This is a genomic window from Sulfitobacter sp. D7, assembly GCF_003611275.1.
Classification (GTDB): Bacteria; Pseudomonadota; Alphaproteobacteria; order Rhodobacterales; family Rhodobacteraceae; genus Sulfitobacter; species Sulfitobacter profundi.
The window spans coordinates 2,028,481-2,083,578 of sequence record NZ_CP020694.1 but is presented as its reverse complement, the minus strand read 5'-3'; the positions used below and the strand labels follow the sequence as shown (position 1 = coordinate 2,083,578).

The following is a 55,098-nucleotide window of genomic DNA, read 5'->3' as shown; positions in this document are numbered from 1 at the left end:
AAAAGGGTGTGCTGGTGCAGGCCGCCACGCGGGGCGATGGCGCGGTGGGCGAAAATGTCACCGCCAACGCCCGCACCATTGAAAACATCCCGCAAGAGTTAAAGAACGCGCCGGACCTGCTGGAGGTGCGCGGCGAAGTCTATATGAGCCACGCCGATTTCGCGGCACTGAACGCGCGGCAGGCAGAAAGGGGCGGCAAAACCTTTGCCAACCCGCGCAATGCCGCCGCCGGATCCCTGCGGCAGCTCGACGCAGAGATTACCCGCGCCCGGCCATTGCAGTTTTTCGCCTATGCTTGGGGTGCGCTCTCGGAACCCTTGGCTGAGACGCAGAAGGGCGCGATTGACCGATTGACGGAACTGGGATTTTCGACCAACCCTCTGACCGCGCTTTGTGACGGGCCAAGTGATATGGTCGCCCATTACGAAAAGATCGAAGCGCAGCGCGCCACGCTGGGCTATGACATCGATGGCGTGGTCTATAAGGTCGACGATCTCGCGCTTCAGGAACGGCTTGGCTTTCGCTCCACCACGCCGCGTTGGGCCGTCGCCCATAAATTCGCCGCCGAATTGGCGTGGACCCGGCTTGAGGGGATCGACATTCAAGTTGGGCGCACCGGTGCCTTGTCGCCCGTGGCGCGGTTGCAGCCGGTCACGGTGGGCGGGGTCGTCGTCTCCAACGCGACGCTGCACAACGAAGATTACATCAAAGGGCTCGACAGCAAGGGCGCCGAAATCCGCGGCGGCAAGGACGTGCGCGTGGGCGATTGGGTGCAGATATACCGCGCGGGCGATGTGATCCCCAAAGTGGCCGACGTGGACCTGTCGAAACGTCCCTCTGATGCCGAAGCCTTTGTCTATCCCACCACCTGCCCGGAATGCGGGTCGGATGCGATGCGGGAGCCGGGCGATGCGGTGCGGCGCTGCACCGGTGGGTTGATCTGCCCGGCGCAGGCCGTTGAAAAGCTTATCCATTTCGTCAGCCGCAAGGCATTTGATATCGACGGTCTGGGGGCCAAACAGGTCGAACAGTTTTACCATGACGGTTGGATCGCGGAGCCTGCGGATATTTTCACCTTGAAAGAGCGTTACGGCAGCGGCGTGCAGCAGTTGAAAAACCGCGAAGGCTGGGGGCCGAAGTCGGCGGATAACCTTTTTCAGGCCATCGAAGATCGCCGTGAAATACCGATGGCGCGTCTGATTTTTGCCCTTGGTATTCGCCATGTTGGCGAGGCGGCGTCGAGCCTGATCGCGCTGCACTACGGCGATTGGGACAGTTTTGAGGCCGCCATGGCCGAGGCGCGCGGGCTCGACGGCCCCGCTTGGGATGATCTGATTGGCGTCGATGGCGTCGGCAGCGTCATGGCGGGTTCGCTGGTTTCGGCCTTTGCGCAAGAGGCAGAGCGTGCCTCAATCGACCGGTTGGTGGCGCATCTGACCGTGATCCCGGCGGAACGCCCCGACACCGAAGGCAGCCCCGTCGCAGGCAAGACCGTCGTCTTTACCGGCACTTTGGAGAAGATGAGCCGGGCCGAGGCCAAGGCCCGGGCGGAGCGTTTGGGGGCCAAGGTTTCAGGCTCGGTCAGCGGCAAAACCGATATTCTGGTCGCCGGACCGGGGGCGGGGTCCAAGGCCAAGAAGGCCGCTGATCTGGGGGTCGAGACGATGGATGAAGATGGCTGGCTCGCCTTGATCGAAGGCAAATGAGCGGCAGACCGGAACAGCTTTTCCCGCTATTCGCGGGGCTCGAAACGCTCGAAGGGGTGGGGCCAAAGACAGCGCAATTGCTGGGCCAATTGGGCATCCAAGCGCCGCGCGATCTGATCTTTACCCTGCCACATTCCGGGATCGACCGCCGTCTGCGGGACAGTGTGAAAGACGCGCATCTGCCTGCGACACTCACCCTGGCCGTCACCATCGGCGCACACCGTCCGGCACGCAATAAAGGCGGCGCTTACCGCATCACGGTCGAGGACGCGCAGACCAGTTTTCAACTGGTCTATTTCCACGCGCGCGGCGACTATTGGCAGCGGCAATTGCCCGAAGGCAGCCGCCGCATCGTTTCGGGCCGGGTGGAGTTTTTTGACGGGATGGCGCAGATGGTCCACCCGGATTTCGCCGTGCCGGAAGATCAAGCGGGCGATATTCCTGACTTTGAGCCGGTCTATCCGCTCACCTCTGGGCTGACGCAAAAGGTAATGTACAAGGCCACCCGAGGCGCCTTGAAACGGCTGCCGAAGGTGGCCGAATGGGCCGATCCCGGGCAGGTGGCGCAGGCCCCTTGGCCCGATTTCGCCGCCGCCGCAGAGGCCGCGCATGACCCGCAAACCGCGCAAGACCTCACCGCCACGGCCCCGGCGCGGGAGCGGCTGGCCTATGATGAGCTTTTTGCCCATCAAGTGACCCTCGCCTTGGCGCGGCAGAATGAGCGGCGCAAGATGGGGCGGGCGAACCGGGGCGACGGGCGGTTGCAAGAGCGGGTGTTGTCTTCCTTGCCCTATCGGCCCACCGACGCACAGCAGCGCGCCGTCGAAGAGATCACCGCCGACATGGGCCGCGAGACACGCATGAACCGGCTGTTGCAGGGCGATGTGGGGGCGGGCAAGACGCTGGTCGCCTTCATGGCGCTTTTGCGCGCCGTTGAGGCGGGCGGGCAAGCGGTGCTGATGGCACCGACGGAAATCCTTTCGCGTCAGCACCTTATGGGGCTGCAACCGTTGGCGGAACAGGCGGGCGTGGTGCTGGAACTCCTCACCGGGCGCGACAAAGGGGCAGAGCGGCGGGCCAAGCTTGCGGCACTGGAGCTCGGCGACATCCAGATCCTCGTTGGCACCCATGCGGTGTTTCAGGCGGATGTGAGCTTTGCCGATCTGCGCCTTGCGGTGGTCGACGAACAGCACCGTTTTGGCGTGCGGCAGCGGTTGGAATTGGGCCGCAAGGGGCGGCTGGCCGACGTGCTGGTGATGACCGCCACACCGATCCCGCGCAGTCTGGCGCTGGCGCAATACGGTGATATGGATGTCTCGATCCTCGACGAAAAGCCCCCCGGTCGGCAGCCCATTCGCACGGCGCTGGTCTCGACTTCAAGGATGGATGAGGTCATCGACCGGATGCGTCACGCCATCAGCGAAGGGCGGCAATGCTACTGGGTTTGCCCGCTGGTGGAAGAAAGCGAAGTCAGCGATCTGACGGCGGCGGAAGACCGGTTCAAACGGCTCCGCGCGGCGTTGGGCGAAGGGGTTGTGGGCTTGGTCCATGGGCAGATGCCGCCCGCCGAAAAGGACGCGGCGATGCGTGCCTTCCAAGCGGGAGAAACCAAGGTGCTGGTGGCCACCACGGTGATCGAAGTCGGCGTGGACGTGCCCAATGCGACGATCATGGTGGTGGAGCGGGCCGAGATTTTCGGCCTTGCGCAGTTGCACCAGTTGCGCGGCCGTGTCGGGCGGGGCGCCGGGGCGTCGACTTGTCTTTTGATGTATCAAGCCCCCCTCAGCGATACGGGCCGGCAACGGCTTGAGGTGCTGCGCGAATCCGAAGACGGTTTCGTCATTGCCGAAACCGATCTGAAAATGCGCGGCACGGGCGATCTTATCGGCACCGCGCAATCGGGCGTGCCGCGCTTTCGCGTGGCCGATCTGGAGCGTCAGGCGGGTTTGATGGCGGTGGCGCAATCGGATGCCCGAAAGCTTTTGGTTGATGATCCCACCCTCGAAGGGCCGCGCGGCAGGGCGGTAAGGCTGTTGCTATGGCTCATGCGGCAGGACGAGGCGATCCGTTTGATAACAGTGGGTTAGCGCCTAAACTCTCTTTATGTTCGCGAATGTTCTCAAAAAGTTCTTTACATGGATGGGTAAAAATGAGAACAAAGAAGCAACAAAGATAAGGAGGTACTGATGATGACTTACACTGCCCTGAAATCTATCGCCCTCAGATCGCAGGCCACATTGCTGCAAGATGCAGCAGGGGCCGCCGCTTTGATCGTGATGCTGGTCGTCGGGTTGCATCTGCCCGCCTTTATCTGAGTTCTGCCAAAGGCTCTCATGCCGCTTTGTCTGCTGCATCCGTCCCAATTTGATGCACCGACTTGCCTGTCCGCGTCGGCCTCTGGCAAAGCGGGTCCCAACATGAGGAACGCCGACTGACGCCGCCATCCTTCGCAGGATGTGCGGCGTTTTTTTGTTGAATATTGGGGAAGGTGGGCTGCGGCAGGCTGCGCTTAGGGCTCGCCAGCTTCCGCCGGGGCTTCGGCCTGTTGCATCGCCTCTGTCAGCGCCTCGATGCTCAGCATGATGGAGGCATGGCGGTTTTTATAGGCCGCGGCAGGGGTCAGCACTTCGAAACCGTCAAAGGGGGCGTCCGGCACCGGCCCTTCGCCCTTGAGCATGGCGCGCAGTTGATCGCGGGCAGTGGTGATCTGCGTGAGCGAGGCACCGGGCGCGGCACCGCCCACAACGGCCGCAGCCGCTTGCCCCAAGGCGCAGGCTTTCACGTCCTGTTTCATCTCGGCCAGACGGCCTTCCTCAACGCGCACATCAACCGTCACGGTCGAGCCGCACAGCGGCGAGCGGCGCTTCACGCTGGCCTGCGGGGCCTCCATCCGGCCCAGATGCGGGATCTCTGCGGTAAGCGCCAAGATACGCGCGGAGTAGAGCTTGATGAGGTCCGTCTCATCCGACATGGGCTGTTCCTTTTCGTACTGAAACCCTACATAAGCGCCGCAGAGACAGATGCAAATATTTCCACGAGGTGCCCGATGACTTTCGATCCTGCAAGCCTTCAGTTCAACGAGGCGGGCCTGATCCCCGCCATCGCGCAGGACGTGGAGACACATGAGGTGCTGATGCTGGCCTGGATGAGCGCAGAGAGCATCGCGCGCAGCCTTGAGACGGGCAAGGTCACCTATTGGAGTCGCTCGCGGCAGGCGTTCTGGGTAAAGGGCGAAACCAGTGGCCATGTGCAAAAACTAGTTGAAATGCGGGTCGATTGCGACCGCGATTGCCTGTTGGTACTTGTGGACCAGACCGGTCCCGCCTGTCACACTGGGCGGCGCAGTTGCTTTTACACCGGGATTCAGGATGATGAAGAAGTCGAACTGATGAAGCCGGTGGATTAAGGCCGCGCGCTAAAGCCCGACCATAGAACGAATATCTTCGGGCGTCATTCCATTCTCACGGTAGAGCGCGATGGCGCGGGCGTCATCGCGTTTGGCGAGCCGTTTGCCGCCGTCATCCCGGATCAGCCGGTGATGGTGATAATGCGGCGTTGGCAGGTCGAGCAAAGCCTGCAGCACAACATGGATATAGGTCGCCGCAAAAAGGTCGGCCCCGCGCGGGACAAGCGTGATCCCCTGTGCGGCATCGTCGAGTACGACGGAAAGGTGGTAGGACGTGCCCATGTCGCGCCGGGCCAAGACCACATCACCGACCGTGGCGATAAGCTGATCCGGGGAGAAGGTGATCGCGCCGGTTTCAGCATTCGGGCCATGGCCGTTTTCGGTGAAGTTAAGCGCGCGATTGCCCAAAAAGGCCAAGGCTTTACGCATATCAAGCCGCAGCGCGCCGGAGGCTTTTGGATGGCCTGCGTCACGGCAGGTGCCGGGGTAAATCAGGCCGTCGGGGCCATAGACGGGCTCTGCGCCCTCCTGCGGGGCGCTGGTGGCCGCGGCGATGTCGCGGCGGTTGCAGGTGCAAGCATAGACGAGGCCACGCGCCCAGAGGTCATCAAGGGCACTGCGGTAGGCCGCCATTCTGTCGGATTGGCGCATCACAGGCTGCGGCCAGTCAATACCAAGCCATGCGAGGTCTTCGTAGATCTGCGCCTCCCACTTGGGTCGCGCGCGGGATTGGTCGATATCTTCGATACGCAGCAGGAACTTTCCCCCCGCTGCTTTGGCCAGATCATGAGCCAAGAGTGCCGAATATGCGTGGCCAAGGTGCAGCGGACCGGTCGGGGATGGGGCAAATCTGGTGGTAAGTGTCAATTCTTTTCAATCAGATAGACGGTAGACTTCAAGTCGATGCCGGGCAGGTGCGGGCCTTCCTCTGCAAAGAGCAGGATCGCCGCGCCGCAGTCGGTCCACTCATGGATCATGCCCAGGGCGCCGCGATCTTCGAGCGCCTTTTCGTTGAGCGAAAACAGAAGTTTACCGCCCTTTTCTAATGCATGCATCAACGTGTCGAACAATCTGATCGGCGCGGCTCCGGGGCCGATCACGCCGATGGCGCTGATCGCTTCATAGCTGCCGGGCGCGAAGGGGAGAGGGGCATCAACTTCGAGCTCTAACAAATTGCGGTATATATCTTTTTTTCGAGCCACTGCCAGCATAGCGGCAGAGACATCGCCGCCGTCGATGGTGGTGAAACCCGCTTGTTTCAGGGCCGCGCCAGACAGCCCTGTGCCGCAGCCGATATCGAAGATCGGTGCGTCTTTGTTATCCAGAAATTCAGCGAGCGTGGCAGCGGCGCGGTCGGGCGTGGCATAGCCCTGCGCTTTGATATCCTCGTCGTAGCTGCCCGCCCATTCGTCATAAAGGCTACGGATCACCTGCGTGTCCCGCGCCGCGTAGGCTTTGTCGAAATAATGTTTTGTCATTCCCCTAGGATATGGGGGATGGGCAGGAGGATCCAGTGTTAACCCGGGGCGGGTTAACCTTGATCAAGCCATGCCTGCCAATCTGCCTTGGCACGGTCGGTATAGGCTTTGTAGCGATCCTTGCGGCCGCGACGGCCCGATTTAAGCCCTTCGACAGGCGGAAACAGGCCGAAGTTCACGTTCATCGGCTGAAAGGTTTTCGCATCCGCCCCGCCGGTGATGTGGGTGATCAGCGCGCCCATGGCGGTGCTGTCGGGCGGGGTTGGCAGGCTGCCGCCCTTGATCTCAGCGGCGGCCATGCGACCTGCGAGCAAGCCCATCGCGGCGCTTTCGACATAGCCTTCGACGCCAGTGATCTGCCCGGCAAAGCGGATATTGTCGCGGCTGCGCAGGCGCATTTGATCGTCAAGCAACGTGGGTGAGTTGATGAACGAGTTGCGGTGAATGCCGCCGAGACGTGCAAAGCGCGCGTTCTCAAGCCCAGGAATTCGTTTGAAAACATCTGTTTGCGCGCCGTACTTCATTTTGGTTTGAAAGCCGACGATATTGTAAAGCGTGCCCAGCTTGTTGTCGCGGCGCAGCTGGACAACGGCATGGGCCTTGATCTCGGGCTGGTGCGGGTTGGTCAGGCCAACCGGTTTCATCGGGCCATGGCGGAGGGTTTCGCGGCCCCGTTCTGCCATCACTTCAATGGGCAAGCAGCCATCGAAATAGCCCGCCGTTTCGCCTTCGCGGAACTCGGTCTTGTCGGCCTCTAGCAGCGCGTCGATGAAATCGTCGTATTGCTGCTTGTCCATGGGGCAGTTGAGGTAGGCGGTACGCTCTTCCTCGGTTTCGCCCTTGTCATAGCGCGACTGCATCCAGGCTTTCGACATGTCGATACTGTCGAAATAGACGATGGGCGCGATGGCGTCGAAAAAGGCGAGCGCCTCGGCCCCGGTTTCGGCGGCGATGGCTTCGGCCAATGCGCCGGAGGTCAGCGGGCCAGTAGCGATGATCCATTTGCCGTCTTTTGGCAGCTCAGAAATCTCGCCGTATTCGACGGTGATATTGGGGTGTGCGAGCAGCGTGTCGGTGACGGTCTGCGCGAAGGGGTCGCGGTCTACTGCCAGTGCGCCGCCAGCGGGCAGGCGGTTTTTGTCGGCGCAGGCCATGATGAGGCCGTCGGCGGCGCGCATTTCCCAATGCAGCAGGCCCACGGCGTTTTGCTCGTCATCATCCGAGCGGAAGGAGTTGGAGCAGACCATCTCGCCCAGAAGCCCGGTTTGGTGGGCGAAGGTTTCGACCTTGGGGCGCATCTCGTGGATCACGACTTCCACGCCCGCGTTCGCCGCTTGCCAAGCAGCCTCTGATCCGGCCATGCCGCCGCCGATGATGTGCAATGTATCTGTCATGGGGGCGATGTAGGGCAGGGCGGGTTCGCGCGCAACAGGCAAGAGCGGGGGCGGGCTGATGCGCGCTGAAATATCGCGGTACGCGCGCTTGGCCGGGCATGGTTTTGGGGTCGCCGCTGCGGGAATGGTCGGTCAGTGAGAGGCTGACCCGGAGGGACCTTCCGCCGTCGGCGACCCAAAATCATTAGGGTTTCTGTACCCTAATATAACAGTGCCCCGATTTTGCCAGATTTGCCAGCCCCTGCGTGGCAACACTGTTGCGCAAATTTGGAAACAATCACTGCTGCCAGTCGGGCGCGCGTTTTTCCAAGAAGGCGTCGATGCCTTCGCGGGTGTCAGCCTCAAGCATATTGCGCACCATGATGTCGCCGGTGAAGGCGTATGCTTGGTCGGTGGGCAAGTGCATCTGTTGATAGAATGCGCCTTTGCCGTGGGCGACGGCGGTGCCGAGTTTGGCGGCGATCTTTTCGGCTAGGGCGTTGGTTTCAGTAGCCAGCTGGTCGCCCGGCACGGCGCGGTTGATCAGGCCCAGTTCTGCAGCGCGGGGGGCTGAGATGAATTCGCCGGTGGTCAGCATCTCAAACGCTTGTTTGCGCGGGATGCTGCGGGTCAGGGCGACCATGGGGGTTGAACAGAAAAGGCCGATGTTCACGCCGTTGACGCCAAAGCGGGTGTCCTCGGCGGCGATGGCGATGTCGCAGGTGGCGACAAGCTGGCAGCCAGCGGCGGTGGCGATGCCGTGGACTTGGGCGATGACGGGCTGCGGCAGGCTTTGAATGCGGGCCATGAGGGTGGCGCAGCGGTCGAAGAGGTCTTTGAAGGCGGCGGCTCCGCCGTCTTCGGCTTGGCGCATGGCGGTCATCTGGCGCAGGTCGTGCCCCGCGCAAAAGGCTTTGCCCGCGCCCGATAGGATAATGACACGGGTTTGCCGATCTTCGGCCAAGGCGTCGAGTTTGCTGTGCAGGGCGGCCAGCATTTCGTCCGACAGTGCGTTCAGCCGCTCGGGTGCGTTCATGCGCAGGTGGGTCACCGGCCCTTGTGCCGTAACGTCAAGAATTGTCACCTTGCCCTCCCAAGCTGGTCGCGCCAACGTTACGCCGAGGAAAGCAGGGAGGACAAGTATGGCCGTGGTGATGGATGCAGAGGCGTTGGAAGCCTTTATGCGGGAGGTGTTTGATCAGGTGGCGGATGATTTCGCCGTGGATCACGTGGCCGAGAATGAGATCACCATGCGTCTGTTGACCAGCCGCCGCCATCTGCGGCCCGGAGGGACGGTGTCGGGCCCGTCGATGTTCGCGCTGGCGGATGTGGCGGCCTATCTCGCGACGCTTGCGATGATTGGGCCGAAGGCGCTGGCGGTGACGACGAATTGCTCGATCGATTTCATGCGCAAGCCGCTGGCGGATGTGCCGCTGGTCGCCCATGCCAAGCTGCTCAAGCTGGGGCGGCAGTTGTCGGTGACGGATGTGCTGATCTATTCCGAAGGGTCGGATAAGCCGGTGGCGCGGGCGAGCCTGACCTATGCGATTCCGCCTGCGTCGATGGGGTGAGGAAGGGCCAGCGCCTGCCCGTGGGCTGGCGACTGTGACGGCGATCCGTGCCACTTTATGGGGCAGTCTTGACGTGCTTTTTCGAAGATGCGCCCAGCTTCACCAAATCGCCCGCCCGCCGGGACGGGCAGGCGATGGCCCGGCGCCTGCGGCTTGATTCCGGGCTGGGCGTCTGCGCGAGACTACGAAAAAAGGGCCGGGAAAACCCGGCCCAAGGAAGAGGTCTGGCGGACGCCACAGGGAAGTTACGCCTGCCAGAACACGCGGGAAGCCTCGGCTGAGGCTTGTTCCGGTGTAAGTCCCGCATCATCAAGCTCCCACGGCTCAAGCGCAGCAAGCGCGATCCGGGTGCGTCGGCGGGCCGCCCATGTGGTCACGACCGCCGCAAAGCGCAGCGCGATCATCGCAGGGACCGGCAGGGCGCGGTATGTCATCAATGTCATTGCATCGGCGCTGATAGGGCGAGCCTGTGTCATGGGAGAACTCCTTGAATTTGTATTGGCGAAATTGTATTGACACAAAGTGTAGAAAGCCTACAGGTACAAGGGTACAAAGCGCGATACAATTTGACCACAGGAATATTGTAATGGGTACAATTTGGCAGCCAACCCTCGCCGAAGGGCAGGGACCGAAGTACAAACTCGTCGCCCTCACGATCCGCGAGGGGGTCACATCCGGTGCACTGGCCGTGGGGGACAAGCTGCCGCCTGTGCGCGAGCTGGCGTGGCAGTTGGGGATCACCCCCGGCACCGTGGCGCGGGCCTATACCATTCTTACGGACGAAGGTTTGCTGGAGGCCGAGGTCGGCCGGGGCACTTTTGTCGCCCCGCCGCAAGCCGCCATTCGCGAAGATGTCTGGAATCGCGAACAAGATAGCTGGATCAAAGAGTTAGAGATCTCCGATACCGATGCGGTCAGCCTTTTTAGCCCGCGCTTACCAGACATGGGGCAGGTGGCCCTGATCCGCAGCGCCCTGCGGCAGGTGGCGGATGTGCCGGGCGAAGAGCTGATGAATTATCCCACCCGCGATGCCTATGCCCCGGTGCGCCAAGCGGTGGTCGACTGGCTGTCGCATCTCTCCCTCGGGCCGCTGAGCGAGCAAGACGTGGTGCTCTCTCATGGCGGGCAGAGCGGGATTGTATTGGTACTTCAGGCGATACTGACTGGGCCAAAGCCGGTGATGCTGGTTGAAGACCTATCCTATGCTGGGTTTCGCCGCGCAGCAGAGGTGTTGCGCGCAGAAGTGGTTGGCGTGGCGATGGACAAAGATGGCGTCTTGCCAGAGGCGCTGGACAAAGCCGCGCGCGACAGTGGCGCGCAGGTGTTTTGCACCACGCCTGAGGTGCACAACCCGACCGGCAGCCACACCTGTCTAGAACGGCGGCGCGCATTGCTAGAGGTCGCAAAGCGGCACGGGTTGGAAATATTGGAAGACGATTGCTATCGCATGGGCTCGGCCCGCGCGCCGAGCTATCGGTCGCTTTGGCCGGAACATGTTTGGCATGTCTCGTCGATCTCGAAAGAGCTTACGCCGGCGCTGCGTGTGGGGTTTTCGCTGGCACCGAAAGGCAGGTCAGCGGATTTGCGGCGGGTGGCGGAATACGGATACTTCGGCCTTGCCCGCCCCTTGGCTGAGGCCACGCGCATTCTGCTGACCGATCCCCGGATGAAGGGGATCTGCAACGACATCCGCGAGCGGTTGGGTGAATATGTAGAAGTCGCGGTGAACCATCTGGGCGGCCATGAATTGCAGTGGTCGCGCGATGTGCCGTTTTTGTGGCTGCACCTGCCCCCCGGCTGGCGGGCGGCGGGGTTTTGTCGGGCCGCAGAGGCGCAGGGCGTGCAAATCCGGTCTGCTGATGAATTTGCCCTGCGCGATGGCCGCGCGCCCCATGCGGTGCGCATCGCGGTGAACGCCCATGTCTCTCTGCGCTCTTTTGAGGCGGCGATGCAGCGCCTGCGCTGTCTCTTGGACAATCCGCCAGAGCAGATCAGCGTGTAGAAATTTGGGGTATTATTATACCTAAATCATAAGTAACTGATTTTGCTTACGTAATCCGCGATTGCTGCGCTTGACCCGGCGATGCAGGTGGTTATAACCCCTCCATCAGACACCGGGCGGGGATTCCTCGTTCCGACCAACCTTAAACGGGAATTCATCCATGAAAACCTTTTCTGCGACACCGGCAGATATCGACAAGAAATGGATCATCATCGACGCCGAAGGCGTCGTGCTGGGCCGTCTCGCTTCGATCATCGCCACGCGCCTGCGCGGCAAGCACAAGCCGTCCTTCACACCGCATATGGATTGCGGCGACAACGTGATCGTCATCAACGCCGACAAGGTGCAGATGACCGGCAAGAAGCGCGAAGAGCACTTCTACTGGCACACCGGCCACCCCGGTGGCATCAAGTCGCGCACCAAGGCACAGATCCTTGAGGGCGCGCATCCTGAGCGTGTTGTGACCCAAGCGGTCAAGCGCATGCTGCCCGGCAACCGCCTGAGCCGCCAGATCATGACCAACCTGCGCGTCTATGCAGGTAGCGATCACCCCCATGAGGCGCAGAGCCCCGAAGTTCTGGATGTTAAATCCTTGAACAAGAAAAACACGCGGAGTGCATGAGCATGGCTGACGAAATCAAATCCCTCGACGGTCTCGAAGCAGCCGTGACCGAGAACATCGGCGGCGTGCAGGGCACCGAAACCGAAATGACCCCGCGCGAGCCGGTTCGTGACGAACTGGGCCGCGCCTATGCCACCGGCAAACGTAAAGACGCGGTCGCCCGCGTTTGGATCAAGCCCGGTTCCGGCAAGGTTATCGTCAACGGCAAGCCGCAGAACGAATACTTCGCGCGTCCCGTGCAGCAGTTGATCCTGGCACAGCCTTTCGGCATCACCAACACCGAAGGCCAGTTCGACGTGTTCGCAACTGTCAAAGGCGGCGGTCTGTCGGGTCAAGCGGGCGCGGTTAAGCACGGCATCTCCAAGGCGCTGCAGCTTTATGATCCCTCCCTGCGCGGTGCGCTGAAAGCGGCAGGCTTCCTGACCCGTGACAGCCGCGTCGTCGAGCGGAAGAAATACGGTAAGGCCAAAGCGCGCCGGAGCTTCCAGTTCTCCAAGCGTTAAGCTTACCGATCAAGTTTGCGAAAGGGCTGCCCTCCGGGGTGGCCCTTTTTCGTTTGTGGGCTGGCATGTGTGGCTGCTGGTCATGAAAAAGGCCGCTGCGGTTTCCCGCAACGGCCTCTGATCTAGGAACCGTGATCCCGAGACGGCTTAGCCGCCGATTTCGTAGCTCACGGTGAAGCCCAACACGCCGTCGCCATCGTTGGTGTCTTCGTAGAGCGCTTCAAAGCTGATGCCATCGCCAAAGTCGTAAACGGCGCCGGCTTCGGCATAGATGTTGTCGTCACGGTCGCTGTTGCCGATGAGGCCAACGGCGGTCCAACGCTCGGACAGGGGCGCTTCGAACGCGACTTCCTGATCGCTTTCGCCATTGTCGGGGTCGATGATCACAGCAAAGGCGCCGGAGGCGTCACGACCGATGGGGAAGCCCAGTGTCGCGGTGATCTCTTCGCTGTGGTTTTCGGAATCGTTCAGCCAGATATAGCCATAGGTCAGATCCCAGCTGAGACCCTGACCGAAGTCCGCGCCATAGCCGAGGTTTGCTTCGAACTCGACGTCATCTGTCGGGTCTTGGTAGAGCGATGTTGCGCTGAGGCCGGTGTGGAAGCCGCCGTAGGTCAGCTCGACAAAGCCTTCGACTTCGTTTTCGAGGTGATCGAAATCATCCGACGTGTTGAAACGTGTGGCGGCAGAGACGCCTGCGGTCCAGCCAATCATGGAGGTCATGGCGCGGTCTTCGATCACCGGGTCGAAACCGGTGGTGATGTTGTCCTGCGCATAGGCGGCGGAAGAGAGCAGCCCGGCGGTAAGGCCGAACCCGATAAGGTGTTTGATATTCATGGCATTTGCCTAGTGTTGGACCATGGCTTGTCTGCGACTGGCGAAGTCTGGTTGTGAAGGTCTTTCGGATATGCCCGACATGGGGGAGCCGCAAGGACCGTCTGCGCATAGCTGGCATGCGTTAGAACATAACATTGTGAACGACGGAAATTTCGCCCAAGTCGTTGGTTTTTCTCAGCCCCCGTGGTTCCGGGCGGGGCGGCGCCTGCCTATATCAAGCGCAACACAGGAGACAGTCATGCAGTATTCAGTTCTAGACCTTGCCCCGGTGCCCGAAGGGTCAGACACCGCCACCGCCATCGCCAATTCCGTCGCGTTGGCCCAATTGGCCGAAGCCAAGGGCTATCACCGCTTCTGGATGGCTGAGCATCATAACATGCCGGGCATCGCCTCGGCGGCGACATCGGTTTTGCTGGGGCATGTGGCGGACCACACGCAGCATATTCGCGTTGGGGCGGGCGGGGTGATGCTGCCCAATCACGCGCCTTTGGCGATTGCCGAGCAGTTTGGGACCTTGGCGGCGATCCATGGCGACCGGATCGATTTGGGGCTAGGGCGTGCGCCGGGCGGCGATCAGGCGGTGATGCGTGCCATGCGGCGCGGCATGAGTGGCGGCGATCACTTCCCCGATGATGTGGCCGAGTTGATGGCTTATCTGGGTGACGCCGACCCGCGGTCGCCGGTGCGTGCGCATCCGGGTGAGGGGACGCATGTGCCGATCTGGATCCTCGGCTCCTCGCTATACGGTGCGCAACTGGCGGCGCATTTTGGGCTGCCTTATGCCTTTGCCTCTCACTTTGCGCCCGATGCGTTGGAGGAGGCCACGGCCATCTACCGTCGTGATTTCAAACCTTCCGAAGCCTGCCCCGCGCCGCGCTTCATGCTGGCGGTCAACGTATTCGCTGCCGACACGGATGAAGAGGGGGCCTATCTGCGCACCACCATGCAGCAGGCATTCGCCCGTCTGCGCACTGGCCGCCCCGGCAAGCTGCCACGCCCGGTGCGTGACATAGACGCCGAGATTGGCGCAGGGATGCGGCAGGGGGTGGATCATGCGCTGCGCGTGTCTGCCGTGGGCAGCCCAGAGACGGTCAAGCGGCAGCTTGAGGCGCTGATCGCACAGCACTGCCCGGATGAGTTGATCCTGACCGGGCAAATCCACGATCACGCGGCGCGGTTGCGCTCGTTTGAGATTGCGGCGGATGTCTTGCAAAACATGAGGGTGGCGGCCTAAGGGCCGCTAAACCTTACTCGTCGGGGCTGACCAATCCCAGCCCGCGCAGGTAAATCCCGATCCCGGTTTCCAGCAGGTCATCTGCTGGGAAGGGCGACGCGCGACCGGGGGAGTTGCGGGCGAAAAGTTCGACCACGCCGTGGCTCATCGCCCAGATATGGGCCGAGAACATCGAAGCGGGCGGGCGTTTGTCTGCCGGGATATGCTGGCTGAGGTCGGATGCTGCGCGCTCTAGCACGCCATTGGCGCGGTTGGCGGCATGGGCCAGTTCCGGGGTGCGGTTCACCGAGATGCCGGATTCGAACATGGCGATGTAATGGCCGGGGTATTTGCGCGCGAATGCCAGATAGGCGCGGCCCGTGGCCTCGAAGGCTTTGAGGGCTGAGGGCTGGCCGGATTCGTAAGCAAATTCCATCAATTCGGCAAAGATATCATAGCCTTGATGCGCGGCCTCGGCGATCAGGTCTTCGCGGCCTTCGAAGTGGCGATAGACCGCAGCCGGGGTGACGCCCGCGCGTTTAGCGGCCTCGGAGAGGGTAAAGCCCGTGGGGCCGCGCTGCTCGATCAACTCAAGTGCTGCGTCGATCAAGGCTTGGCGCAGGTTGCCGTGATGATAGCCGCGCTTAGGCATCCCAGATGTCCGGCCCGCCGCAAATCTCGTCGTCGATCTTGCCAATCGCTTTGGCGTCTTTCTGGGGGTAGTCGAAGCGGTTCAGCAGGTGGCGCATCGCGGCCAGTCGGGCGCGGCGCTTATCGTCGGATCGGATCACCGTCCAAGGGGTCTCATCCGTATGGCTGCTCAGCAGGGTCTCGGCGATGGCGCTCGAATATTCCTCCCATTTGGCGAGACCTTTGACGTCGATGGGGCTGAGCTTCCATTGCTTCAACGGGTCGGATTCGCGCGACAGCATGCGGCGCAACTGCTCGGCCCGGCCCACGTTGAGCCAGAACTTGATCAGGTGAATGCCGTCTTCGACGAGCATCTGCTCAAACGGGGTGACTTGTTCAAAGAAATGCGCGCGCTGTTCGGGGGTGCAAAAGTCGAAAACCTTTTCCACCACCCCGCGATTGTACCAAGAGCGGTCATAAAACACCATCTCGCCCGCGGTGGGCAAGTGTTTGATATAGCGTTGAAAATACCATTCGCCCTGTTCCGTCTCAGTGGGTTTCGACAGGGCGACGACACGGGCGGAACGGGGGCTTAGGTTCTCGCGCATACGGCGGATCGTGCCGCCTTTTCCGGCGGCGTCGCGGCCCTCAAACACCATGACGACGCGCTGGCCCGTTTCGCGCACCCAAGATTGCAATTTGACCATTTCGATCTGCAACCGCTCATAGTCGCGCTCATAGGTTTTGCGCGACAGACGCTCGTCATGCGGATAGCTGGGCGAAAGGATATCGTCCTTGTCGGAGCGGCGGATCGCTTGGCGAATGTCCTCGGGGGCGTCATTCTCGTAAAAGGCGCTGATTGCGCCGTCAAAGGGCAGGTCCATGGGCGCTCCTTGCGGGTTGTTCTTGTTTCAATATGGGATGTTAAGGCGCTTAACGCAAACCCGCACGGGTGGCGGCGCGGTCGATTGTGTCGACCACGGCCTGCGGGTCGGCATGATGGGGCATATGGCCCATGCCGGGCAGTCGGGTGAGCGCGCCGTTCGGGATGTCTTTGATCAATTCCTCGGCGTGGATATGCATTGGCACAATGGTATCGGCATCGCCATGAATGATCTCAACCGGCATGGTCAGACGGTCATATTGTGCGGCCATTTCAACCACATGGGGGCGAAGCTGGTGCACCTGCTGGGCGTTGGCGCGGCTGGCGCTGCGGCGTAGGGTCAACCCGGTGCCGATATGTTCGGCATAGCCCTCGGGCGCGGGCTGCGGGGCAAAGATCGCCTCAACACTGCTTTGCACCACGCCTTCGGGGACGAAAGCGGTGACGGCGGGGATAAAAAGCGCACCGCCAAGCCGCGAGGCGCTGACGTTGTAAATCCAGCCCAGCCCACCGGGCCATGGCTCTGACACCGCAGAGACAAGCACCAGCGCGGCGGTGTCTTTGGGCCGCTGCACCCCCCAGGCCAGCGCCACAGCCCCGCCAAAGGAGTGGCCCAACACGATGGGGTTTTCGACGCCAAGCTGGTCGGCAGCCTTTTGCAGCAGCGCGGCTTGTTCTTGGGGCGATTCCCCCAGCGGGTTCCACGCGCCACGCGCGCCGGGGAGGCGGGCGGTATAGCCCATGCCGGGGCGGTCGAACATGATGACGCGGTAGCGATCGCTCAGCCGTTCCGCGAACCCCATGGTGAAATCACGCAGGTTGCCGCTGGCCCCATGGATCAGCACCAGATCAGGCCCGCTGCCGATAACCTTGGCATGGACCGGCAGGCCATCCACCGTGATGATCTCGCCCTCGGGCGGGTAGCTGGCCTCGGCCCGCGCCTCATGTCGTGCGGCGCGCCATTGGACAAGCGCCACCAGCAGCGCCAGTCCGAGCAGAAGGGCGAGCAGCAGTTTAATGGCCAATCTCATTCATATCGAAGGGGGTGGTTTGGTATATCTCGTTGATCCAATTGCCGTAAAGCAGATGCGCGTGGCTGCGCCAGCGGTTCACCGGGGTGCGCGATGGGTCATCCTCTGGGTAGTAGTTGCAGGGCACGTTGATCGGCACGCCATTCTCAACGTCGCGGTCATACTCTTGTTTCAGCGTGTCGCGGTCGTATTCGAAATGGTTAAAGACATAGAGCGCGCGGTGCGCGGGGTCTTCGATCAGGCAGGGGCCGACTTCATCGCTACCCAAAAGCGTGGTGAGGCCCGCGTGCGTGTTCACTTCGTCTTGGCGCATCTCGGTCCAGCGAGAGACGGGCACGGTGCAATCATCCGAGAACCCGCGCAGATACGGCGAGGCGGGCGCGAGGTTGCGGTGGCGGAAACAGCCGAAGGCTTTCTCGGGCAGGATGTGTTTCTTAACCCCATGGAAATGGTTGATCATCGCCATGCCCCCCCAGCAGACGCCAAAGGTGGAGTGGATGTTGGTCTGGGTCCATTCCATCACTTCGCCCAACTCGTCCCAATAGGTCACCTCGTTAAACTCAAGATGCTCAATCGGTGCGCCGGTGATGATCAGCCCGTCGAATTTCTCGGCCTTCATTTCCTCGAAGGGGCGATAGAAGCTTTCCATATGCTCTGCTGCCGTATTGCGGGCTTGGTGGTCGGACATGCGGATGAGGCTGAGTTCAATCTGCAGAGGCGTTGCGCCGATCAGACGGGCGAACTGGTTCTCCGTTTGGATTTTCTTGGGCATCAGGTTCAGCAGGGCGATGCGCAGCGGGCGAATGTCCTGTCGGGACGCCAGTTCCTCGTCCAGCACCATGACCCCTTCGTTGCGCAGAACGTCGAAGGCGGGCAGGCGGGAGGGGATCTTGATGGGCATGAGACAGGTCTTTCAGGGGTAGCCAGAGCAGTCAGGTAATCTTGGGCGTGGTGGGTTCAACCGCCCGAGGGTAGGTGGCGGGCGATAAGATCGGTAAAGTCTTCGGGAGCTTTTAGTGTGTCGATGTCGGCAGGGGTGATCGTGACGCCCCATTTCGACATCGCAGCATAGCGCGGCTGGCGGTGCGACAGCGCGGCGGCATAGGTCCAGCGGATGAAATCATCGGGGTTCACGGCGTCTTCGGTGATGTTCTTTTCCGCGAGATAATCGGTCCATGCACGGGCGAGGAATTCAGGCTGATAGGCCATCGGCTTGGGGGCTTTGTCGAAACGGCGGATCAGTTCTTCGGTATGGGCCTCGTCGCCTTTGATCCAGACCAGCAGGCATTCTTGCGAGAGCTGTTGCAACAGCGGGTCGTTCGGGTCTTCGGGGTCGACCCATTCGCAGATCGAGCCACCGGTGTCACAGATGAAATGCGGATAGCCGTAGAGCGCTTCGGCGCGGTTGGCGAAATAGGCGGTGTCTTGCAGCGCGCTGATCTCGGCCCGGCGGAACGCCTCTTGGCGCGTTGCATAGTCCGCCATGGGCAGCCCACCGCGCGCGGGATCGCCGGGTTTGCCGAGCCACGTAGCCACGGGCGATAGATTGTCGAAGGTGATGTTTGAGCCGATGTAGATGCTATCGCTGAGCAGCAGATCACGTAGAAACGGCACCTTCATCGCCTCGGCCTTGGCGTTGTCGGCGATCAGTTCGCCCAGATAGCGGGTGCCGATGCGGTAGTCGATCGAGTAGTGAAACCAATCCCCGCTGGCGCGCAGCAGGCTGGACAGATGGGTTTTGCCCAAGCCCGACATGCCAAAGATCAGAACTTTGCGGCGCGGCGCGGCGCGCCAGTCGTCAGCCGTGGGGTAGAGCATGTATCACCAAGGTTAAGTGCTTCGTTTCCCCTGAGTACCCCAGTGTTTGACCAGACGCCAGATGCGGCCATCCAGCACCAAAAGCCCAAGCGCCAGAAGGGCAAAGCCGCTGTAGGCGGCAGGGCGCAGGGTTTCATCGCGCAGCCATGCGCCCAGCAGGATCGCGACGGGTGCGACCAGCAGCGTGACCAGCATCAGGTTGCTGCTGCCCGCCATGCCCAGCACCCGGTAATAAAGCAGATAGGCCAGCGCCGTGGCAGCCAGCGCGTAATAGGCAATGGCCATGAGCGTCGCCGGGGCAAGGTCGAGCGTCAGCGGCCCTTCGACCACCCATGCCAGCGGCAGCATGATCAGCGTGGCCCCTGTCAGCATCCCGGCGGCGGCCAGTTGCGGCGGTTGGCCCGGCAGCAGTTTGCGCGCGCAGACACCCGCCATGGCATAGGACATTGCCCCGCCCAGCACGGCAAGCTGCGCAAGGCTGCCGAGGTCGAAATTCGTGAGGTTTTCCAGCCCGATGGCGGTGCTGACCCCGGCAAAGCCAAGGCAGACGCCAATCGCCTTGCGCGGGGTGATGCGCTCATCCGCGAGAAAGATCGCGGCGGCCAGCACGCCAAAGATCGCCGTGGCGGCATTGAGGATTGAGGTCAGGCCAGAGGGGATATGCAGCTGCCCCCATGCCATCAGCGAGAAGGGGATCACATTATTCAACAGCCCCATCAGCAGGAAGGCCGCCCAGATGCGCGGGTCGCGCGGCAGCGGCAGGCGCATAACGGCGACCGCGCCCCAAAGCACCAGCATCGCCCAGAACACCCGATGCGCAACCGAGGTCAGCGGCCCGATCTCATCCAGTGCCACCCGCACGGCGACAAAGGACGCGCCCCAAAGCAGAGCGAGAAAGCCCATTTCGATCCAAGCACGCGGGGGAATGGTTTTTTGTGTGATCATGACCTCGGGTTTAGGCCGTTCCATTGATCGGCACGACCCGAAAGATGCGCATGCATAAAAAACGCCGCCCGAGGGGATCGGGCGGCGTGATCTCAACGGTTCTGGTGTGGATTAGAAGGTGAAACCCACTTTGACACCAAAGGCCACGGCATCGTTGTCTTCGAATTCCGCTGCCGGGGCAAAGCCCGGAATGGCCGTCTCTGCGTCACCGATGTTGACGTAGCGCACGCCGGTGGTGATTCTCATATTGTCGCGGGTATAGACGGCGGCCAGCGCGAGGCTCTTGTTGCCATCGGTCGGGCCGAGGTTGGAGGCAAAGCCGCCTTCGGACTTCTCATAGCCAACGGAAGCAGAGACCGACCAGTTGTCATTCAGACGACGGCCCACACCCAGCGAGTAGGTGAAAACATCGTTCTCATAGCTCACGAGGGAGGCCCCGCCCGTGGCGCCAGCATAGGCAGCCGGAGAAATATCGAAGGACGACCAATCAACCCAGCGGATGCCACCAAAGAGCAGCGTGTCAGCCGCGATACCGGTCTGGAAGTCGAGGTTCACCGACTGAGGTGTTTCGATTTCGGTCGTGCTCATGACTGCGCCGAACTCGGTGGTGTCTACGTCATGTTCGATCTTGGAGTTATAAGTCAGCGCTACGCGCATGGCGATGTCGGGGCGCTCATAGGCGACACCAGCGACATAACCGACGCCTGTGTCGCGCTCACCATCAACCGTATAGCCGCCGACGAAGGGGACAGCCGCTGTGGCTTCGATGGTTTGCACACGCAGACCGCCGTGAACGCTGAAGTTGTCGTTCATGCGGTAGCGCAGCAGGCCGGTCAGAGCGTGCGCATCAAGATCAGCCTGCGCGCCTGCGGCGTAGTAGCCGGTGCCCGTGGGGTAATCGATGTCAGCGCCAAAGGGCTGGTCATAAATGATCGCATAGGACAGCTTGTCGTTGATGTCTGCCTTATAGGCGGCGCCAAACTGCATGTAGCTTTCTGTGGCATTGCCTGAATCGCGGCTGCCGAGCGCCGCAACCGAGGTGCCCGACGTGTCGGGCGAGATATGCCCGAAGCTGAATTCGGCATAGCGCCCGTTTTCAAACAGGGCGTTGATGGATTGGCCCGACCGATCGATACCGCCAGCGTGAACGAGTGCCGTAGATGCCAACAGTGCCGGAATTGCCAAGAAATAGGTTTTCATTTGCTTTCCTCCCAAGACTTCTGTGCGGTTCCTCCCCGGCACAGGTTAGAAACGATCTAAGCGGATAGCTGCCGTTTGCGTCAATCACTGACCTTGGGTCAGGTTGAAATCTGGGCAAACATTACTTGGGGTGTGCTTTGCGGGTCTCAAACCAGATGTTGAGGTAATTGCCCGCAAAAATGATCGCGGCCCCGACGAAGACCCAGACATCGAGCGCTTCGGCATAGAGGAGCATCCCGACGACCGCGATCGCCGGAAGGCGGACGAAATCAATCGGCACCACCACGGTCGCGGGGGCGAGGCTCAGCGCGTTGGTTAGACAGTAATGCGCAAGCAACCCACAGGCGCCGACGAGCAGCAGAAATGGCATCGTCTCAACAGTAGGTCCGGCGATATCGCCGTCGTAGCCCGCCGAGATCAGGCCAAAGATCAATTGCAGCGTTGTGAGGTAGAATAGGATCGTGGTGATCCCTTGGGTGCGCGTCAGCCGCTTGGTCAGCACATTGGTCAGGGCAAAGAAGACCGCACAGCCCGCCGCCGCCAGAATGCCGGAGTTGAGGTTGCCAATATCAGGCCGTGCGACGATCAGAATGCCGATGAACCCCATGACGGCGGCCAGCGCCCGCGTGGCGGTCAACCGTTCGCCCAGCAGAAAGATCGACAGAACGATGACCCAAAGCGGTGAAGTGAACTCTAGCGCGAAGACCTGCGCCAGCGGGATCAGCGACACGGCGAGGAACCATAGGTTCTGCCCGGTGAAATGCGCGAGGTTGCGGATAAGTTGTAGGCCAAAGTTGCGGGTGTTGATCTGCCGCCACGCCCCGGTGGCCCAAGCGAGCGACAGGACGATGATCACACCGATCACACTGCGGTAGAGCATCACCTCAAAGGTATCGAACCGTGCCGAGAGTTCACGCCCCGCCACAGCCATGGTCGAGAAAGAGCCGATGGAGCCGATCATCCAGAGTGCAGCGCGGACGGTGGGGGTCATGTGGGGTTGGTCAATTGGTCATCGCCCTTGGCCTCGTCGCCGATGATTTGGCGGTCGGTGATCGGGGTGTCGGTGATCTTGTAGTCGCGTGTGATCCCGGCGGTGAGCCTTGCCCAGTCTGAAGCCGCCGTGCGGTTCTGATGCGCCGCAAAGGCTGCGCGGTCGGTGAAAAGTTCCGATACCTGCCACAGGAGGGGATCGTCGGTGGGCGTCACGTCGAAGCGCAAACACCCCGGCTCGGCACGGGTGAGGCGCAGATGCGCGTCAAGCCCCGCGCGCACCCGGTCCGCCTCGGCCCGGGTGGCGCAGCGAAGGTGGCCGGTTAGGGCCACCCTCATGTTTATTCCCACTCGATGGTGCCCGGAGGTTTCGAGGTGATGTCATAGGTGACGCGGTTGATGCCCGGCACCTCGTTGATGATCCGCGTGGCGGTTTCACCAAGGAAGTCATGGGTGAACGGGTAGTAGTCCGCTGTCATGCCGTCGACGGACGTCACCGCACGCAGGGCGCAGGCGAAGTCATAGGTCCGGCCATCGCCCATCACGCCCACGGTACGCACAGGCAGGATCGCCACGAAGGCTTGCCAGATATCGTCATAGAGACCATGGCGGCGGATCTGATCGATATAGACCGCATCGGCCTCGCGCAGGATCGCCAGCTTCTCGCGGGTGATCTCACCGGGGCAGCGGATCGCAAGGCCCGGCCCGGGGAAGGGGTGGCGGCCAATGAACGAAGGCGGCAGCCCGAGTTCACGGCCCAGCTCGCGCACTTCGTCTTTGAACAACTCGCGCAGCGGCTCGACCAGTTTGAGGCCCATCTTTTCGGGCAGGCCACCGACATTGTGGTGGCTCTTGATGGTGACCGAAGGGCCGCCGGAGAAGGAGACGCTTTCGATCACATCGGGGTAGAGCGTGCCTTGGGCCAAGAAAGTCGCATCGCCCACGTCTTTTGCGTGTTTCTGGAACACATCGATAAAGAGCTTGCCGATGATCTTGCGCTTGGTCTCGGGGTCCGAGACACCGTCGAGCTCGCCCAAGAACAACTCTTGCTCGTCAGCGTGGATCAGCGGCATGTTGTAGTGGTCGCGGAACATGGTGACGACCTCTTCGGCCTCACCCTTGCGCAGCAGACCGTGGTCAACGAAGACGCAGGTCAACTGATCGCCGATGGCTTCGTGGATCAGCACGGCGGCGACGGAGGAGTCCACGCCGCCGGAAAGGCCACAGATCACCTTCTGGTCGCCAACCTGCTCGCGGATCGCGGCAATGGCTTCCTCACGGTAGGCGCTCATGGTCCAGTCGCCTTTGAACCCTGCCAGACGCACGAAGTTCTCATAAAGGCGCGGGCCGTTGGGCGTGTGGTGCACCTCGGGGTGGAATTGCACCGCGTAGAAGTGACGTTCAACATCCGCGGTAATGGCGAAAGGCGCGTTGGGGGAGGTGCCATAGACCTCAAACCCCGGAGCGATCTTGCTGACGTGGTCGCCGTGGCTCATCCAGACCTGTTCGCGGTCGGTGGCAAACCAACCCTCCAGCAGATCAAGCTGTTGGCCCGTGGGGGTCACGAAGGCCCGTCCAAATTCGGCGGTGCCGTGACCGCGCTCCACATGGCCGCCAAGGCAATGCATCATGACCTGTTGGCCATAGCAGATGCCCAAGATCGGCACGCCCAGTTCAAACACAGCCTGCGGCGGACGTGGTGCGCCTTCGGCAAACACAGAGGACGGGCCGCCCGACAGGATCACCGCCTTAGGCGCGAATTCCTTGAGGAAGGCTTCGTCCACCGTGTTGAACGGGTGGATTTCGCAAAAGACGTTCAGCTCCCGCAGGCGACGCGCGATAAGCTGCGTGACCTGGCTGCCGAAGTCGATGATGAGAAGGCGGTCATGGGTGATATCTGTCATGGGGCCGTGATTAGGCCCGTGGGCGCGCTCTGGCAAGTCTCTAGCGGGCCGAAGACGCAGCCCTGTCGCGTTTAATTCGCGCAAGTGGCGCGAGGACGGCACGCGATGTCGCTTTTTGCCGCTAGAGGGCGTTATCCGCGCGAAGGGGCACTTGGGAATGGGGTAGGCACAGGCCAAGAGTTGCGGGAAGGATAGAGCAATGGCGGAATCAGCACGACGGGCACGCGGCGGCGGAGGTGCGGCACGGCGCGCGGCACGCACGGCCGTCTCATTCGAGACAGCGCGCTATATCGAGCGGAACATCCCGAACTTCGAAGTGCTGACCGAAGAAGCGCTGGAGATTATCGAGCATAACGCCGACACAGTGCTTGAAGAGATCGGTGTGAACTTTCCCGACAACCCCGATGCGCTGGCACTGTGGCGTGACGCCGGGGCCGATGTGCAGGGGGAACGGGTGCGTATTCCACGGGGGCTAGCGCGCAAGCTGTGCTCTACCGCCCCCTCGACGATCACCCAAGTGGCGCGCAACCGCGAGCGGGATGTGGTAATTGGAGGCAAGAGCCTTGTCCTCGCCCCGGTCTATGGGCCGCCCTTCGTGCGCGATGCCGCAGGGGGGCGCCGCTATGCTACGCTGGCGGATTTCCAGAAGTTCGTGAAGCTCGGCTATATGTCGAAATGGCTGCATCACTCGGGGGGGACGGTATGTGAGCCGACCGACATCCCGGTGAACAAACGCCACCTCGATATGCTGCATGCCCATATGACGCTCAGCGACAAACCCTTCATGGGGTCGGTGACCGAGCCGTCGCGCGCGCAGGACAGTGTCGATATGTGCGGCATCCTTTTTGGTAAGGACTTCGTGCAGGAAAACACGGTGATGACCTCGCTCATCAACATCAACTCGCCGATGACATTCGACGATGTGATGATGGGGGCGCTCAAGGTCTATGCCGAGAACAATCAGGCCTGCATCATTTCGCCGTTTATCGTTGGGGGTGCGATGGCCCCGGTGAGTGTCGCAGGGACATTGACGCAGGTCTTGGCCGAGACTTTGGCAGGCATCGCCTATAGCCAGCTCGTCCGCCCCGGTGCGCCTGTGATCATGGGGGCTTTCGTGACCTCCATCGACATGAACAGTGGTGCGCCTACATTCGGCACGCCTGAGGCTGCGCATATCACCTATGGCGCTGGGCAACTGGCCCGCAGGCTGAACCTGCCTTACCGGAGCGCCGGGTCTTTCAATGGCTCGAAACTGCCCGATGCGCAGGCGGCCTATGAGACCTCCAACAGTCTGAACATGGGGCTTCTGGCTGGGGTGAACTTCATGCTGCACGCCTGTGGCTGGCTGGAAGGGGGGCTTGTGTCTTCTTTCGAGAAGTTCGTCATGGATGCCGATCAACTGGGCACGCTGCATCACCTCGCCCGCGGGGTGGAGATGGACGAGAACGCGCAGGCCATGGACGCAATCCGCGAAGTCGGGCCGGGGGGGCATTACCTCGGTTGCGCCCATACACAGAACAACTTCCGCGAGGCGTTTTGGAAATCCGACCTGCTGGATTACAAACCCTTCGAGACATGGTCGGATGAGGGGGCGCGCGATACGCAGACCCTTGCCACCGCGCGGGTCGAAAAGATGCTCGCCGATTATCAGCAACCCGCGCTAGAGCCGGCCATTCGCGAGGCGCTTGATGCCTTTGTCGCGACCCGCAAGGCAGCGGAGCCGGATAGCTTTACCTAAAATGGGACTGCGGGGGGCGTTCCCCCGCCGCGGCCTCTACGCGCTGGGGCTCTGCGCGGCTCTCAGAAAGCGCGCTTCGCCGACCATGGCGATCAGCACATCCACATGCCGGATCAGGCTATAGCTTGCATCTGCCGTCTTGCGCTGGGTGTCCAACTCGGCCTCGATCTCGATCAGTTTGATCAGCGCCGTGCCGTGGCGCGGCAACATGCCAAAGCCCAATATGCGGGGCAGATGGGTGCCGCGCCGGTAATCCTCGGCTCCGATACGGGCGGCGCGCATCAACAGGCGCGGGCGGTGAAGTCTTTGCAGCATGGTCAGTAGATCTTGCATCACAACTCTCCGGTGAACGGGGGGGTGAATCACCCCGGATCATCGAAGCATGGCGCAACCTTTCCGTGTGTTGCGCGTCATGGCTTCGCGGCGCACGGCGCATACCGGTGCTGTTTACCTTTTGGAAACAATCATTGCCAAATGCGACGATTTTAACCAACAGGTAACCAAAACATCCATAGGTTGTGAATAGCTCTGGGGATAACTCTCCAGCTTGGGGACCCGCCAAAATGGAAGTGGCAGTCAATTGAAGGCGCATCACCAAATCCAACAGACCGTCCTGCCGGGATGGGTGCCGCACGGAGCCCTACATTACCTCGCACATACGGAGACCGGCGCACCGATCCGGGCCTTGGCACGCCAAGCTGGCTGCCATGCCTCGACCATCATGCGTCAAATCCGCCGTATTGAGACAAGGCGCGACGATCCGCTGATGGATGCCGCCCTGCGCAGGCTCGGGGCGGTGCGGCGCGCTTTGGATTGTACTGCTGGCCCCCCAGCAGGAAAGACAGCGACAATGACCAAACCCGCCACCCCCCTTCTTGACGAAGACACTTTCGCCGCCGAGGCGCTGCGCGTCCTTCGGCGCCTGCATGAGACGGGCGCGATCCTCGCCGTGGCCGAGGGCATGGAAAAGGCCGTCGTCCTGCGCGAGACGGACACCGGCCCCGGCGCACGCACCGCTGTGGTGGACAGCGCCGTGGCGCAGGCGATGGCCCTGAAAGATTGGATCGCCCCCGGCAGCACAGGCCGGGTAACGCGCTATCACATCACCAGCGCCGGGCGGGCTGCGCTGCGGCGGATGATAGAAGACCAAGGCGCGGGCGCCCATGGCTTTGCCGAAGATCAGACCGCGTTTCTGGGCATGGCCAGCGGCCCCGAGGCGGAAGAGGGCGCGGATGCCGATGCGGTCCCGCGCCGAGGCCGCTATTGCCTATCGGAAAGCCCGCTGTCTGCGCTTGCTAGGCGGCGCGACAAATCCGGTGCGCCCTTTCTGAACGAGGGGCTGGTCCATGCCGGTGAAAGGCTGCGTGAGGATTTCGAACTGGCCCAGATGGGCGGTGAGGTGACCCAAAATTGGGATCATTTCCTGACGCCGGGCGCAAAACCCAGCGGGCGGCGTGAGGGCTCGGGCAGCATGGCCGCGGCAGAGGCGCGCAAGCGGGTGGCAGATGCCATGGCCGAACTCGGCCCCGGCCTGTCGGACGTGGTGCTGCGCTGTTGCTGCTATCTGGAAGGGTTGGAGACCACTGAAAAGCGGCTGGGATGGTCGGCGCGATCAGGCAAGATCGTGCTGCGGATCGCGCTGATGCGGCTCAAACGACACTACGACGAAACCGTAGGCCCGGGCGGCCCGATGATCGGATAAAGAAGGGGCGGCAGGGTGATGATCCTGCCGCCCCGGTTGTTTTAGTCTGCGACCTTCGTCGGCGTCTCATCTGTCACCGAAATCGCCACTTCGTCTTTCTCACAGGCGTTGCGCACGCCGGCGGCATAGTCGGGGTGCACTTTTTCCAGCACCGCATACCAGCGTTCTTTTACCTGCTGCGAACAGGGCGCCATGGCACCGGCCATGTTCTCATGCAGAAGGTCACGCTGCGCCTGATCGAACACCTCGGTGTAGAGCTTGCGCGGCTGGACGTAATCGGCATCCGTTTCCTCTTGAACATAGCGATCCGCATCGCCCGAGATGCGCAGCGGAGGCTCTTGCACCGACGGGTCGGGGCGGGCCGATTCCTCATATTGGTTCGGCTCGTAATAGGCATCCGGGTGGCCGGTCTGCTGGGGGAAGAACCGCATGGAGCCGTCCTTGTGGTAGTGGTGCATCGGCGCGGCCTTGGGCGCGTTGGCGGGCAGGGCCTCGTAATGCGTGCCAAGACGGTAGCGGTGCGCGTCCGCATAGGAAAAGACCCGCGCTTGCAACATCTTATCGGGTGAAAACCCAATCCCCGGCACCTTGTTCGAGGGCGAATAGGCGGCGTTCTCGATGCTTTGGAAGTAGTTGTCGGGGTTGCGGTTGAACTCCAGCATGCCGACCGGGATCAGCGGGTAATCCGCATGCGGCCAGACTTTGGTCAGGTCAAAGGGGTTAAAGCCGCAGGTCTCGGCCTCTGCCTCGGGCATGACTTGGATATTCAGCTCCCATTTCGGGAATTCGCCGCCTTCGATCGCGTTGAAGAGATCCTCTTGGAAGTTCTCGCGGGTCGAGCCGATCAGCTTTTCCGCGTCTTCATTGGTGCGGTTGCGGATTTCCTGCTGGCAGCGGAAGTGGAACTTCACCCAATGACGCTCGCCCTTGGCGTTCCACATCGAATAGGTGTGGCTGCCGTAGCCGTGCATGTGCATCGGGTTCACCGGAATGCCGCGGTCCGACATCAGGATGGTCACCTGGTGCACGCATTCGGGCTGAGCCGCCCAGAAGTCGAACATCGCCTCGGGCGAGCGCAGGTTGGTGCGCGGGTGGCGTTTCTGGGTGCGGATGAAGTCCGGGAATTTATAGGCATCGCGGACAAAGAAGATCGGGGTGTTGTTGCCCACAACGTCCCAGTTGCCTTCCTCGGTGTAGAACTTCACAGAGAATCCGCGCACGTCACGCTCACTGTCGGCGGCACCCAATTCGCCTGCCACGGTGGACCAGCGCGAGAGGATTTCGCAGGTCTTGCCCACTTCGGAGAAGATCGCCGCACAGCTGTATTCGCTGATGTCATGGGTCACGGTAAAGGTGCCTTCGGCGCCCCAGCCCTTGGCGTGAACGGCCCGCTCGGGGATGCGCTCGCGGTTCTGATGGGCCAGTTTTTCGATCAATTGGTAATCGTCCAGCAAGACCGGGCCACGGCTTCCGGCGGTTTTGCTGGTTTCATTGGTCGGCATCGGCGCGCCGGCGGTGGTGGTGAGACGCTTGCTCATCTTGGGTTCCCCTCGGTTATTGTCTGAGGGGAAGATGATCCATTTCGCCCATAATTTCCAATTGCAGTTTTGTAAAACTGCGATAGGTAAAAGTTATGAACTTCACCCTAAAGCAACTTGAATATTTCCGCGCACTGGCGACTTTGGGCAACTTCGGGCGGGCGGCGGAGGCCAGCAATATCTCTCAGCCTGCGCTTTCCGTGCAGATCCGCACCTTGGAGGAGTCGCTGGGGGGGCGGTTGATCGAACGGCAAAGCCGCGCCTCGGTCCTGACGCCCTTGGGCCGCGAGGTGCTGACCCGCGCCGAGGATATTTTGCGCCGCGCCAAACTGTTGGAAGCCACGGCGCGCGAACAGGTGGGGCTGGCGGGCACCTTGAACCTTGGGCTGATCCCGACGGTGGCGCCCTATCTTTTGCCCGGTGTGCTGGCCGCCCTGCGCGCGCAGGATATTTCCCTGCGGGTCGAGGTGCGCGAGGCGCAGACCGATCAGCTGTTGGCCGATTTGCGGGCCGGGGCGCTGGACGCGGCGGTGATGGCGGTGCCAACAGGCGAAACCGGTCTGGCCGAAATGCCCCTGTTCGAAGATCGCTTTCTGCTGGCGGGCTCCGCCGAGCGGATGGCGGGGGCGGCGGTTGTCCGTCCGACCGATCTGGCCCGCACGCCGCTGATGCTGCTGGAAGACGGTCACTGCCTGACCGATCAAGCGCTAGAGGTTTGTCAGCGGGACCGGACGCAGGCGGGCATCCACACGGGCGCTTCGTCTCTCGCGACCCTATCGCGGCTGGTGGAGGCGGGGTTTGGCATGACCTTGATGCCCGAGATCGCCGCCAAAACCGAGCTTGATGCCGCGCCGGGCCTACGGCTGCACCGTTTCGGCACACCGGAGCCAGCGCGGCAGATCGGGCTCGTGCGCCGGGCGGGCACGCCGGGCAGCGGTTGGGCGGCGCAATTGGCCCAGACGCTGAAAGATGTGGGGGAAGGGCTGACCGGGCAGCTACGCGCGACATACTAGGCGCGGGCGGGGCAGCGGGGTCAGAGGGACCGGGCCAAATGGCCCGATCCGGTCACTCAAAGGGCGCTTAGGCCGCTTCGGTCTGCTTCTGGTTTTCGAGGTATTCCAGCAGGGTCTCGGGGCTGGAAACACCGTAGGGGTCATCGCCGTGGTTGTCGCTGATGCCGGGCTCTTCGAACCATGCTTCGATCTGACCGTCGTTGACGATCGCCGCATAGCGCCAGCTGCGCGCGCCGAAGCCGAGGTTGTCTTTGGCCACCAACATGCCCATGCGGCGGGTGAACTCGCCGGACCCATCAGGGATCACGTCGATGTTCTGGACGCCCTGCATTTCTTTCCATTTGTTCATGACAAAGCTGTCGTTGACCGACAGGCAATAGATCGCGTCGATGCCATGCTCTTGGAACGCTGCGAAGTTGTTCTCAAAACCGGGCAGCTGGTAGGTGCTGCATGTCGGCGTGAAGGCACCGGGGAGCGAGAACAGGACAACGCGCTTGCCTTTGAAGAAGTCTTCGCTGGTTTTGTCTTCCCAGCGGAAGGGGTTGTTGCCTTCGATGCTTTCGTCGCGCACGCGCGTTTTGAAGGTGACGTTGGGAACTTGAATACCGGGTTTCATCGCGTCTCTCTTTCTCGGATTGGAATCTTTGTCGGTTGGTAGCCCATATAGGCAGCCTGAGCAACTCTCGCAATGCTGCAACTGCATTGTAATTTTCCGTTTAGAAAACAAAGCACTAAATCATGGGCAAGGGGTGATGCCGCTGGTGCATGGCAGCCTTGTCTTGGGTGCGCATGCTGTAGGTGGTCATCGGGTCAAGGACTGTGATAAACAGGGTGCGACACAATGATCAGAGGCCCCCGATGCGCGATCTGAAGATACCCGAACAGCGCCACCCCGAAAAGGCGCGCAAGCCCGACAACGCCCAGCCAAAAAAACCGAGCTGGATCAGGGTCAAAGCGCCCGGCGGCAAGGGCTATGCCGAGACGGCGCGCATCATGCGTGACAACAAGCTGACCACGGTCTGCGAAGAAGCGGGTTGCCCCAACGTTGGCGAATGCTGGTCTCAGGGGCACGCCACGATGATGATCATGGGCGAGGTTTGTACCCGCGCCTGTACCTTCTGCAACATCGCCACCGGCAAGCCGCCTGAGGATTTGGATGTGTTCGAGCCGGGCCGCGTGGCCGATGCTGTCGCCAAGCTGGGGTTGAACCATGTGGTTATCACGAGCGTTGATCGCGACGATATCGAAGATGGCGGGGCGGAGCACTTCGCCCAGACCATCCGCGCCGTGCGCCACCGCAGCCCCGACACGACGATCGAAATTCTAACACCGGATTTCATCCGTTGCGGTCCCGAAGCCCTTGAAAAGGTTGTCGAAGCGCGGCCGGATGTGTTTAACCACAACCTCGAAACCGTACCGGGCCTCTACCCCGAAGTGCGCCCCGGCGCGCGTTACTTCCACTCTCTCCGCCTGCTTCAGCGAGTAAAGGAACTGGACCCGTCGATGTTCACCAAATCGGGCATCATGGTGGGCTTGGGCGAAGATCGGCAATCGGTCATTCAGGTGATGGAAGACATGCGCGCCGCCGACATCGATTTCCTGACCATTGGCCAGTATCTGCAGCCCACGCCTAAGCACCACGCGCTGGACCGTTTTGTCACGCCGGAGGAATTCACCTCCTACGAAAAAGCGGCCTACGGCAAGGGCTTCCTCATGGTTTCCGCCACGCCGCTGACCCGGTCGAGCTATCACGCGGGCGACGATTTCGCGCGTCTGCGCGAGGCGCGGAACCGCAAGCTGGGTATCGCGTAATCCTAGGAAGACGCGCCCGGCGTTAATCGCCGGGCAGGGCTTTGAGGTAGGCCGCAATCGCTTCGCGGTCGCTTTCGGGGAGTTGGGCAAGGTTGCTGACCACCTCGGCCATCTCTCCGCCCGCGCTATCCCATTCCGGCGTGAAGCCGGAGGTGAAATATTCCACCAGATCGGCCTTGGACCACTCAAGATGTGCGGGCGTGATGCCGGGAATGCGCCCCTTGCCCGAGGGGTTCGGCGCGCCGGTTAGCCAAGCGTCCTGCTCTAACCCGCCCAAGGCGTTGCGTGGCGTGTGGCATTCGCCGCAATGGGCCAGCCCTTCGACAAGGTAGCGCCCGCGCGCTACCTGTGTGTCTGACGCATCGGCCAGCACGAAATCTTCGTCAAAGAACATAACCTTCCACGCGCCGAGGCCCCGGCGGATGTTGAAGGGAAAACCCACCTCATGCGGCAGGCTCGGGACATCTGCGGCGGGTAGGGTTTGCATATAGGCAAAGAGGTTCACCACGTCCTGCGGGGCGAGGTGTTGGTAGGCCGTATAGGGAAAGGCGGGGTAGTAGTGCTGGCCTTCGGGCGAGACGCCGCGCGTCACGGCGCGGGCAAACTCTGGCAAGGTCCAGTCGCCGATGCCATGGTATGCATCGGGCGAGATATTGGGCGCGTGGAAGGTGCCAAAATCGCTGGGGAAGGGCAGGCCACCGGCCAGAACCAGCATCTCCCCCCCCTCACTCTCGGGGGCGGCATGGCACGAAACGCAGCCCCCGGCAGCAAAGACCCGCGCCCCCGCTTCCGGGTCAGGCGTCAGACCTGCGCCATAAGACGGCTCAAGCGGATCGGGCCGGGTTGCGACCCAGCCAAGGGCCGCGCCGAGAACGGCACAGCCCAGCAGTACAGGGACAATAGGGCGCAAGGATCAGTTCTTGGGGCCGCGGTAATCGTCGTGGCAGGCGCCGCAGGCCTTGCCCACCGCACCCATGCCCGCTTTCAGGGCGTCAAGATCGGTGCCTGCGGCCTCGATCATATCCGCGCTGGCGGTCTCCAGCGCCATGAAGGCGTCGTTGAACCCCTCAGAATCGCTCCAGATTTCGGCCTTGGCGCGGGACCCTTCAACGGCGCCTTGCTCAGTGCCTTCAAGCCAAAGCGTGCGGGGCTGAAAGCCTGCGGCAGCATGAAGATTGGTGGCGGCGGCGGTTGCCATTTCGGCGTTATATTCCGTTTCGCCTTTGGCCATCCCGCCCAGGATGCCGGTGTGATAGGCGATCAGTTGCATCTGCGCGTGGCGCGCGTTGACGGCGTCGCTGGCGGCTTTTTCACTATGGCTGGCGGCGAATCCAGCGGTCGCGATCATCGCGGCGCCGATGCCGATGGCGGTAATGCTTTTGGTCAAATGCATGGTCATCTCCCTTTTCTTGTCGCAGCGTAACATGAGCGCGGCTTGCAACAAAAAACAAAAACGTGATCAGCGGGATAACCGGCGCGCTTCGGCTTAGAACCGGCGGGGGATGCGCTCTGCCGTGGCCCAATCGGGCCAATAGCCCAGCCATTCGATCAACCCGATGGCCAAAGCCGCCGCGATGATTGCAAAGACCACGATCACCCGTTTGCCCGAGGGTGGATTGCGCGCCCATTGGGACATGCGCAGTAGCCACCGCGGGTCCATCACGTAAAGCGAACTTTCCCGATGAAAGGCAGGTTGCGGTTGCGTTGGGCAAAGTCGATGCCATAGCCCACGACGAATTCGTCCGGGATTTCAAAGCCGGTCCAGTCTGCTTTCAGGTCCACTTCGCGCCGGGTGGGTTTGTCGAGCAGGGCAATGGATTTCAGCCGCGCTGGTTCGCGCGAGCGGAGCAGGTTGGTGACATGGTGCAACGTATGGCCGGTGTCGACGATATCCTCGACGACCAGCACGTCGCGCCCTTCGATTGCGCCGCGCAAATCCTTGAGAATGCGCACTTCCCGGCTGCTCTCCATGCCGTCGCCATAGCTGGACGCTTCGAGGAAATCGACCTCGATCGGCAGGTCCAATTCGCGCACCAGATCGGCGATGAACACAAAAGACCCGCGCAGCAGGCCGACCACGACCAATTTATCGGTGCCGTTGAATTCGTCATGGATCTCACGGCAGAGATCCTCAATCCGCGCCGCGATGGCCTTGGCCGAGATCATTTCGTCGATGACATAAGGCCCGTGTGCCATGGTTTTGCCCTTGAATCTGCGGGGTTGAGACGTGAAATAGGGGGTAACCTGCAACGCAACGGAACGCAATGCCCACCCATTCAGAGACCCGCCAACTGCCCTATAGCGCGCAACAGATGTATGATCTTGTCGCCGATGTGGCTCGCTATCCCGAATTCCTGCCTTGGACCGCTGCTGCGCGCATTCGCAGTGACGAAGACCGGGGCGATCACCGGGTGATGGAAGCCGATCTTGTGATCTCTTTCAAAGTGTTTCGGGAGCGGTTCACCAGCCGCGTCGTGCTCTGGCCCGAGGCCAAGAAGATCGACACCGAATATCTGGATGGGCCGTTCAAGTATATGAAATCAAACTGGCATTTCGAGGATAACCTCGAAGGCTGTCAGGTGCATTTCTTTGTCGATTTCGAATTCAAGAACATGATCCTGCAAAAGGTCATCGGCGTGGTTTTCAACGAAGCGATGCAGCGCATCGTGCGGGCCTTTGAGAACCGTGCGAAAGAGCTTTACGGGCCCAAAGGCTAAAGCGCCGCGAAGCCTCGCAGCAACAGGCCAAGCGCGTGGTCACGGGCCGCAAGCCGCACCGTGTCGCGGCCCTGGGCGCCGAACTCGATCGTTTCCGTCTGAACGCCCGCCGCTGTGGCAAGGCCAAAACAAACGCGGCCTTCGGGTTTATGCTCTGATCCGCCGGGCCCGGCGATGCCTGTGATCGATACGGCGATCTGCGCCTCAGAGTTTGCCAACGCGCCCGCCGCCATCTCTGCGGCCACCTGTTCAGACACTGCACCCAATTGCGCGAGCGTCGCATCTGAAACGCCCAACATCGCGATTTTCGCGGCATTGGTATAGGTCACGAAGCCCCGGTCGAGCAGCGCCGAAGACCCCGGCAAGTCAGTCAGTGCGGCAGCTACTATTCCGCCCGTGCAACTCTCCGCACAAGCAACCATTGCGCCGGTTTCGCGTGCCTTTTCCAAGAGTTGCGCCGCGAGGATCATTTACAGGGCCCCGTGGTAAAGCGCCGCCAGCGCCATGACGCCAAGGGCGGCGAAGATGCCGGCGAAGATATCGTCCAGCATCACACCAAAGGGGCCACCCTGACGGTCTGCCCAACCGATGATCAGCGGTTTGGTGATGTCAAACAACCGGAACAGGGCGAAGGCCGCGATCCAACCGGGCCACATGGCTAGGATCGGAATTTGCATGGACCAAGCGGCATAAGACAAGGGCAAAAGCGCGATCCACTGGCCGACCAATTCGTCGATCACCACTTCGCCGGGATCATGATCCGGCCCGCCGGCCGTATAGCGCGCTGTGGCCCACCAGCCCAACGGGATGGCCACAAGGATGCCAATCACCAACAGGGGAAAGCCGCCGAACACATGCAGAAGCCACGCATAAGGCAGCGCAACAAGCGACCCCCAAGTGCCCGGCGCGGGGCGGATATGGCCAACGCCCAGAAGTGTCGCAATGAGATGAGCAGGGGTCATGATTTCACCAATGTTGCTGTGGCCATACAGGCAATGCCTTCGCCACGTCCGGTAAAGCCGAGGCGCTCGCTTGTTGTCGCTTTGACGGATACGCGGTAGACCTCAAGCCCTAGCATCTCGGCCATAGAGGCGCGCATCGGCTCCACATGGGGGCCAATCTTAGGGGTTTCGCAGATCAGCGTGCAATCAACGTGGGTCAGCGTAAATCCCATATCGCGGGCCATCTGCGCGGCATGGCGCAGAAAGATATCACTGCGCGCGCCTTTCCACTGCGGATCGCTCGGCGGGAAGTGCTGGCCGATGTCGCCCCGTGCCAGCGCGCCATAGATCGCGTCAGTGACCGTGTGCAGCGCCACATCGGCGTCAGAATGGCCGACTAGCCCGTGGGTGTGGGGAATGTCGAGGCCGCAGAGGGTCACGTGATCTCCGGGGCCAAAGGCGTGCACGTCAAATCCGTTGCCGGTGCGAATGTCCATGCGGGTCTCCAATATGCGGGCGGCGCGGGCAAAATCCTCGGGCCGGGTGATTTTCAGGTTATCGGCGCTGCCTTGGGTGATGGCAACGGTCAGGCCCGCCGCGCGGGCGACTTCGACATCATCTGCCGCTTGGCCGTCGTAGGTGGCGTGGGCCGCGCGGATCGCGGCAAGGTCAAAGCCCTGCGGCGTCTGCGCGGCGAAAAGGGCGCTGCGGTCTTGCGTGCCGGTGACGCGGCCATCCGCGCCCTGCCAAAGCGCGTCGGTGACCGGCAGGCCCGGTGCGGCGGCTTGATGCTGGTCGAGCGCATCAATCACGCCAGCAATGATCTGGGCCGAAACGCAGGGCCGCGCGGCGTCATGGATCAACACCTTCTCCGCGTGCCGAATGGCCGCAAGCCCGCGTTGGACCGAGGCCGCACGCTCCGCCCCGCCGGTGGTGACGGTAACGCCTTGGGCCGCAAATGCCTCGGCTTGATCCATGTCGTCTTCGTGCAGCACCAGCACGATTTCGGTGATCTGGGGTAGGGTGCGAAACACGGCGAGGGTGTGATCGATCACACGCGCCCCCGCCAGCGCCTGCCATTGTTTTGGCTGCGGACCGCCCGCGCGGCTGCCGCGCCCTGCGGCGACGATCAAAGCTGCGATACTCATGCGGGCAATCTGGAAAACGTGGTGAACATGGCCCTGTCTAGGCAATGCGGCGGCGGGGTGCAATCTGGGGTGGCTGCCTAAAAAATAAGCAGTTGCTTGGCGCATAGCTGCTTTTCAGGCTAGTTTCATTGAGGTCACCCCGTGGCAGAGCTACACAGCAAGGGACCGCACAAGGATTAAGCACGTGACCGCCGACCCCCTGACATTCGACCCTCCGGTATTCCTCGCCCCGATGGCGGGGATCACCGATCTGCCCTATCGCAGCCTCGTGGCGCGATTCGGGGCCGGTTTGGTCGTGTCGGAGATGGTCGCCAGCCAAGAACTGCTCAGCCGCCGCCCCGGTACCCGAGAGAAGGCAGAGTTGGGGTTGGATGTCATCGGCACCTCCGTCCAGCTCGCGGGGCGCGAGGCCGGACCGATGGCCGAAGCCGCACGGATGGTCGAGGCGATGGGTGCGCGGATCATCGACATCAACATGGGCTGCCCGGCCAAGAAAGTGACGCAGGGCGCCTCGGGCTCGGCGCTGATGAAGACGCCTGATCACGCGCTGCGGCTAATTGAGGCGGTTGTGGGCGCGGTCAACGTGCCTGTGACACTCAAAACCCGGCTCGGCTGGGACGACAATATGCTCAACGCCGCACCCATCGCCAAACGGGCCGAGGATGCGGGCGTGCAGATGATCACAATTCACGGGCGCACGCGCTGTCAGTTCTACAAGGGCCGCGCCGATTGGGCCGCGATACGGACGGTGAAAGAAACGGTGCGCGTCCCCGTCATCGCCAATGGCGATATCACTGGCAGCGATGAGGCACGCCAAGCCCTGCGGCTGTCGGGCGCAGATGGTGTGATGGTCGGGCGCGGCGCGCAGGGGCGGCCTTGGCTGCTGGCGCAAATCGCGCATGACCTGCACGGACGCGCCAAACCGATGATCCCCAAAGGGGCCGCAATGGCCCAGATGGTGGCCGAACATTACGACGAGATGCTGCGTTTTTACGGGGTCAATCTGGGGGCCAAAGTCGCCCGCAAGCATTTGGGCTGGTATATGGACCATTGCGCCACCCCCGCCGATCTGCGCCGCGCCCTGCTGACGGCGGGGGAGGTGAAAACCACCTTTGATCTGATCGCAGAGGCTATGCAGTACGACGCCGCGGCGGCTCAACCTCCGGTCGCGGCATGAGGGCCGAGATACCTGAGCGGCAGGTTTGGACCTCTTTGCCGGTGCCTGCCTTTATCGTCAGCGCCGACGACCGGGTCGCGGATTTGAACCCTTCCGCCGAAGGCTTCCTCAATGCCTCGGCCCGCGCCACGATTGGCCAGTCGATCTGGAAGTTGATCGCGGTGGATCACCCGCTTGAGGCCGCGTTTGCCCGTGCGCGGCTGCAGGGCACGCCGCTGTTCGTGAATGACGTGGATGTCGGCGCGATGCAGCGCGCGCCTTTGCAATGCGGCTTGCAGATTGCGCCGCTGGTGGGCGGGGCGGGGGAGATGGTTCTGATGATCACCCCGCGCGAATTGGCCGGGCGCATCACCCAAGATCACAGCGTAAAATCCGCCGCCAAATCCGCCATCGGCATGGCCGAGATGCTGGCCCATGAGATCAAGAACCCTTTGGCCGGGATCACCGGCGCGGCGCAGCTTTTGTCGATGAACCTGTCCAAAAGTGATCTGGAACTGACCGATCTCATCGTTGCCGAAAGCCGGCGCATCGTGAAACTGCTGGAGCAGGTCGAGCAATTTGGCAACCTCATGGCGCCCGAGCGCAAGCCGGTGAACCTGCATGATGTGCTGGACCGCGCGCGGCGGTCGGCGCTGTTGGGCTTCGGCTCAAAGATGAAAATCACCGAGGATTACGACCCCTCTCTGCCGCCCGCGCTTGGTGATAAGGACCAACTTTTGCAGGTCTTGCTGAACCTCATCCGCAACGCGGCTGAGGCGGCGGGCGCGGCGGGGGGCACCATCCGGCTGCGCAGCTTTTATGAACACGGGTTCCAGTTGCGCCGCGCCGATGGGGATGGCCAGCCGCTGCCCCTACAGATCGAGGTGATTGACGATGGCCCCGGCCTGCCGGATCATATCCGCGCCGATGTTTTCGATCCCTTCGTCTCGGGCCGGGAGAATGGCACCGGGCTGGGCCTCGCCTTGGTGAGTAAAATTATTTCAGACCACGGAGGCTGGATTTCAGTCAGTTCCGCCCCCGGTCGAACCGCATTCCGCATTTCGCTGCCGCGCGCAGGCGCCGCTGCCCTCAAGGAGAATTGACATGGATGGCACCATCCTCGTCGCCGATGACGACCGCACGATCCGCACCGTTCTGACCCAAGCGCTGACCCGCGCGGGCTGCAAGGTTCATGCCACTTCAAGCCTGACCACCCTGATGCGATGGGTCAGCGAGGGCAAGGGCGACGCGGTGATCTCTGACGTGGTCATGCCCGATGGCAACGGGTTGGAGATGCTCCCGAAAATCGCGCAGGACCGACCCGGCTTGCCGGTGATCGTGATCTCGGCGCAGAACACCATCATGACCGCGATCAAGGCGGCAGAGGCCGAAGCCTTTGACTATCTGCCCAAACCTTTCGACTTGCCGGATCTGATGAAGCGCACCGCTCGGGCGTTGGAGCAGCGCACGACGCTCAGCCGCAAGGCCGCTGCCGACGACGGTGCCGAGATCGACGCCGAGCGTGACGATCTGCCGATGATTGGCCGGACCCCGGTGATGCAGGCGCTCTACCGCACCGTGGCACGGGTGATGAACACCGATCTGCCGGTGCTTATCTGGGGCGAAAGCGGCTCGGGCAAATCGCTGATCGCGCGGGCGATTCACGACTTCTCAGACCGGCGCAGCCTGCCGTTCGTGACCGTGACGGATGCCGATCTTGCCGATATCGAAGGCCCTTCGCGGGTGTTGGCGCGGGTTGGCGGTGGCACCTTGATGATCGACGAAATCGCGGATTTCCCCCAAGATATTCAAGCCCGTCTGGTGCGGATGATGGATGCGCCGGGCGAAGACGCGCCGCGATTCATGGCCACCAGCCAAAGCGATCTGGATGCGGCGATGCAAGAAGGCAAGCTGCGCCGCGATCTCTATTACCGCCTGTCGGGGGCGACCCTCGAAGTGCCTGCACTGCGGGACCGGGTGGAGGACATCCCGCTTTTGGCCGATCATTTCTTGGCACGTGCCAACCCCGGGCCTGCGTCACCGCGCAAACTGTCGGACAAGGCCGCGCAAATCTTGCTGAAGTTTCCATGGCCGGGCAATGTGCGCCAATTGGAACATGCCATGCGGCAACTGGCACTGGCCAGCCAAGCGGCCGAGATCACGGCGAGCGAGGCCGAGCAGTTGCTGGGCGCACAAAGTGGTCCGGCACCGATGCAGACCGAGGCCGATACCGAACGGCTGGGTGCCTCGGTCGAGCGTCATTTGCAGCGTTATTTCGACCTGCACGGCACCATGCTGCCGCCTCCGGGGCTTTACGCGCGGATCCTGCGCGAAGTTGAACTGCCGATGATCGAAATCGCGCTTGCCGCGACGGCAGGGAACCAAGCTAAATGTGCCGCTTTGCTGGGAATTAACCGAAATACTTTGCGTAAGAAGATCACCGACCTCGATATTGAGGTGACACGGGGCCGCAAGATGATGTAAAAGAGCCACATAACAGTGGCCATCGGGGTACTCTCCTGTTCAGGACCACATAATATGGCGGTTGATGCAGCAATGCATCACAACATCGGTGAGGTATGCGGGTGGCAACCCGGTCACGCAGGTTCAAGCTCGAACGGTTGGGGCGTCTCAGGCGAGTCAAGCGGCTGCGCAATTGGTCCACCTTTGGGCTGGTGGTGCTGGGGCCGGTTTTGGCGCTTGCGACCTATCTGGCACTCGGGCCTTTGGGGCAGGGGGCGGATACGCTCAACCTGCGGCTCATTCTGTTGTCCGATCTGGTCTATGTGCTGCTGGTGGCGGCGCTGGTTCTCATTCAGGTCGGGCGGCTGATCTCGGCGCGCCGCGCCAAATCGGCTGGCTCTCGGTTGCACCTGCGGTTGACGGGCGTCTTTGCCCTGATGGCGCTGATCCCGACCGTCACGGTGGCGATTTTTGCAGGGCTTACGGTGAACGTGGGGCTTGAGGGCTGGTTTTCTGACCGGGTCAGCGGCGTGGTCGGCTCATCGCTCGCGGCGGCCGAAGCCTATGAGGCCGAGCAGCGCGAGGCCCTGATATTGGACGCGCAGACCCTTGCCCGCAGCATCGACAGCGCCCGCGCGCAGGGCATCAACCTTAGCGACAGTGAGCTTTTGGGCGAGGGCCAGCGGCAAATTCAGCGCGGCCTGCGCGAGGCGTTTCTGATCGACAGCACCGCGCAGATCCGGGCGCGGGGGGATCGGTCCTATCTCTTTGATTTCGAAGCACCCACCGAGGCGCAGCTTGATACCGCCAGTGACGAGGGCCTTTTGGTCATCGAGGACTGGCCCAACAATGAATTCCGCGCGCTGGTGCCGATGGACGCCTATGTCGATCGTTTCCTCTATGTCTCCCGCGCGGTTGATGGTGAGATTCTGGCGCTGCTGGATGAGACCAAAGAAACGGTGCGCCTGTACCAACAGCTTGAGTCCGAACGCGGGCGGCTGCTGTTCGAATTTGCCCTTGTTTATCTGGGCTTTGCGGTGATCCTCATTCTGGCCGCCGTTTGGCTGGGCCTGTGGTTTGCCGAACGGCTTTCCGGCCCGGTTGGGCGCTTAACCGGCGCCGCGCAACAGGTGGGTGCGGGTGATCTGAACGTGCAGGTCCGCGAAGAAGAGGGCGATGACGAAATTGCCATGCTGGGGCGTTACTTCAACCAGATGACCCGGCAGCTGAAGGGTCAGCGCGAGACGCTGTTGGAAAATACCGACCAGATCGAGCGCCGTCGCCGGTTGTTCGATTCCGTGCTAAGCTCGGTGACCTCGGGCGTTGTGGGGCTTGACCCGGAGGGGCGCGTCACCTTCGTGAACCGCTCTGCCATGCGGCTGCTGGACTGGTCGGAAGATCAGCAAAGCTTGCCGCTGACCCTTGCCGTGCCGGAGTTCGGGCCGCTGTTCGAGACGGTGAAGGCCGCGTCGGACGAAGTGGCGCAGGCGGAGATTAAAGTCTCGCGCCAAGGGGCGATGGAGAACCTCTTGGTGCGCATGGCGACCCGGCGGTCCAAGGATGGCGATCTTGAAGGCTATGTGGTGGCCTTTGACGATGTGACCGATCTGGTCAGCGCGCAGCGCATGGCCGCTTGGGGCGACGTGGCGCGCCGGATTGCCCATGAGATCAAGAACCCGTTGACGCCCATCCAGTTGAGTGCCGAGCGCATCCGCCGCAAGTTCGGCCCCAAAATGGCCGAGGGCGATGACGACGCGCTGGAACAAATGACCGGGGTGATCATCCGCCAAACCGGCGACCTGCGGCGCATCGTCGACGAATTCTCAAAATTCGCGCGGATGCCCGAGCCGGAAACCAGCCGTCAGGACATCCGGCAATTGCTGCGCGATGCCGTGTTGCTTCAGCAAAGCAGGCAGGAAGAGGTGGTGATCAAGCTTGACCTGCCCACGCAGCCGGTCATGGCCAATATCGACGGCACGATGATCTCGCAGGCGCTGACCAACCTGATCAAGAACGCGGGCGAAGCCATTGAAAGCCTGAAGAAAGAAGGCACGCCCGAGGGGCATGTGCCGCAAATTCGCGTGACGCTAACACCGGAAAACCGGCTTTTGCGGCTGACCATCGCCGACAACGGCATCGGCCTGCCCGAAGACCGCGCGCGGCTGTTCGAGCCCTATGTGACCACGCGCAGCGAGGGCACCGGACTGGGCCTGCCCATCGTCAAAAAGATTATCGAGGAACACGGCGGCAGCCTGACGCTCGAAACCGCGCCCGCATTCGACGGGCAAGACCATCACGGTGCCATGGCAGTCATTTCACTGCCCTTGGCCATCGACGCAACGACAGACCAAGGGGATAAGGCAGATGAGTGACATTCTGATTGTAGACGACGAACGCGACATCCGTGAGTTGATCTCGGACATCCTTGAGGATGAAGGCTTTGCCACGCGCTTGGCCAGCAATTCTGATGAGACGATGGCCGAGATCAACACGGAAGCGCCCGCGCTGATCATCCTCGACATCTGGTTGAAAGACAGCCGGATGGACGGGATCGATATTCTAAAGACCGTCAAACGGGACAATCCCGATGTGCCGGTGGTGATTATCTCGGGCCACGGCAATATCGAGATTGCCGTGGCGGCGATCAAGCAAGGGGCTTACGATTTCATCGAAAAGCCCTTTAACATCGATCAATTGCTGGTTGTGATCCGCCGCGCAATGGAAACCTCGCGCCTGCGCCGGGAGAACCAGAACCTCAAGCGCCGCGATGTGGCGACTTCGGAGATGATTGGCACCTCCGCATCCTATCGCGCCTTGCTGGGCCAGCTTGACAAGGTGACCAAATCCAATGGCCGCGTGATGCTGACTGGCCCCGCGGGGTCGGGCAAGGAAGTGGCGGCGCGCTATATCCACGCCCATTCCGCCCGCGCCTCGGCGCCCTTTGTCACCGTCAACTGCGCCGGGGTGGCGCCTGATCGGATGGAAGAGGTGCTCTTTGGCCGGGAGACGCCGGACCGCGGGGTCGAGCCGGGGCTGCTGGAGCAGGCCCACGGCGGGGTGATCTACTTTGATGAGGTCGCGGACATGCCGCTTGGCACCCAGTCCAAAATCCTGCGGGTGCTGGTGGACCAACAGTTCACCCGCGTGGGCGGGACCGACAAGGTGCGCGTCGATCTGCGGGTGATCTCTTCGACGAACCGCGATCTGGATCAGGCGATCAAGGCAGATACCTTCCGGCAGGAACTCTATCACCGTCTGAACGTCGTGCCGATTGCCGTGCCGTCCTTGGAGGAGCGGCGCGAGGATATTCCGCTGCTGGCCGAACATTTCATCGCCGAGTTCAACACCTCCCAAGGTCTGCCGCAGCGTGCGTTGACCGAAGATGCCGTTGCTCTGATGCAGACGATGGTCTGGCCCGGCAATGTGCGCCAGCTTAAGAACCTTGTTGAGCGGGTGCTGATCCTCGGGGATGGCACCGGCCCGATCGAGGCCCGTGAACTGCCGGGCGAAGAGGAAAACGGCGGCGATGAGGGGCGCGTGGTGCTTTCCGGCGCGCTGGCAACGCTGCCGTTGCGCGAAGCGCGCGAGGCTTTCGAGCGGGAGTATCTGCTGACCCAGATCAACCGCTTTGGCGGCAACATCAGCCGGACAGCAAATTTCGTCGGGATGGAGCGCAGCGCCCTGCACCGCAAACTGAAATCCCTCGGCGTTGTGACCTCGGCCAAGGCGGGTGTGCGCGTGGCCCATGTGGACGAGGAAATCGAAGCGGCGGGCTGACCCCCGCCGCAGAACCGCGAGGGGGCGTGCCCCCTCGCGCAGCGCCTCACCCTTGGGTGACGATCTGGAACGACCCATCGCTGTTGCGGATCACGCAGGACTTGGGGTTGAGTGCGGGCAGCGTGGTGGTGGCGCGCGCAGAGGCGGCGCGGGCCACATTGCTGGGGCAGGCGGGTATCGACACCGGCGCAAAGCCTTTGTCGGCCATACATTGCCCCTCAACCCGGTTGCGCAGGTCTTGGTTGGGGTCGAAGGTCACCAACTCACCCGGCACGTAAAAGCCGCCCCGCGTGGTGCAGTTGTTATTGGCATCGCAATGGCGACGCTCGGGCACATAGCGCGGCGGTTCGCGGCGGATTTGGGTTGAGATCGGCACATCGCGCAGGGCCTGCACCTCGCAAGAGGTGGTGGCCCGGTTGACCTGCGCAACGGTCGCGCCCGGTTTGTAATAGGTGTTCAGCGGCGCGCAGGCCGCAGCCCCCAAGGCGATGAGCGTCAGGGCAAAGGCGGCGCGCGAGGGGCGAAGCGATATCGGTTTCATAGTGCTATCATGCCGCTGATGCGGGGGAATGACAATTGATTTGACCCTTGCCAACCCATCTGTCATGCCCTCTAACCGACCTAAGACAACCCTCACACGATCTTTGCTCAGGGTAAGGAAACCTTCATGAAAATCATCATTTGCGGTGCAGGGCAGGTGGGTTGGCAGATTGCCCGTCACCTCAGCGGAGAGCGCAACGATGTGACCGTGGTCGACAGCAATGCCGAATTGATCCGCCGCGCCACCGACACGTTGGATGTGCAGGGCATCGCCGGTTTCGCGAGCTACCCCGATGTGCTGGACCGTGCGGGCGCGCGGGACGCCGAGATGATCATCGCCGCGACCCACTCCGATGAGGTCAATATGGTGACCTGTCAGGTGGCGCATTCGGTCTTTGGCATCAACCGCAAGATCGCCCGTCTGCGCAGCCAGTCCTATCTGGATGCGATTTATTCCGACCTTTACCGGCGCGATCACATGCCGATCGACGTGGTGATTTCCCCTGAGAAAGAGGTCGCCACCGCAGCGCTCCAGCGCCTCAGTGCGCCAGCGGCTTTCGACACCGAGATTTTCATGGACGGGCAGGCGCAGCTTCTGGGCATTACCATCGACAGTGATTGCCCGGTGGTGAACACGCCGCTGCGTCAGTTGACCGATCTCTTCTCAACCCTGCGCGCCGTGGTCGTGGGCGTGCGCCGCGATGGCACGCTTTTCGCGCCCGAGGCGAAGGATCAGCTTTTCGTCGGCGATGACTGCTATGTCTTTTCGCATCACGACGACATCGCCCGCACGATGGAGATTTTCGGCAAACAGACCACCAAGCAAGAGCGTGTTGTTCTTGTGGGGGGCGGCAATGTCGGGTTGACCGTGGCCCAACACCTTGAGGCCGGGCCGCTGCGCGTGCGCACAAAGATGATCGAGAAAAACCGCAAATGCGCCGAACGCGCCGCCGAAGGGCTTGAGCGGACGATCGTGTTGAACGGCGACGGGCTCGATGCCGCGCTGCTGGCCGAGGCGGGCATCAGCCGCGCCGATGCGATGCTGGCGGTGACGGATGACGACAAAACCAACATGTTGTCTTGTGTGCGCGCCAAGGCCGAGGGCTGCCCCTATGTCATCGCGCTGATCAACGATCCGACGCTGGTGCCGCTGATGACCCACCTTGGCATCGACGCCTATATCAATCCGCGCGCCACGACGGTCAGTTCGATCCTGCGTCACATCCGCCACGGGCGGGTGCGGGCGGTCTATTCCATCGGCGATGCCGAGGCCGAGGTGATCGAGGCCGAAGTGCTGTCGACATCGCCCCTCGCGGGCAAAAAAGTGTCGGAAATTGACTTCCCCGAGGGCGTGTTGATCGGCATGCTGCGCAAAGAAGGCAAGGTGATCCGCCCCATGGGCAGCACACGGATCGACGAAGGGGATGTTGTCGCCCTCTTCGCTCTGGCCGAGGATGTGCCCCGGGTTGAGCAGCTTTTGCAGGTCTCGATCGACTTTTTCTAAGCGCAGGAGCGCCCTTGTGACGCAACCGACCAGCATCCGGCCAACCGGCATTCGCCGCGAGATCGTGCAACTGCCGCTGTTTTTGCAATTGTTCGGTGTCTCTGCTGTGTCGATGATCCTGCCGTCGATCCACGGGCTGGTGGTGAACGACCATCAGGCCAGCCGCGCTTTCCTCTATGCTGGGATTTTGGGGCTTGTGGCATTTACCCTCATCGCCATTGCCCATGCCGGGCGCAAACCCTTGGACGGCGCACTTGGGCCGCTGCTATCGCTGCTCTCGGCCTTTGTTTTTCTGCCTGTGTTTTTTGCCGTGCCATTCCTTGAAGCTTTGCCGACGACGCGCTTTGTGAATGTCTATTTCGAGATGGTTAGCGCGCTGACCACCACGGGCGCTACAATGTTCGAAAACCCAGCACGGCTAAGCAATACGCTGCATCTGTGGCGCGCGCAGGTCGGTTGGATGGGCGGGCTGCTCATGTGGGTCACGGCCTCGGCCATTCTGGCGCCGCTGCATTTGGGTGGGTTTGAAGTGACGGCGCAGGCCGAACCGGGGCGGCCAGATGACCGTATCGGCGCCCGCATGGGCCGGATCACCCCGCGCCAACGTCTGCTGCGTACCACGCAGGCTTTGCTGCCGATTTATTTCGGCCTGACGCTGCTGCTTTGGCTCTTGCTGGTCATCGGCGGAGAGACGGGCTTGGTGGCGCTCTGTCATGCCATGTCGGTCATGGCGACCTCGGGCATTTCGCCCATCGGCGGCGTGGCCGAAGCGCAGGTCGGCGTCACCGGCGAGGCGGTGATGATGCTGTTTATGCTCTTCGCCCTATCGCGGCTGACCTTTTCCAAAGATACCGTGACCGCGACCCAAGGCGGGCTGATGACCGACCCAGAGTTCCGCATCGGTCTTTTGGTGGTGATCGGCGTGCCGTTGCTGCTGTTCGCACGCCACTGGATCGGCGCCTTCGAGGTTGAGGTCGAGGTTGACGGCACCCGCGCTTTGCACGCGCTTTGGGGCGGACTGTTTACCGTGCTGTCCTTCCTGTCGACGACTGGTTTCGTCTCTGAACATTGGGCCGAGGCGCAGAATTGGTCGGGGCTGCGCACGCCGGGGTTGGTGCTCATGGGGCTTGCACTGATCGGCGGCGGGGTGGCCACCACAGCGGGCGGGGTCAAGCTTTTGCGGGTCTTCGCGCTCTATCAAAACGGGGTGCGGGAGATGGACCGGCTGGTCTATCCCAATTCCGTCAGCGGCGCGGGGGCCGCCGGGCGTCGCTTGCAAAGCAACGGGGCCTTTATCGCGTGGATTTTCTTCATGCTTTTTGCCATGTCGCTCGCCGGAGTGACCCTTCTTCTGACTCTGACTGGCGCGTCCTTTGATGCGGCGGTGGTCATGTCGGTGGCCACGCTCTCCACGACCGGGCCGCTGATCGAACATGCTGCCGACAAACCCATCCATTTGATCGAACTGGGCGTGGCCGCGAAAATCATCCTCAGCGGAGCAATGGTGCTGGGTCGGCTGGAAACCTTGGCGATTATTGCGCTGATGACCCCGAATTTGTGGCGCGCTTGACACGTTTAGCGCTAGAACCGCCCTAGTCCGCTGATATTGGGGCTGGAAACTCACGCTTTCGCACTCCATACTTGAGGCAATGGGGGGGTCCGGTACGCGGACGCCAGCAAGAACAAAAGGCGAGACTACCATGGCGTCAGACAGACAGAACCTTCAGGATGCGTTCCTAAACCACGTTCGCAAGACCAAGGTCCCGGTGACAATTTTCCTGATCAATGGCGTCAAATTGCAGGGTGTGATTACCTGGTTTGACAACTTCTGCGTTCTGCTGCGCCGCGACGGTCAATCGCAACTTGTCTACAAGCACGCGATTTCGACCATCATGCCAAGCCAGCCGATCAGCCTTTATGAGGGCGAAGACGCTTCTTGAGCCGTCCAGCATTTCAGATCGACAACAGCGATGGGCCCCGCGTAACGCGCGCTTGGGTGCTGCATCCTGATATCAAGACCGACAACGACCGGCGCGCGCCTGAGCCCGCGCTGGCCGAAGCCGTTGCATTGGCCGAAGCGTTGCCAGAGCTTGAGGTGGTGGGGGCCGAAGTCGTGCCCCTGCGTACCGTTCATGCCGGGATGCTGTTTGGCAAAGGTAAGATCGAGGAACTCGATCAGCGCATGAAGGAAGCCGAGGTTGAGCTTGTGCTGGTTGACGGTCCGGTGACCCCGGTCCAGCAGCGCAACCTTGAGAAGGCTTGGGGCGTCAAGCTGCTCGACCGCACCGGTTTGATTTTGGAGATCTTTAGCGACCGCGCGGCGACCCGTGAAGGGGTGCTTCAGGTCGAGATGGCCGCGCTGAACTATCAGCGCACGCGCCTTGTTCGCGCATGGACCCACCTTGAGCGTCAGCGCGGCGGTTTGGGCTTTGTTGGTGGTCCGGGTGAGACGCAGATCGAGGCGGACCGCCGCGCGATCGACGACCAGTTGGTGCGTCTGCGCCGGCAGTTGGAAAAGGTCGTGAAAACCCGCGCCTTGCACCGCGCCGCCCGTGCCAAAGTGCCGTTCCCGATCGTCGCGCTTGTGGGCTATACCAACGCCGGAAAATCCACGCTTTTCAACCGCCTGACCGGGGCCGAGGTTATGGCCAAAGACATGCTCTTTGCCACGCTCGACCCGACCATGCGCAGCCTTGTCCTGCCCGACGGGCCAGAGATCATTCTCAGCGACACGGTGGGGTTCATCAGCGATCTGCCCACCGAACTCGTCGCAGCCTTCCGCGCCACGCTGGAAGAGGTGCTGGCCGCCGATATCATCTGCCATGTGCGCGATGTGTCCCATACCGAGACCGAAGAGCAGGCCCAGAACGTGCGCGATATCCTCGCCTCACTGGGCGTCCCGAAAGAGACCCGCAGTTTCGAGGTTTGGAACAAGCTGGACCTGCTCCCCGAAGACCGCGCCGACGCCATGCGCGCGCGGGCTGCGCGCAACGACGACGTGCTGGCAATCTCGGCCATTACCGGCGAGGGGCTTGAGGCGTTTCAGGAAACCATCGCCGAAGCGCTGCAGGGGGCGGTGCGCGAGGCCGAATTGACCCTCGGCTTTGCCGAAGGCAAGAAACGCGCCTGGCTGTTTGCGCAGGACGTGGTGGAAGGTGAGCGTCAGACCGAAGACGGGTTTGAGATCACCGTGCGTTGGTCCGCGCGCCAAGAGGCTGAATTCCAGCAGATTTAAGAGCTACGGCGCAGGCTGGGGCAATTTTTGCCCCGGCAAGCATCGAAATCGACCCGCTGCGTCGCATATGGTGAAACGACCTTTTGCGGAGCGCGCCACATGACCCTCGTCATCCTTTATATCTCAACCGCCGTGATCTTCCTCGGGCTGGACTACCTTGGACTGACCTATCTCATCAAACCCGTGTTTGAGCGTGATATTGGAGACTGGCTGCTGGATGAATTCCGCGTCGCCCCGGCGCTGATCTTTTACGCCTTCTTCGTGGCGGTGGTGCTGTGGTTCGTGTCTTGGCCCGCGATGATGCAGGATAATTCTTTGCTTTGGGTCTTTGGCAATGCGCTGCTGATCGGCGCGATGGGCTATGGCACCTATGAGTTCACCAATCTGGCGACGCTCAAGGATTGGACATGGGCCATGGTGGCGCGGGACTTCGCTTGGGGGTCGGTCCTGACCGGCACGGCGGCAACCGCTGGCGTGGCGATCACCCGCGCGTTGACCTAGCGGCCATTCTCGGTCGACCAGCGCCAAGCGCCGGGTTGCAGTCCGGCCAGTTCCCAATCGCCCACGCTGGCGCGGATCAGCCGCAGGGTGGGCAGCCCCACATGCGCCGTCATGCGCCGCACTTGCCGGTTGCGCCCCTCGCGGATGGTGATGCGCAGCCAAGCGTCGGGCACCGTCTTGCGAAAACGCACGGGCGGGTCGCGCGGCCAAAGCGCCTCGGGCGCGTCGATCAGATCCACTTGGGCCGGTTTCGTAACGCCGTCTTTCAGTTCCACCCCCTTGCGCAGTGCCTCAAGGGCCGCGGCATCGGGCGTGCCTTCGACCTGTACCAGATAGGTTTTGGGCCGCTTGTACTTGGGATGCGCGATGCGGGCTTGCAGGGGGCCGTGGTCGGTCAGCACCAAGAGCCCTTCGCTGTCGCGATCAAGCCGCCCTGCGGGATAAAACCCCTTTTCGTCGATATAGGCCGAGAGTGTGGGCCGCGTGCTGCCCTCAGTGCCTTTGTCGGTGAATTGCGACAGCACGCCGTAGGGTTTATTCAGCAGGATTACGCGGGCGGTCATTGGGCAGGCTCCAATCGTGTCACGCCCACGGCGGCGGCGCGGGCCAGTTCGGCGTCGAGTGACATCGGGATATATTCGCCCCGCCGCCAGAGTTGCGCCATGTCGTCGTAATGCCGCGACAGGAAATGCCCCGATTGCCCGGTGGAAGTGACAAAGACCGAACTGTCGGGATCGGCAAAGTCATAGACCCCGCGGTAGCCTGCACCATGCACATTATAGAACGGGTCTTTGCCGGTGCCGCGGGTCAGCCCCCGTTGCAGGGTATTGTCCCCGCCCGAGGTCGACTGGCGGATGTTTACGAAGTAGCGCAGCAGCGGCACGTCGCCCAAGACGGGGTGATCATGGGTCGCCTGATGCGCGTCGCCCCAGCGGAGAGATTCCAACTGCGTGCCCCAAGTCTCTTTGATCCAGAGCAGGGCGTCGTCCAATGCCAGTCGCGCCATGTCATGGCAGGTTTCGACCGGCGCGGATTGGCGCACGTCGCACCATTTCGCGGCGCCTTGCACATCGCGGAAGGCGCGTTCGATGAAGAGCGGTTGAATATGGGTGAATTCTTCGGCCAATGGCCCCAGTTCATCCCGGATAAGACGGTCCTGCAGGGCGCGGATCCATGCGGCATAGATCAGCGGCTCGGGCAGGTGTTCGTTCATTTCACCCGACCAGCCTGCCAGCAGATCCAATGCGCGCTGGCGTTGGCGTTCGGGCGTGCCATCGGGCGCGGCCTCTCCGGTGAACCACAGCTCGGCGCCGATCAGCGGCAAGAGCGCGCGGGCCGTGGGGCTGACCGTATCAAGCTGCGCTTCGATGAAACTGTCGCGGGTATGCACCTCGCGGTTCTGCATCAGCCGCTGCCAGCGTTGCACCCGCTGTGTGTCGCCCCAGACGAAAGAGACATGGTTGGGAAAGGGGCGATCGACCGTCTTGTTGTTGGTGTTGCCAAGGATTCCGCCCGCAGGGGCGATGAACTCTGGGTTGGCGGTATAGGGCAGCATCCCATCCCAACGGTTCGCGGCGATCCAACCGGGACTGGGCATGCGCCCTTTGCTTTGGTGATTGGCATCGCGGCGCGGCATGGCGCCGATGGTTTTCATAGCGATGGTGTCACGGTCCACTAGTGTGAGGTTCTGCGCGGGCGCCACATAATCGGTCGCGGCATTGATCGCCTGCTGCACCGATTTCGCGCGCATCACCTTCATCGCGGCGGCAAGCGAGGTGTCTTCTTCGGTAAAGAGGGTCGAGGCGACAGAGGCCACATGCCCCGGCGGCGTGATGCTGCCAAGGTTGTAATGGCTGCCCGGCAACACCGGGCCATTGTCGGTCCAACGTAGGGTAACGGTGATCGGATCGGCATCCGCGATATTGATGATCGACGAGCGTTTGCGGAATTTCTTGAACCCGTCGGGGGTGCGGTATTCTTCGGTGTTTTCCGGGTTCAGCTCTTCGATATATACGTCTTGGTCGTCGACATAGGCGGTGGTCAGCCCCCAGCCCAGATCGGCGCTGCGGCCTGTCAGGACCACGGGCATGCCGGGTATCGTGCCGCCGATCACGCCGCCGGTCTCAAGCTCCAGCCGGGCCAGATACCAGATCGCCGGGGCGGTGAACCCCAAGTGCGGATCATTGGCCAAAAGCGTGCCGCCCGCGGCAGAGCGCGACGGCGCTGCGGCCCAAGCGTTGGACGCACCGGCGAAAGCCTGCCGTTTGAAAGGCGACAGCGGATGACTGTCCATGGGCGCTGCGGCGGCGTGGCGCGTCGTCACGTCAGGAAAGAGGGCGGCATATTCAGGCAGGGCGGCGACCCCGCTGCCCGGCGCATCCGGCAGGATGTCGCGCAGGCGGTCTTGGTCGCTCAACTCCAACGACACCCGTGCGCGCAGCACTTCGGCCTCTAGGTGGCCCGACATCTGCAGGCCCATCAGCTTGGTCACGGCCAATGAGTCGGCGGGCCGCCACGGGGCCATGGGTGCGTTGAAAAGCCACATCTCGGGCGCGCCACGGCCCAAGGCTTCGGTGTTGATCTGATCTAGGCGGGCGTTGATCCCGGCGGAATAGGCCTCAAGCGCCGCGTCGGTTTCGGGGTCAAGCTCACCTGCGGCCGCCACGGCAAGACGGTAGATATCATAGCGCCGCATCAGCTTGTCGGTGGTGACGGTGGCGGTGCCGAAAACCTCAGACAGGCGCCCCTGCGCGGTGCGCCGCAGGGTGATCAACTGCCACAGCCGGTCTTGGGCATGGGCGAAGCCAAGGCCATAAAATACGTCTTCGTCGGTTTCGCCAAAGATATGCGGCACATTGGCGTTGTCGCGCACGATCTCGACCGGGGCGCTGACGCCTTGGACATCAACCCGATCATCATAGTCGGGCAACGACCGCGCGGCGAACCAGTAGACCAGCAGCAAAACCACGACGCTCAACGTGACGAGAAACACCGCCAATCGGATAAGCCAGCGAAACATCAATGCCATCGGGGGATCCTCGGCTGGCGCGCAGATTGACCGGAGCGCGCAGGGTGGTAGGTGTTGTGACAGGGAATAACGCAACTGAATGATAAGGAAAAGCACATGGCAAAGCTCGCGTTTTTGGGACTGGGGGTCATGGGGGCTCCGATGGCGGGGCACCTGCAAAAGGCCGGCCACGAAGTGACCGTCTATAACCGCACCGAAGCCAAGGCCGAAGACTGGGTGAAAACCTATGGCGGCGCCATGGCCAAGACCCCGCGCGCGGCGGCAAAGGATGCGGATTTCGTGATTGCCTGCGTGGGCAATGACGATGACCTGCGCTCGGTCTGTCTGGGAGAGGACGGGGCCTTTGGCGGCATGACGGCGGGGGCGATCTTTGTCGATCACACGACCGTTTCAGCGGCCGTCACGCGCGAACTTTACGCCGCTGCCGATGACGCGCAGGTGAGCTTTGTCGACGCGCCGATTTCGGGTGGTCAGGCAGGAGCGGAAAACGGCCAATTGTCGATCATGTGTGGCGGAGATGAGGGCGCCTTTGACCGGGCGCTCCCGATCATGGAGGTCTACTCCAAGATTTGCCGCCGCATCGGCGACAGTGGCGCAGGCCAGATGACCAAGATGTGCAACCAGATCGCCATCGCCGGGCTGGTGCAGGGCCTCTCTGAGGCCCTGCATTTCGCCGAGAAGGCGGGCCTCGATGGCCGCGCGGTGGTTGAGGTGATCAGTCAAGGTGCCGCTGGGTCATGGCAGATGGCGAACCGCTATGAGACCATGCTGGACGATGAGTTTAACCACGGTTTCGCGGTGGATTGGATGCGCAAGGATCTGGGTATCTGTCTGGACACAGCGGATGAGACAGGGGCGAGCCTGCCGGTCACGGCGCTGGTCGATCAGTTTTATAAAGACGTGCAAAAGCAGGGCGGCGGGCGTTGGGATACGTCGAGCCTGATCAAACGCCTGCGCGCCATGGGCTAAGGCTGTTTGCAAAAGAAAAAGGGCAGCGCCGGATGAAACTGGCGCTGCCCTTCAAAGACCATCGGTCGACCCTGCGTTAGGGGATGATCCGCGTGTATTTCGTGCCTTCCAGTGTCGCGCCGATCCGCAGCCCCGCGCGCCCAAAGACCGCTGCCAGAACCGGAGCCATGACAGTGGTCGTGTCGGCGCTCACGCTGTCGCCCTTGTCGGAGATCACGTATTCCAGACCGGCGCCAGCCGCCCAACCCGGCGAGCTGCGGAATTCGCGCAGCGCGGGCTCGGTCATGAAGAACAGCACATGCGCATATTGCTGCGCGCCAATCTGCAAGCCGCCCGAAGCTTTGGTCACCGAGTAGTAGTCCACCGTCACGTCGTTGACGCGCAACGCGCCGCGCCCGTAAGCGCCGCCAAAGCCAAGGCCCGCTTCGGTCACCAGCGGCATGACCAGCATGCCATTTGCCTTTTCGGCCAACTGCCGGGTGTTGGGATAGCCGCGGTACATCTCGGCCAGGGTCGCATCGACGCGCGCGTCGATCATGGCGCCGCCCCGTCCGCCCACGCCGTTGCCGCAAGCCGCGGTTGCGCCAAGGGCCGTAAGGGCGCCCAAAGTCACAAAGCGCCGGTTATATGTCTGATTGCTCATCTTTTCTGCCTGTATGTTCAAGATCGATTGCCTGCTGCCGGTTTTCCCGACTTATGCGCGAGATTACGCATAATCACGCGCTTTGTCATGTCGGTTGGACCCTTTGCGCAGATTTACGCCCTTAGGTCACGCGCTTTTGGCCAAAAGCCGGGCAACATCGGGGGCAAAGTAGTTTAGCACCCCATCACAACCCGCGCGCTTAAAGGCCAAAAGGCTCTCCAACATTGCGCGTTCGCCGTCGATCCACCCTTGGTCCGCCGCGCCCCGGATCATGCTGTATTCGCCCGAGACCTGATAGGCGAAGGTCGGCGCGCCAAAGGCGTCTTTCACGCGGCGGCAGATATCAAGGTAAGGCATGCCGGGTTTGACCATGACCATATCCGCCCCTTCCGACAGGTCGCGCGCCACCAGCCGCAGGGCTTCGTCGCTATTGGCGGGATCCATCTGATAGGTCTTTTTGTCGCCGGTCAGGGCCGAAGAGGCGCCCACCGCATCGCGGAACGGGCCGTAAAAAGCGCTGGCGTATTTGGCAGCATAGCTCAGGATCATCACGTCATGATG

The 55,098-nt window shown here is 62.0% G+C and carries 57 protein-coding genes (2 of these 57 cut by a window edge); 25 read left to right on the top strand and 32 right to left on the bottom strand.

Annotated elements, in window-relative coordinates:
* The 3 genes from ligA to B5M07_RS19670 form a co-directional block, all read left to right on the top strand.
* Positions 1–1,706: the 3' portion of an NAD-dependent DNA ligase LigA gene (ligA, locus tag B5M07_RS10075; RefSeq protein ID WP_120351205.1), read on the top strand. The gene continues 415 nt to the left of window position 1, outside the view; 1,706 of the gene's 2,121 nt are visible here — the last part of the coding sequence; its start codon lies beyond the left edge, outside the window; its stop codon occupies positions 1,704–1,706.
* Complete coding sequence (gene recG, locus B5M07_RS10070; protein WP_120351204.1) at positions 1,703–3,793, top strand: ATP-dependent DNA helicase RecG; 2,091 nt, start codon at positions 1,703–1,705, stop codon at positions 3,791–3,793. Before ligA ends, recG begins: the two co-directional genes overlap by 4 nt.
* Before the next feature lie 99 nt (positions 3,794–3,892).
* A complete protein-coding gene (locus B5M07_RS19670) occupies positions 3,893–4,021 on the top strand; it encodes a hypothetical protein (RefSeq protein WP_259944545.1) in 129 nt (42 codons plus the stop codon).
* Between the two features lie 194 nt (positions 4,022–4,215).
* Here the strand turns inward: B5M07_RS19670 and B5M07_RS10065 are convergent, their stop codons facing one another.
* Complete coding sequence (locus B5M07_RS10065) at positions 4,216–4,677, bottom strand: iron-sulfur cluster assembly scaffold protein (protein WP_120351203.1); 462 nt, start codon at positions 4,675–4,677, stop codon at positions 4,216–4,218.
* A 75-nt stretch (positions 4,678–4,752) separates the two neighbouring features.
* Here B5M07_RS10065 and hisI point away from each other — a divergent pair, with 75 nt between their 5' ends.
* On the top strand, positions 4,753–5,112 hold the full coding sequence (gene hisI, locus B5M07_RS10060) for a phosphoribosyl-AMP cyclohydrolase (protein ID WP_120351202.1): 360 nt from the start codon (positions 4,753–4,755) through the stop codon (positions 5,110–5,112).
* Positions 5,113–5,121: 9 nt separating this feature from the next.
* Here hisI and gluQRS read toward each other — a convergent pair whose 3' ends face one another.
* From gluQRS to B5M07_RS10040, 4 genes are all read right to left on the bottom strand, one after another.
* Positions 5,122–5,979, bottom strand: a complete 858-nt coding sequence (gluQRS, locus tag B5M07_RS10055) for a tRNA glutamyl-Q(34) synthetase GluQRS (RefSeq protein WP_120351201.1) — start codon at positions 5,977–5,979, stop codon at positions 5,122–5,124.
* Positions 5,976–6,590 carry a class I SAM-dependent DNA methyltransferase gene (locus tag B5M07_RS10050; RefSeq protein ID WP_120351200.1) on the bottom strand — a complete coding sequence of 205 codons (615 nt, stop codon included), beginning with the start codon at positions 6,588–6,590 and terminating at the stop codon, positions 5,976–5,978. The genes gluQRS and B5M07_RS10050 overlap by 4 nt, the downstream gene beginning before the upstream one ends.
* Before the next feature lie 53 nt (positions 6,591–6,643).
* Positions 6,644–7,984 (bottom strand): methylenetetrahydrofolate--tRNA-(uracil(54)-C(5))-methyltransferase (FADH(2)-oxidizing) TrmFO, encoded by a 1,341-nt coding sequence (trmFO, locus tag B5M07_RS10045; RefSeq protein WP_120352216.1) that lies wholly within the window; start codon positions 7,982–7,984, stop codon positions 6,644–6,646.
* A gap of 277 nt (positions 7,985–8,261) precedes the next feature.
* Complete coding sequence (locus B5M07_RS10040) at positions 8,262–9,047, bottom strand: enoyl-CoA hydratase (protein WP_120351199.1); 786 nt, start codon at positions 9,045–9,047, stop codon at positions 8,262–8,264.
* Positions 9,048–9,105: 58 nt separating this feature from the next.
* On the opposite strand from B5M07_RS10040, the gene B5M07_RS10035 reads away from it, so the two are divergent.
* Positions 9,106–9,534, top strand: a complete 429-nt coding sequence (locus tag B5M07_RS10035; RefSeq protein WP_067629887.1) for a PaaI family thioesterase — start codon at positions 9,106–9,108, stop codon at positions 9,532–9,534.
* A gap of 245 nt (positions 9,535–9,779) precedes the next feature.
* Here B5M07_RS10035 and B5M07_RS10030 read toward each other — a convergent pair whose 3' ends face one another.
* Positions 9,780–10,010, bottom strand: a complete 231-nt coding sequence (locus B5M07_RS10030) for a DUF1127 domain-containing protein (protein ID WP_120351198.1) — start codon at positions 10,008–10,010, stop codon at positions 9,780–9,782.
* Between the two features lie 110 nt (positions 10,011–10,120).
* Here B5M07_RS10030 and B5M07_RS10025 point away from each other — a divergent pair, with 110 nt between their 5' ends.
* The 3 genes from B5M07_RS10025 to rpsI all read left to right on the top strand — a co-directional run bounded on the left by B5M07_RS10025 (position 10,121) and on the right by rpsI (position 12,661).
* Positions 10,121–11,536 carry an aminotransferase-like domain-containing protein gene (locus B5M07_RS10025; RefSeq protein ID WP_120351197.1) on the top strand — a complete coding sequence of 472 codons (1,416 nt, stop codon included), beginning with the start codon at positions 10,121–10,123 and terminating at the stop codon, positions 11,534–11,536.
* A gap of 160 nt (positions 11,537–11,696) precedes the next feature.
* A complete protein-coding gene (gene rplM / locus B5M07_RS10020) occupies positions 11,697–12,158 on the top strand; it encodes a 50S ribosomal protein L13 (protein ID WP_067629878.1) in 462 nt (153 codons plus the stop codon).
* A 2-nt stretch (positions 12,159–12,160) separates the two neighbouring features.
* Complete coding sequence (gene rpsI, locus B5M07_RS10015; RefSeq protein ID WP_067629875.1) at positions 12,161–12,661, top strand: 30S ribosomal protein S9; 501 nt, start codon at positions 12,161–12,163, stop codon at positions 12,659–12,661.
* A gap of 147 nt (positions 12,662–12,808) precedes the next feature.
* On the opposite strand, the gene B5M07_RS10010 is transcribed toward rpsI, so the two are convergent.
* Positions 12,809–13,498, bottom strand: a complete 690-nt coding sequence (locus B5M07_RS10010) for a hypothetical protein (protein WP_120351196.1) — start codon at positions 13,496–13,498, stop codon at positions 12,809–12,811.
* 238 nt (positions 13,499–13,736) lie between these two features.
* Between B5M07_RS10010 and B5M07_RS10005 the strand changes: the two genes are divergently transcribed.
* Positions 13,737–14,732 carry an LLM class flavin-dependent oxidoreductase gene (locus B5M07_RS10005; RefSeq protein WP_120351195.1) on the top strand — a complete coding sequence of 332 codons (996 nt, stop codon included), beginning with the start codon at positions 13,737–13,739 and terminating at the stop codon, positions 14,730–14,732.
* A 13-nt stretch (positions 14,733–14,745) separates the two neighbouring features.
* Here B5M07_RS10005 and B5M07_RS10000 read toward each other — a convergent pair whose 3' ends face one another.
* The 10 genes from B5M07_RS10000 to guaA all read right to left on the bottom strand — a co-directional run bounded on the left by B5M07_RS10000 (position 14,746) and on the right by guaA (position 24,112).
* The gene (locus tag B5M07_RS10000) at positions 14,746–15,363 is read right to left on the bottom strand and encodes a TetR/AcrR family transcriptional regulator (protein ID WP_067629863.1); all 618 of its coding nucleotides are present in this window, start codon (positions 15,361–15,363) and stop codon (positions 14,746–14,748) included.
* Positions 15,356–16,225, bottom strand: coding sequence for a polyphosphate kinase 2 (gene ppk2 / locus B5M07_RS09995; RefSeq protein WP_120351194.1), 870 nt, complete (start codon positions 16,223–16,225; stop codon positions 15,356–15,358). The genes B5M07_RS10000 and ppk2 overlap by 8 nt, the downstream gene beginning before the upstream one ends.
* Before the next feature lie 49 nt (positions 16,226–16,274).
* Positions 16,275–17,255 (bottom strand): alpha/beta fold hydrolase, encoded by a 981-nt coding sequence (locus B5M07_RS09990; RefSeq protein WP_120351193.1) that lies wholly within the window; start codon positions 17,253–17,255, stop codon positions 16,275–16,277.
* Positions 17,239–18,156, bottom strand: a complete 918-nt coding sequence (gene metA / locus B5M07_RS09985) for a homoserine O-acetyltransferase MetA (RefSeq protein ID WP_120351192.1) — start codon at positions 18,154–18,156, stop codon at positions 17,239–17,241. Before metA ends, B5M07_RS09990 begins: the two co-directional genes overlap by 17 nt.
* A 56-nt stretch (positions 18,157–18,212) precedes the next feature.
* A complete protein-coding gene (locus B5M07_RS09980; RefSeq protein ID WP_120351191.1) occupies positions 18,213–19,073 on the bottom strand; it encodes an ATPase in 861 nt (286 codons plus the stop codon).
* 12 nt (positions 19,074–19,085) lie between these two features.
* Entirely contained in the window at positions 19,086–20,018 is a 933-nt protein-coding gene (locus B5M07_RS09975; protein ID WP_120351190.1) for a DMT family transporter, read from the bottom strand.
* Between the two features lie 111 nt (positions 20,019–20,129).
* On the bottom strand, positions 20,130–21,218 hold the full coding sequence (locus tag B5M07_RS09970; protein WP_120351189.1) for an OmpP1/FadL family transporter: 1,089 nt from the start codon (positions 21,216–21,218) through the stop codon (positions 20,130–20,132).
* Between the two features lie 121 nt (positions 21,219–21,339).
* A complete protein-coding gene (locus B5M07_RS09965) occupies positions 21,340–22,209 on the bottom strand; it encodes a DMT family transporter (protein ID WP_120351188.1) in 870 nt (289 codons plus the stop codon).
* Positions 22,206–22,547: a putative quinol monooxygenase gene (locus tag B5M07_RS09960; protein ID WP_162931840.1), complete on the bottom strand. Its 342-nt coding sequence runs from the start codon at positions 22,545–22,547 to the stop codon at positions 22,206–22,208. The genes B5M07_RS09965 and B5M07_RS09960 overlap by 4 nt, the downstream gene beginning before the upstream one ends.
* Before the next feature lie 2 nt (positions 22,548–22,549).
* Positions 22,550–24,112 carry a glutamine-hydrolyzing GMP synthase gene (gene guaA / locus B5M07_RS09955; RefSeq protein ID WP_120351187.1) on the bottom strand — a complete coding sequence of 521 codons (1,563 nt, stop codon included), beginning with the start codon at positions 24,110–24,112 and terminating at the stop codon, positions 22,550–22,552.
* 199 nt (positions 24,113–24,311) lie between these two features.
* On the opposite strand from guaA, the gene B5M07_RS09950 reads away from it, so the two are divergent.
* Positions 24,312–25,850 (top strand): trimethylamine methyltransferase family protein, encoded by a 1,539-nt coding sequence (locus B5M07_RS09950; RefSeq protein WP_120351186.1) that lies wholly within the window; start codon positions 24,312–24,314, stop codon positions 25,848–25,850.
* A gap of 36 nt (positions 25,851–25,886) precedes the next feature.
* Here B5M07_RS09950 and B5M07_RS09945 read toward each other — a convergent pair whose 3' ends face one another.
* Positions 25,887–26,183, bottom strand: coding sequence for a DUF6477 family protein (locus tag B5M07_RS09945; protein WP_120351185.1), 297 nt, complete (start codon positions 26,181–26,183; stop codon positions 25,887–25,889).
* Positions 26,184–26,463: 280 nt separating this feature from the next.
* Here B5M07_RS09945 and B5M07_RS09940 point away from each other — a divergent pair, with 280 nt between their 5' ends.
* Positions 26,464–27,552, top strand: a complete 1,089-nt coding sequence (locus B5M07_RS09940; protein ID WP_120352214.1) for a DUF6456 domain-containing protein — start codon at positions 26,464–26,466, stop codon at positions 27,550–27,552.
* Between the two features lie 41 nt (positions 27,553–27,593).
* Here B5M07_RS09940 and B5M07_RS09935 read toward each other — a convergent pair whose 3' ends face one another.
* Entirely contained in the window at positions 27,594–29,090 is a 1,497-nt protein-coding gene (locus B5M07_RS09935; protein ID WP_120351184.1) for a catalase, read from the bottom strand.
* 95 nt (positions 29,091–29,185) lie between these two features.
* Here B5M07_RS09935 and B5M07_RS09930 point away from each other — a divergent pair, with 95 nt between their 5' ends.
* Entirely contained in the window at positions 29,186–30,103 is a 918-nt protein-coding gene (locus tag B5M07_RS09930; protein ID WP_120351183.1) for a hydrogen peroxide-inducible genes activator, read from the top strand.
* Between the two features lie 67 nt (positions 30,104–30,170).
* On the opposite strand, the gene B5M07_RS09925 is transcribed toward B5M07_RS09930, so the two are convergent.
* Complete coding sequence (locus B5M07_RS09925) at positions 30,171–30,719, bottom strand: peroxiredoxin (RefSeq protein WP_120351182.1); 549 nt, start codon at positions 30,717–30,719, stop codon at positions 30,171–30,173.
* A 242-nt stretch (positions 30,720–30,961) separates the two neighbouring features.
* Between B5M07_RS09925 and lipA the strand changes: the two genes are divergently transcribed.
* A complete protein-coding gene (lipA, locus tag B5M07_RS09920) occupies positions 30,962–31,915 on the top strand; it encodes a lipoyl synthase (protein WP_120351181.1) in 954 nt (317 codons plus the stop codon).
* A gap of 22 nt (positions 31,916–31,937) precedes the next feature.
* Here lipA and B5M07_RS09915 read toward each other — a convergent pair whose 3' ends face one another.
* The 4 genes from B5M07_RS09915 to hpt all read right to left on the bottom strand — a co-directional run bounded on the left by B5M07_RS09915 (position 31,938) and on the right by hpt (position 34,111).
* Positions 31,938–32,825 (bottom strand): c-type cytochrome, encoded by an 888-nt coding sequence (locus tag B5M07_RS09915; protein ID WP_120351180.1) that lies wholly within the window; start codon positions 32,823–32,825, stop codon positions 31,938–31,940.
* A gap of 3 nt (positions 32,826–32,828) precedes the next feature.
* The gene (locus B5M07_RS09910) at positions 32,829–33,308 is read right to left on the bottom strand and encodes a c-type cytochrome (protein WP_162931839.1); all 480 of its coding nucleotides are present in this window, start codon (positions 33,306–33,308) and stop codon (positions 32,829–32,831) included.
* A gap of 93 nt (positions 33,309–33,401) precedes the next feature.
* Entirely contained in the window at positions 33,402–33,551 is a 150-nt protein-coding gene (locus B5M07_RS19440; protein ID WP_162931770.1) for a hypothetical protein, read from the bottom strand.
* Positions 33,552–33,574: 23 nt separating this feature from the next.
* Complete coding sequence (hpt, locus tag B5M07_RS09905; protein WP_067630594.1) at positions 33,575–34,111, bottom strand: hypoxanthine phosphoribosyltransferase; 537 nt, start codon at positions 34,109–34,111, stop codon at positions 33,575–33,577.
* Positions 34,112–34,179: 68 nt separating this feature from the next.
* Here hpt and B5M07_RS09900 point away from each other — a divergent pair, with 68 nt between their 5' ends.
* Complete coding sequence (locus B5M07_RS09900; protein ID WP_067630597.1) at positions 34,180–34,632, top strand: type II toxin-antitoxin system RatA family toxin; 453 nt, start codon at positions 34,180–34,182, stop codon at positions 34,630–34,632.
* Here the strand turns inward: B5M07_RS09900 and B5M07_RS09895 are convergent.
* The 3 genes from B5M07_RS09895 to B5M07_RS09885 are packed head-to-tail and all read right to left on the bottom strand — an operon-like array spanning position 34,629 to position 36,721.
* Positions 34,629–35,102 carry a CinA family protein gene (locus B5M07_RS09895; protein ID WP_120351178.1) on the bottom strand — a complete coding sequence of 158 codons (474 nt, stop codon included), beginning with the start codon at positions 35,100–35,102 and terminating at the stop codon, positions 34,629–34,631. The genes B5M07_RS09900 and B5M07_RS09895 overlap by 4 nt on opposite strands.
* A complete protein-coding gene (locus B5M07_RS09890) occupies positions 35,103–35,594 on the bottom strand; it encodes a phosphatidylglycerophosphatase A family protein (RefSeq protein ID WP_120351177.1) in 492 nt (163 codons plus the stop codon).
* Positions 35,591–36,721, bottom strand: a complete 1,131-nt coding sequence (locus tag B5M07_RS09885; RefSeq protein ID WP_120351176.1) for a bifunctional 2-C-methyl-D-erythritol 4-phosphate cytidylyltransferase/2-C-methyl-D-erythritol 2,4-cyclodiphosphate synthase — start codon at positions 36,719–36,721, stop codon at positions 35,591–35,593. Before B5M07_RS09885 ends, B5M07_RS09890 begins: the two co-directional genes overlap by 4 nt.
* Positions 36,722–36,953: 232 nt before the next feature.
* Between B5M07_RS09885 and dusB the strand changes: the two genes are divergently transcribed.
* The 5 genes from dusB to ntrX all read left to right on the top strand — a co-directional run bounded on the left by dusB (position 36,954) and on the right by ntrX (position 44,117).
* Entirely contained in the window at positions 36,954–37,898 is a 945-nt protein-coding gene (gene dusB, locus B5M07_RS09880) for a tRNA dihydrouridine synthase DusB (RefSeq protein ID WP_254693991.1), read from the top strand.
* Entirely contained in the window at positions 37,895–38,980 is a 1,086-nt protein-coding gene (locus B5M07_RS09875) for a two-component system sensor histidine kinase NtrB (RefSeq protein WP_067942678.1), read from the top strand. The genes dusB and B5M07_RS09875 overlap by 4 nt, the downstream gene beginning before the upstream one ends.
* 1 nt (position 38,981) lies before the next feature.
* Positions 38,982–40,361: a response regulator gene (locus B5M07_RS09870; protein ID WP_120351174.1), complete on the top strand. Its 1,380-nt coding sequence runs from the start codon at positions 38,982–38,984 to the stop codon at positions 40,359–40,361.
* A 95-nt stretch (positions 40,362–40,456) separates the two neighbouring features.
* A complete protein-coding gene (locus B5M07_RS09865) occupies positions 40,457–42,712 on the top strand; it encodes a sensor histidine kinase NtrY-like (RefSeq protein ID WP_120351173.1) in 2,256 nt (751 codons plus the stop codon).
* The gene (gene ntrX / locus B5M07_RS09860; protein ID WP_120351172.1) at positions 42,705–44,117 is read left to right on the top strand and encodes a nitrogen assimilation response regulator NtrX; all 1,413 of its coding nucleotides are present in this window, start codon (positions 42,705–42,707) and stop codon (positions 44,115–44,117) included. Before B5M07_RS09865 ends, ntrX begins: the two co-directional genes overlap by 8 nt.
* Positions 44,118–44,163: 46 nt before the next feature.
* Here ntrX and B5M07_RS09855 read toward each other — a convergent pair whose 3' ends face one another.
* The gene (locus B5M07_RS09855; protein ID WP_254693914.1) at positions 44,164–44,658 is read right to left on the bottom strand and encodes a hypothetical protein; all 495 of its coding nucleotides are present in this window, start codon (positions 44,656–44,658) and stop codon (positions 44,164–44,166) included.
* A 126-nt stretch (positions 44,659–44,784) separates the two neighbouring features.
* Here B5M07_RS09855 and trkA point away from each other — a divergent pair, with 126 nt between their 5' ends.
* The 5 genes from trkA to B5M07_RS09830 all read left to right on the top strand — a co-directional run bounded on the left by trkA (position 44,785) and on the right by B5M07_RS09830 (position 49,897).
* The gene (gene trkA, locus B5M07_RS09850; protein ID WP_120351171.1) at positions 44,785–46,161 is read left to right on the top strand and encodes a Trk system potassium transporter TrkA; all 1,377 of its coding nucleotides are present in this window, start codon (positions 44,785–44,787) and stop codon (positions 46,159–46,161) included.
* Between the two features lie 16 nt (positions 46,162–46,177).
* Positions 46,178–47,731 (top strand): TrkH family potassium uptake protein, encoded by a 1,554-nt coding sequence (locus B5M07_RS09845; protein WP_205570856.1) that lies wholly within the window; start codon positions 46,178–46,180, stop codon positions 47,729–47,731.
* Between the two features lie 130 nt (positions 47,732–47,861).
* Complete coding sequence (hfq, locus tag B5M07_RS09840; RefSeq protein ID WP_007119530.1) at positions 47,862–48,101, top strand: RNA chaperone Hfq; 240 nt, start codon at positions 47,862–47,864, stop codon at positions 48,099–48,101.
* Positions 48,098–49,396, top strand: a complete 1,299-nt coding sequence (gene hflX, locus B5M07_RS09835; protein ID WP_120351170.1) for a GTPase HflX — start codon at positions 48,098–48,100, stop codon at positions 49,394–49,396. The genes hfq and hflX overlap by 4 nt, the downstream gene beginning before the upstream one ends.
* Before the next feature lie 99 nt (positions 49,397–49,495).
* Positions 49,496–49,897, top strand: a complete 402-nt coding sequence (locus B5M07_RS09830; RefSeq protein ID WP_120351169.1) for a DUF2177 family protein — start codon at positions 49,496–49,498, stop codon at positions 49,895–49,897.
* On the opposite strand, the gene B5M07_RS09825 is transcribed toward B5M07_RS09830, so the two are convergent.
* The gene (locus B5M07_RS09825; protein ID WP_120351168.1) at positions 49,894–50,460 is read right to left on the bottom strand and encodes a pseudouridine synthase; all 567 of its coding nucleotides are present in this window, start codon (positions 50,458–50,460) and stop codon (positions 49,894–49,896) included. The genes B5M07_RS09830 and B5M07_RS09825 overlap by 4 nt on opposite strands.
* Positions 50,457–52,925, bottom strand: coding sequence for a penicillin acylase family protein (locus B5M07_RS09820; RefSeq protein ID WP_120351167.1), 2,469 nt, complete (start codon positions 52,923–52,925; stop codon positions 50,457–50,459). The genes B5M07_RS09825 and B5M07_RS09820 overlap by 4 nt, the downstream gene beginning before the upstream one ends.
* Positions 52,926–53,021: 96 nt before the next feature.
* On the opposite strand from B5M07_RS09820, the gene B5M07_RS09815 reads away from it, so the two are divergent.
* Positions 53,022–53,894, top strand: a complete 873-nt coding sequence (locus B5M07_RS09815) for an NAD(P)-dependent oxidoreductase (RefSeq protein WP_120351166.1) — start codon at positions 53,022–53,024, stop codon at positions 53,892–53,894.
* A 76-nt stretch (positions 53,895–53,970) separates the two neighbouring features.
* Here B5M07_RS09815 and B5M07_RS09810 read toward each other — a convergent pair whose 3' ends face one another.
* Both B5M07_RS09810 and hemB read right to left on the bottom strand, forming a co-directional pair.
* The gene (locus B5M07_RS09810; protein ID WP_067628155.1) at positions 53,971–54,537 is read right to left on the bottom strand and encodes a YSC84-related protein; all 567 of its coding nucleotides are present in this window, start codon (positions 54,535–54,537) and stop codon (positions 53,971–53,973) included.
* Positions 54,538–54,663: 126 nt separating this feature from the next.
* Positions 54,664–55,098, bottom strand: partial view of a porphobilinogen synthase gene (hemB, locus tag B5M07_RS09805; protein WP_120352211.1) — the 3' end only. Its footprint extends 570 nt past the window's final position; the window shows 435 of its 1,005 coding nt (coding positions 571–1,005); its start codon lies off the right edge, out of view; the stop codon is at positions 54,664–54,666.

What these genes read in the sequence shown, in the direction of transcription:
- B5M07_RS09960 (WP_162931840.1), bottom strand. Translation starts at nt 22,547, where the DNA reads ATGAGGGTGGCCCTAACCGGCCACCTTCGCTGCGCCACCCGGGCCGAG.
- B5M07_RS09910 (WP_162931839.1), bottom strand. Translation starts at nt 33,308, where the DNA reads ATGCATTTGACCAAAAGCATTACCGCCATCGGCATCGGCGCCGCGATG.
- B5M07_RS10050 (WP_120351200.1), bottom strand. Translation starts at nt 6,590, where the DNA reads ATGACAAAACATTATTTCGACAAAGCCTACGCGGCGCGGGACACGCAG.
- B5M07_RS10025 (WP_120351197.1), top strand. Translation starts at nt 10,121, where the DNA reads ATGGGTACAATTTGGCAGCCAACCCTCGCCGAAGGGCAGGGACCGAAG.
- B5M07_RS09930 (WP_120351183.1), top strand. Translation starts at nt 29,186, where the DNA reads ATGAACTTCACCCTAAAGCAACTTGAATATTTCCGCGCACTGGCGACT.
- B5M07_RS10035 (WP_067629887.1), top strand. Translation starts at nt 9,106, where the DNA reads ATGGCCGTGGTGATGGATGCAGAGGCGTTGGAAGCCTTTATGCGGGAG.
- B5M07_RS09885 (WP_120351176.1), bottom strand. Translation starts at nt 36,721, where the DNA reads ATGAGTATCGCAGCTTTGATCGTCGCCGCAGGGCGCGGCAGCCGCGCG.
- B5M07_RS09825 (WP_120351168.1), bottom strand. Translation starts at nt 50,460, where the DNA reads ATGACCGCCCGCGTAATCCTGCTGAATAAACCCTACGGCGTGCTGTCG.
- B5M07_RS09810 (WP_067628155.1), bottom strand. Translation starts at nt 54,537, where the DNA reads ATGAGCAATCAGACATATAACCGGCGCTTTGTGACTTTGGGCGCCCTT.
- B5M07_RS09950 (WP_120351186.1), top strand. Translation starts at nt 24,312, where the DNA reads ATGGCGGAATCAGCACGACGGGCACGCGGCGGCGGAGGTGCGGCACGG.
- hfq (WP_007119530.1), top strand. Translation starts at nt 47,862, where the DNA reads ATGGCGTCAGACAGACAGAACCTTCAGGATGCGTTCCTAAACCACGTT.
- ppk2 (WP_120351194.1), bottom strand. Translation starts at nt 16,225, where the DNA reads ATGGACCTGCCCTTTGACGGCGCAATCAGCGCCTTTTACGAGAATGAC.
- B5M07_RS09965 (WP_120351188.1), bottom strand. Translation starts at nt 22,209, where the DNA reads ATGACCCCCACCGTCCGCGCTGCACTCTGGATGATCGGCTCCATCGGC.
- hisI (WP_120351202.1), top strand. Translation starts at nt 4,753, where the DNA reads ATGACTTTCGATCCTGCAAGCCTTCAGTTCAACGAGGCGGGCCTGATC.
- B5M07_RS09990 (WP_120351193.1), bottom strand. Translation starts at nt 17,255, where the DNA reads ATGAGATTGGCCATTAAACTGCTGCTCGCCCTTCTGCTCGGACTGGCG.
- B5M07_RS09820 (WP_120351167.1), bottom strand. Translation starts at nt 52,925, where the DNA reads ATGGCATTGATGTTTCGCTGGCTTATCCGATTGGCGGTGTTTCTCGTC.
- B5M07_RS09935 (WP_120351184.1), bottom strand. Translation starts at nt 29,090, where the DNA reads ATGAGCAAGCGTCTCACCACCACCGCCGGCGCGCCGATGCCGACCAAT.
- recG (WP_120351204.1), top strand. Translation starts at nt 1,703, where the DNA reads ATGAGCGGCAGACCGGAACAGCTTTTCCCGCTATTCGCGGGGCTCGAA.
- B5M07_RS09855 (WP_254693914.1), bottom strand. Translation starts at nt 44,658, where the DNA reads ATGAAACCGATATCGCTTCGCCCCTCGCGCGCCGCCTTTGCCCTGACG.
- ntrX (WP_120351172.1), top strand. Translation starts at nt 42,705, where the DNA reads ATGAGTGACATTCTGATTGTAGACGACGAACGCGACATCCGTGAGTTG.
- B5M07_RS09945 (WP_120351185.1), bottom strand. Translation starts at nt 26,183, where the DNA reads ATGCAAGATCTACTGACCATGCTGCAAAGACTTCACCGCCCGCGCCTG.
- guaA (WP_120351187.1), bottom strand. Translation starts at nt 24,112, where the DNA reads ATGACAGATATCACCCATGACCGCCTTCTCATCATCGACTTCGGCAGC.
- lipA (WP_120351181.1), top strand. Translation starts at nt 30,962, where the DNA reads ATGCGCGATCTGAAGATACCCGAACAGCGCCACCCCGAAAAGGCGCGC.
- B5M07_RS09870 (WP_120351174.1), top strand. Translation starts at nt 38,982, where the DNA reads ATGGATGGCACCATCCTCGTCGCCGATGACGACCGCACGATCCGCACC.
- B5M07_RS09815 (WP_120351166.1), top strand. Translation starts at nt 53,022, where the DNA reads ATGGCAAAGCTCGCGTTTTTGGGACTGGGGGTCATGGGGGCTCCGATG.
- B5M07_RS09875 (WP_067942678.1), top strand. Translation starts at nt 37,895, where the DNA reads ATGAGGGCCGAGATACCTGAGCGGCAGGTTTGGACCTCTTTGCCGGTG.
- B5M07_RS09975 (WP_120351190.1), bottom strand. Translation starts at nt 20,018, where the DNA reads ATGATCACACAAAAAACCATTCCCCCGCGTGCTTGGATCGAAATGGGC.
- B5M07_RS10005 (WP_120351195.1), top strand. Translation starts at nt 13,737, where the DNA reads ATGCAGTATTCAGTTCTAGACCTTGCCCCGGTGCCCGAAGGGTCAGAC.
- B5M07_RS19670 (WP_259944545.1), top strand. Translation starts at nt 3,893, where the DNA reads ATGATGACTTACACTGCCCTGAAATCTATCGCCCTCAGATCGCAGGCC.
- B5M07_RS10000 (WP_067629863.1), bottom strand. Translation starts at nt 15,363, where the DNA reads ATGCCTAAGCGCGGCTATCATCACGGCAACCTGCGCCAAGCCTTGATC.
- B5M07_RS10030 (WP_120351198.1), bottom strand. Translation starts at nt 10,010, where the DNA reads ATGACACAGGCTCGCCCTATCAGCGCCGATGCAATGACATTGATGACA.
- metA (WP_120351192.1), bottom strand. Translation starts at nt 18,156, where the DNA reads ATGCCCATCAAGATCCCCTCCCGCCTGCCCGCCTTCGACGTTCTGCGC.
- trmFO (WP_120352216.1), bottom strand. Translation starts at nt 7,984, where the DNA reads ATGACAGATACATTGCACATCATCGGCGGCGGCATGGCCGGATCAGAG.
- hpt (WP_067630594.1), bottom strand. Translation starts at nt 34,111, where the DNA reads ATGGCACACGGGCCTTATGTCATCGACGAAATGATCTCGGCCAAGGCC.
- B5M07_RS09830 (WP_120351169.1), top strand. Translation starts at nt 49,496, where the DNA reads ATGACCCTCGTCATCCTTTATATCTCAACCGCCGTGATCTTCCTCGGG.
- rpsI (WP_067629875.1), top strand. Translation starts at nt 12,161, where the DNA reads ATGGCTGACGAAATCAAATCCCTCGACGGTCTCGAAGCAGCCGTGACC.
- B5M07_RS10010 (WP_120351196.1), bottom strand. Translation starts at nt 13,498, where the DNA reads ATGAATATCAAACACCTTATCGGGTTCGGCCTTACCGCCGGGCTGCTC.
- rplM (WP_067629878.1), top strand. Translation starts at nt 11,697, where the DNA reads ATGAAAACCTTTTCTGCGACACCGGCAGATATCGACAAGAAATGGATC.
- B5M07_RS19440 (WP_162931770.1), bottom strand. Translation starts at nt 33,551, where the DNA reads ATGTCCCAATGGGCGCGCAATCCACCCTCGGGCAAACGGGTGATCGTG.
- dusB (WP_254693991.1), top strand. Translation starts at nt 36,954, where the DNA reads ATGGCGGGGATCACCGATCTGCCCTATCGCAGCCTCGTGGCGCGATTC.
- trkA (WP_120351171.1), top strand. Translation starts at nt 44,785, where the DNA reads ATGAAAATCATCATTTGCGGTGCAGGGCAGGTGGGTTGGCAGATTGCC.
- B5M07_RS10065 (WP_120351203.1), bottom strand. Translation starts at nt 4,677, where the DNA reads ATGTCGGATGAGACGGACCTCATCAAGCTCTACTCCGCGCGTATCTTG.
- B5M07_RS09900 (WP_067630597.1), top strand. Translation starts at nt 34,180, where the DNA reads ATGCCCACCCATTCAGAGACCCGCCAACTGCCCTATAGCGCGCAACAG.
- B5M07_RS09925 (WP_120351182.1), bottom strand. Translation starts at nt 30,719, where the DNA reads ATGAAACCCGGTATTCAAGTTCCCAACGTCACCTTCAAAACGCGCGTG.
- B5M07_RS09895 (WP_120351178.1), bottom strand. Translation starts at nt 35,102, where the DNA reads ATGATCCTCGCGGCGCAACTCTTGGAAAAGGCACGCGAAACCGGCGCA.
- B5M07_RS09970 (WP_120351189.1), bottom strand. Translation starts at nt 21,218, where the DNA reads ATGAAAACCTATTTCTTGGCAATTCCGGCACTGTTGGCATCTACGGCA.
- B5M07_RS09890 (WP_120351177.1), bottom strand. Translation starts at nt 35,594, where the DNA reads ATGACCCCTGCTCATCTCATTGCGACACTTCTGGGCGTTGGCCATATC.
- B5M07_RS09865 (WP_120351173.1), top strand. Translation starts at nt 40,457, where the DNA reads ATGCGGGTGGCAACCCGGTCACGCAGGTTCAAGCTCGAACGGTTGGGG.
- B5M07_RS09980 (WP_120351191.1), bottom strand. Translation starts at nt 19,073, where the DNA reads ATGCTCTACCCCACGGCTGACGACTGGCGCGCCGCGCCGCGCCGCAAA.